The sequence below is a fragment of the Rhodococcus sp. NPDC056516 genome, from assembly GCF_042794655.1.
Lineage (GTDB): Bacteria > Actinomycetota > Actinomycetes > Mycobacteriales > Mycobacteriaceae > Rhodococcus_F.
The window spans coordinates 1-56967 of the sequence record NZ_JBHTTG010000007.1 but is presented as its reverse complement, the minus strand read 5'-3'; the positions used below and the strand labels follow the sequence as shown (position 1 = coordinate 56967).

The following is a 56967-nucleotide window of genomic DNA, read 5'->3' as shown; positions in this document are numbered from 1 at the left end:
AGGGTGTGGACGCGCTTCTCTCTGTGATCTATCTGGTGCTGGTTGTCTTCTGGCTGTTGCTGATCGGCAGAGTGATCGTCGAGTTCGTTCGTTCGTTTGCCAGAGATTGGCGACCGACCGGATTGGTCGCAGTCATTCTCGAAACCATTTTTACGATCACCGATCCTCCGGTGAAACTGCTCCGCAGATTGATCCCCCCGATCAACCTCGGTGGAGTTCGCTTGGATCTATCCATCATGGTCTTGCTTTTCATCGTCATCATCCTGATGTCGGTTGTTCGCTGAGCGCAGTCCGAGTGTGTGGTGTGCCAGAATGGAACCCATAACTCATACGGTGGTTCGCCACTACGTAGACTGTGTTGCAACTGAATGCTTGCTAGACCGCCAAATGACGCGTGAAGGGATCCTTCCATGCCGCAACTGACTCCAGCTGACGTGCACAACGTTGCGTTCAGCAAGCCGCCTATCGGCAAGCGTGGCTACAACGAGGACGAGGTCGACGCATTCCTCGACCTCGTCGAACAGGCGCTGTCGCAGCTCATCGAAGAGAATGCGGACCTGCGCCAGCGCGTAGGTGAGCTGGATCAGGAGCTCGCGGCTGCCAAGAAGTCGCCGGCACCTGCTCAGCAGGCAGCACCCGTCGCAGCGCAGCCCAAGCCGGAGCCCGCTCGGGTTGTCGAACCGCCCAAGCCTGCACCCGTTGCAGCTCCGGTTCCCGCCGCCGCTGCCGTTGCAGCGCCGCAGAGTGGCGACACCCACATGCAGGCCGCAAAGGTCCTCGGACTGGCTCAGGAGATGGCGGATCGCCTCACCAACGATGCCAAGACCGAGTCCGAGCAGCTGCTCGGCAGTGCTCGCACCAACTCCGAGCAGCTCATGAGCGAGGCTCGCAGCAAGGCCGACGGCATGATCGCGGATGCGCGCAACAAGTCGGAGGCAATGCTCACCGACGCTCAGACTCGCTCCGAGACCCAGCTTCGCCAGGCTCAGGAGAAGGCAGACGCTCTCAAGGCGGACGCCGAGAAGAAGCACACCGAAATCATGGCGACCATCAACCAGCAGCGTTCGGTCCTCGAAGGCCGTATCGAGCAGCTCAAGACGTTCGAACGTGAGTACCGGGTGCGCCTGAAGTCCTACCTGGAATCGCAGCTCGAAGAGCTCGAACAGCGTGGCTCGGCCGTTCCGGTCGACGGTGGACAGGATTCCTACAGTCCGTCCTTCGCCAAGGGAAACAGCTGACCGAGAGCGCCCCGTCGGCTCAGCTATCGGACCGGACAAAGGTTGATACGTGCTGGTCGTGACGTTGGTTCTCGCGGGAGTTGGCTTCGCGCTCCTGATCGTTGCCCTGACCACAGGGTCGCTGATTTGGGCGTGGGCATGTATCGCGATTTGTGTAGCAGGTGCCGTCCTCCTGCTGGTCAGTGCGCTGACCAGCAGGAAGGCGGTTCCTTCGTTGGATGACCCGGTATCGGGTAGCGGGATGTCGTCGCCTTACGGCCGAGCCGAGAGTTCCTCGGATTCCTCTACCGGTGATGCAGCCGCTGCCAACGATGACAATCCGGGCAACCATGGCGAATCGTCGGGCGGCAAGTCCTAGGCCCTACCGGTAAGTGCTAGGCAGTACCGACACGTGCAAGGGCAAGTATTAGACTGTCGATCACGAATACCTGGCTTTGATCCGGCAATCACCGGGGAGCTTTCGGAAGAACGGTTCTCTACGCTTTCACGCGTGCCGAGAACCCAGTAGAACCGAACGGGTGAGCCCGTCACAGCTCGATCGAGTGGCACCTCGAGGTCCAAGCGCGGATCTGCGGGGTGCAAACGGGGTGGTACCGCGGTGTCGGCGCACAAGCGCCACGTCGTCCCCGTGCCGAGTCCGACTGGCACGAGGAGATCGCCATGGAGAGTAACGGGTATCCCAAAGTCGACTACGGTGTCCCCGCCGACACCGGGGTCAAGTTCCCCGATCTGGAACAGAAGGTCCTGAAACAGTGGGACGACGACGACACCTTCCGGGCATCGGTTTCCAATCGCGACGGTAGCGAAGAGTTCGTTTTCTACGACGGACCGCCATTCGCCAATGGTTTGCCGCATTACGGCCACCTGTTGACGGGGTACGTCAAGGATCTGGTGCCGCGCTTCCAGACCATGCGTGGACGCAAGGTCGAACGACGCTTCGGCTGGGATTGCCACGGCCTTCCCGCAGAACTCGAAGCGGAGAAGCAGCTCGGAATCAAGGACAAAGCCGAGATCGAAGTCATGGGTCTGGCCAAGTTCAACGAGTACTGCAAGGCCTCGGTGCTCAAGTACACCGACGAGTGGCGCGACTACGTCACCCGCCAGGCACGTTGGGTCGACTTCGACAACGACTACAAGACCCTGGACGTCGACTTCATGGAGTCCGTCATGTGGGCCTTCAAGGAGCTGCACGACAAGGGCCTGATCTATCAGGGCTTCCGCGTGCTGCCCTACAGCTGGTACGAGCAGACTCCGCTGTCCAACCAGGAGACTCGCCTCGACGACGCGTACAAGATGCGTCAGGATCCCGCCGTCACGGTCGACATGCCGCTGGTCGCTCCCGGTTCACCACTCGACGGCGCAAACGCGATCATCTGGACCACGACTCCGTGGACGCTGCCGTCCAACTTGGCCACTGCGGTGCACCCCGAGGTCGACTACGTCCAGGTGCTCGGCGAGGACGGAAAGCGGTACGTACTCGCCGAAGCGCGGTTGGGTCATTACGCTCGCGAGCTGGGGGAGGACCCCGAGGTCGTTTCCCGCCACAAGGGCGCCGAGTTGGTCGGCCTGTCGTACACACCGCCGTTCGACTTCTTCCTCGGACACCCGAACGCGCACGTCGTGCTCTCGGCCGACTACGTGACAACCGACTCCGGAACCGGAATCGTCCACCTCGCACCGGCTTTCGGTGAAGAGGATATGGACGTGGCCACAGCCAACGGTATCGAGGTCGTGCAGCCACTCGATCCGGGTGGAAAGTTCACCTCGATGGTTCCGCCGTACGAAGGCCTGATGGTGTTCGACGCCAACCCGGTCATCATCAAGGACCTCAAGGCCGCTGGAAAGCTGCTGCGGCACGAAACGATCGAGCACTCCTACCCGCACAGTTGGCGCAGTGGGCAGCCGCTCATCTACATGGCGGTTCCCTCGTGGTTCGTCGCGGTCACCAAGTTCCGCGATCGCATGGTCGAGCTGAACAAGGACATCACGTGGGTGCCCGAGCACATCCGTGACGGCCAGTTCGGCAAGTGGCTCGAAGGTGCACGCGATTGGAACATCAGCCGAAACCGCTACTGGGGCAGCCCGATCCCGGTGTGGGTGTCGGACGATCCGCAGTACCCGCGCACAGACGTGTACGGTTCGCTCGACCAGTTGGAGGCAGACTTCGGTGTGCGTCCGACCGATCTGCATCGCCCGATGATCGACGACCTGGTCCGCCCGAACCCGGACGACCCGACCGGGAAGTCGATGATGCGCCGCGTTCCCGAGGTGCTCGACTGCTGGTTCGAATCCGGTTCGATGCCGTATGCGCAGGTGCATTACCCATTCGAGAACCGTGAATGGTTCGAGGGTCATTTCCCGGGCGATTTCATCGTCGAGTACAACGGGCAGACTCGCGGCTGGTTCTACACGCTGCACGTACTGGCCACCGCCCTCTTCGATCGTCCGGCGTTCAAAACCGTTGCCGCACACGGAATCGTGCTCGGTGACGACGGACTGAAGATGAGCAAGTCCAAGGGCAACTACCCGGACGTGAAGGAGGTGTTCAACCGCGACGGTAGCGACGCGATGCGATGGTTCCTGATGTCCTCGCCGATCCTGCGTGGTGGAAACCTCATCGTGACCGAGCAGGGCATCCGTGAAGGCGTACGTCAGGCTTTGCTCCCGCTGTGGAACGCCTGGAGCTTCCTGCAGTTGTACGCGCCGGAATCCGGTGTGTGGCGTACCGATTCGGAGAACATCCTCGATCAGTACATCCTGGCCAAGCTCGCCACCACCCGCGACGTGATCACCGAGGCACTCGAGGTCAACGACATCGCCGGCGCGTGCGACGAGCTTCGGTTGTTCTGTGACGCGCTCACCAACTGGTATGTGCGACGGTCTCGTTCGCGGTTCTGGGATGAGGATCGCGACGCAATCGACACCCTGCACACCGTGCTCGAAGTCGTGACGCGACTCGCTGCGCCGCTGTTGCCGCTGGTGTCCGAGGTGATCTGGCGCGGACTGACCGGGGAACGCTCGGTTCACCTGGCTGATTGGCCGGAGGAGTCGGAGCTCCCCGCGAACCCCGAGTTGGTAGCGGCGATGGACGACGTACGGACCGTGTGCTCGACGGTGCTGAGCCTGCGCAAGGCGCAGAATCTGCGTGTTCGTCTTCCGTTGCCCGAGGTCACGGTTGCGGCGCCCGACGCCGAGCGTCTGCGTCCGTTCCTCGGACTGATCGCCGACGAGGTCAACGTCAAGAAGGTCGATCTGACCGATGACGTCGACGTGCACGGGCGCTTCGAGATCGCGGTGAATGCGCGTGCTGCCGGCCCGCGTCTGGGCAAGTCCGTTCAGACCGTCATCAAGGCGGTCAAGGCGGGCGACTGGACCGAGAACGCGGACGGCGTCGTGGTTGCGGCCGGCATCGAACTGCTGCCCGAAGAGTACACGCAGAAACTGGTTGCGGCCGAGCCGGATTCGACAGCTGCACTGCCGGACGGTGCGGGACTCGTCGTACTCGATTCCGTCGTGACGGAAGAACTCGAAGCCGAGGGCTGGGCGAAGGACCGTATCCGTCAACTGCAGGACGCGCGCCGCGCCGCCGGTTTGGACGTCTCGGACCGGATCAAGGTCGTGCTCGAGGTTCCGCAGGACTGCAAGGAGTGGGCCGAGCGTCATCGGGAATTGATCGCCGGTGAGGTTCTGGCCACCTCGTTCTCGGTGGGCGAAGCGGGAGATGACGCCGTCGATCTCGGCGACGGTATCCGCGCTGCGATCACGAAGGTCTAGTACCGACGCAACTACTCCGGTTCCCCGATGAATATCTACATGTCGGGGTGCCGGAGTAGTTTGCTCTCATGGGTACGAGCAAGGAAACCGTGGCGCGCATTCTCGAGCAGTTGGAACCGCTCGACGTGCGGGCAAGGGCGATGTTCGGCGAGTACGGATTGTATTGCGACGAGAAGATCGTGGGCTTGATCTGCGCAGACGCACTGTTCGTCAAACCTACCGAGGTCAGCGCTGAGTTCGGATCAGAGAGCGATCTGGCTCCGCCGTATCCGGGGGCGAAGGATTACTACCGGGTTCCGGAAGAAAAGCTGCAGGACATCGATCATCTGCACGCCTTCATCCAACGGACAGCCGACGTATTACCCCTGCCGAAGAAGAAGACGCCCAAGAAAAAGGCACGGACTTAAATTCGGCGCCCACTTCTGAGAGAACCGTAACTCCCGATGAATCAAGATGACCCCACACGAAGTCGCAGGTGGGTGCTGCATCTCGACATGGACGCGTTTTTCGCCTCCGCAGAGCAGTTGACCCGTCCCACGCTGCGAGGTCGCCCGGTGCTGGTCGGCGGCTTGGGCGGGCGCGGGGTGGTGGCCGGGGCAAGTTACGAAGCGAGAGTTTTCGGTGCGCGATCGGCAATGCCGATGCACCAGGCGCGCCGCATGGTCGGCGGCGGAGCGGTGGTATTGCCGCCACGGATGTCGTTGTATTCAGTTCTCAGCAAACGCACGTTCGACGCGTTGCGCCTTCGAATGCCGATCCTCGAGCAACTGTCGGTGGACGAGGCTTTCGGGGAACCGGTGGAGTTGGCTGGTGTGAGGGCCGACGAGGTCCGCGCGTTTTGCGAGGATTTGCGGGAGTTGATCGAAGCCGAGACCGGGTTGGTCGCCTCGATCGGCGCCGGCGCAGGCAAGCAGGTGGCCAAGATTGCGTCAGGACTGGCAAAGCCCGACGGCGTCGCAGTGATTCCTCCCGGGATGCAGCACGAGTTGCTCGATCCGCTTCCCGTGCGAAAGCTGTGGGGGATCGGCCCCGTCGCCGAGGAAAAACTCAAGCGTCTCGGCATCGAAACCATCGGTGGGTTTGCCCGCACACCCATAGCGGAGGTGGCGTCGATACTCGGAACCACTGTCGGTCCGGGGTTGCATCGGCTTGCGCAGGGGATCGACGACCGGCCGGTCGCCGAGCGTGCCGAATCAAAGCAGATCAGTGCGGAATCCACGTTCGCCGCCGACATCGTCACGATGGCGCAACTGCGCGCGGCCGTCGAAAGTAGTGGTCGTGCAGCATTTTCCAGGCTGGAGAAGGACGGAAGAGCCGCCCGTACCGTCGTACTGAAGCTCAAGAAGTCCGACATGAGCATCCTGACTCGGTCCGTGACGTTGCCGTTTGCCACCATCGACCGCCAAATCCTTGTCGCCACCGCGCAGAAACAGGTCATCGACCCGCAGGAGTTGGGGCCGATTCGCCTGGTCGGTGTGGGATTCGCCGGTTTGTCCACGGTTCGCCAAGGATCACTTTTTCCCGAGTTGGATCAGGACGTTCCCGGCTATCCGGTCGAGACTCTCACCGGCGCTCTCGATGAGGCCGAACTCGACGCTCCGGTGGCCGCACGTGTCCCTCAGCGCTACTGGCACCCCGGTTTGGACGTCAAGCATCCAGAATACGGACACGGTTGGGTGCAAGGCGCGGGGCACGGTGTGGTGACGGTTCGCTTCGAAACCCGTTCCAGCGGAACGGGAATCGCCAAGACCTTCGCCGAATCCGATGAGGTGCTCGAGGTTGCAGATGCGGTCGACAGCCTTCTCTGAGGATGTCCTTAGACTTTTTCCGCTTACCGTTGGGTAATGTTGTCGACGATCCTCGAGCAAGCACGTTGTTCGACTGACGCTCGAATGTGAACACCCGAATGGATAGGACTGAGAAGTTGAAGCTTCAGAAGATGACCGTTGCAGCCGTGGCGATCGCAGCAGCCCTGACGATGACCGCGTGTGGCTCCGACGACAAGGAGGCCTCACCCACCACGACGTCGAAGACGACGACCACCACCTCGGCACCTTCGACCACCGTTGAACTGCCGACGTCTGCTGAGCTCAACGGCAAGGTCGCTCAGGCACTCGACGAGAGCGTTCCGGCCGCAGACAAGGTCAACCTCGTCCAGGGCGCCGAGCAGGATCCCGAGCTGATCAACCAGGTCGCCGCTGCCGCCAAGGCTGCCGGCGCGCAGGTCGAGATCCTCGACCCGGTCACCGACACAGGCAGCGAGACGGCAGCCGCTTCGCTGAACATCGTCGTCAACGGCCAGCCGCTGCAGCAGGGCCTGCAGGCCTCGTTCGTCTACGAGGACGGCGTCTGGAAGCTCTCGAAGACCACCGCTTGCCAGATCGTCGGCGTTGCAGGTCTGACCTCGCCGGCTTGCGCTGCTTGATCTCTCGGTAGCACCTGAAACACCAGAGCGGCCGTCGACTTCCGAAAGGGAGTCGACGGCCGCTCGTTTGTGCGATGAGCGACGTCAGTGATGGAATCCCTCGGTTACGCGCGGCCGCGGCATCGGGCTGTCCAACTCGTCGAGGAACGCGGTTTCCTCCTCGATGATGCGCAGCAGATTGGCCGCCAGGTCCATGCTCAGCCCGTTACGAACCACGATGCGCTGCACTGTCAGATCCGCGAGATCATCGGGCATGGGATAGGCCGGCACCAACCAGCCCTTGCCGCGGAGTCGGTCCGACAGGTCGTACAGCGTCCAGTTGGACGTGTGCCCCTCGGCGAGGCGCCACGCGAAGACCGGGATGTCGGACCCGTCGTTCCACAGCTCGAACGCGTCGAGTTTCCCGATCCCTTCGGCGAGGAACTTCGCCACGTCTTGCGAGGACTGCTGGATCGCGCGATAGCCGTCGTGACCGAGACGCAGGAACAAGTAGAACTGCAGGATCACCTGAGCGCCGGGGCGCGAGAAGTTCAGTGCGAAGGTCGGCATGCTGCCGCCGAGGTAGCTCACTTTGAAGACGAGGTCGTCGGGAAGTAGATCCTGTGATCGCCAGACCACCCATCCGAGGCCCGGGTAGACGAGTCCGTACTTGTGCGCCGAGGTATTGATGGAATGCACGCGCGGTAGTCGGAAATCCCATTCGAGTTCGGGCTGGAGGAACGGTGCGATCATCGCACCGGAAGCGCCGTCGACGTGGATGGGGACGTCGAGGCCGGTTTTCTCCTGGATGGCGTCGAGCGCCTTCGAGATTTCCAGGACAGGCTCGTACATACCGGTGTACGTGACACCCATGATGGCGACGACACCGATGGTGTTCTCGTCGACGTACTTGTCCAGATCATGACCGTCGAGGGTCCGATGTTCTTCGCTGATGGGTACGTAGCGCGCTTCGACGTCCCAGTAGTTGCAGAACTTCTCCCAACACACCTGTACGGCGGAACTCATGATCAGATTGGGTTTCTCCGTGGACTTACCCGCGGCCTTTCGCGCGTGCTGCCAGCGTCGTTTCATCGCGAGGCCACCCAGCATGCAGGCTTCGGACGAACCGATCGTCGAAGTGCCGATTGCGTCCTTGGGAGAGGGTGAGTGCCAGAGATCGGCAAGGATGCGCCAGCAATAGGTTTCGATCGCGGCGGTTTGCGGATACTCGTCCTTGTCGATCATGTTCTTGTCGAACGACTCGGTATACAGCTTGGTTGCGTGGTCGTCCATCCACGTGCTGACAAACGTCGCGAGATTGAGTCGCGCATTGCCGTCGAGCATCGTTTCGTCGTGGACGATCTGATAGGCGGTCTCGGGAAGCATGCCGTCGGGTTCGAGTGTGTATTTCGACGCAACCGAATCCTCGCCTGGCCTCGAGAAGATCGGATTGACGGCTACGTAATCGGTGTGATCTGACCTTCTGGGTTCCGGCATGAACTCTGGCTCCTCACATCAGTGTGTCGCGTTGGTCTGTTTCGTACCTACTCTCACCGTTCAGTGTGGACGGGCAGTTGTCAAAGGGTCTGTGGTCCCGAATCATTCGCGAGTCGCCCCGGACCGGGCAGGGGCCGCTCGCTGCTACGGCGTTTGCGCGCGCAGTCGATCCACAGCAGCCGAGGCCATCGATTGCAGAACGTCGGGTGCGATCGGACTCGGCGCCGTCGCGGACACCTGTGTCAACGTCGTCCCCACGGCTGCGACTATCGCATCGGCCACCAAGGTGAATCCGCCACTCTCCGTGATGATTCGGTAGGCGAAAGATGCGTCACCGACATTCGGCGCCGACGATCCACCGGCGCGATAGGTGATTTTCGTTCCGTCGGCATCTGTTCCCGAATACTCTGTGCACCCGGCCAGAGTCGTCTGCAATTTCTCGAAAGCTGCTGCTGCCGCAGTGCCGTCGGCGTACGAGGCCGAGTCCTGATCGATGCTCGTGAAATCGGGGCCGGTGAACATGTCGGAGAGGTCGGCGACGGATCCGGTGGCCTGGGTGGCTATCGGCGCCAGAACCTGAGCGCACACCGCCGGATCGGTGCTCGACTTGTCCGCCTCCGAACTCTCCGACGCCGGTGCGAGGCCGAGGTCGTCGACCGGATCGGGAACTATGTCGAAGTCCGCGGGTAGTTCGGAGAGGGTGAGCGCTGCGCGTTGCAGGCCGTCACGGTCGAGGGGTGCCCCGCTCAGTGGTGCGGCCGGAGCAACCGTGAACGGCGCCAAGCCGACCTGGGGTGCGAAAACCTGCGTAGTCGTATCGCTGCTGGGGGATTCGTCCGAGCCGCAGCCGGTCACGACGAACAGTGCCGCCGTCGCCGTCAGGCCCAGCGAGAGAAGCGATCGACTGTTCACGATTCCCACCGAATGCTGTTCGAGATGGTCTGCCGGATCACCGAGGAACTGTCCGGATCGCCGTATGCCTGGTCTCCGCCGACGGTCATCTGTCCGTCGATCGGCAAGGGGAGTGAGAGGTCGACGGTGAGGTTTCCGGTGCCGGCCATGACGTACTGATCGATGTTCAACGTTCCGGCGTCACCGGCCAGGTTCCAGACCGGGCTCTGCGGGGTCTGCGATACGTCCACCGCGAGCGAAAGCCGATTGCCCTCGCGTGCGGTGAGAGTGACGGTGGTTGTCTGGTCGAGCAGGATTTCGCTGCTGACTTGCTGGCGAACCACCCAACGCGCGCCGACACCGACAGGCGCGTCGGGGAGTGCAACGGTCCGGTACACCGCTTGGCCCAGCGCTTGTTCGATTGCAGCGCGGGCGGCATTGGCCGAGTTTGCGGACGGCTTGAGCCGTAGGGCGGTGATGGCGCCCGATTCCGTGACGGACAATCCTGCCGCAGATCCGTCGGCCCCGCTCAGTGCTGCCTGCAATGTTGCATCCGGCGAGGTCATCGACGACAGCGTGAGGTCTACGACCGCCGTGGGATCGTCGGCTGTCACGTTTGCCGAGAGCGGAATCGTGATCTCGGGCGAAGAGAAATCCTGCGCCGGCTGTTGATCGATCTGCTGACTCACGACGGCCTGGGTGACGAGCGTCGCCGTCTGCGTGGTGCCGACAGGCAAGTTCGTACGCAATACCTCGCGCGGCTCGCTTCCCGCATCGAGTACTTCGACCGTCGCGGCGGTCACCGGAACGGTGACTTCACTCGGCGAGGAGGTCGGAGTGTTCGGGGGTTGATCCGAGTCGCCGCAAGCGGTGAGAACGGTGGTGAGAGCGAGGGCAGCGAGGGCGAACGGAACGCGTCGGCCGGTCGTGGACAGCAGTGGCACGCGCTCCAGGCTAGCCGCAGTTGCAGAGTGCGTGACCCGGTGCGGTGAACATGAGGGATGATGGTTGCGTGAGTACAGACCACCCAGACCGAGATGTCAACGCGGAGGATCAGCCGATTACCGAAATCTCGAAGGCCGACGAGCCCGAAACCGTGCAGCAGAAAGACGCGAAACCGGAAGTTGCGGAATCTGAGGGCGGCGACCCGTCCGAGTCGTCCGCTGCGAAGCCCCGCAAGCTGACCACGCTCATTGCCATCGCATCGGTCATCCTGCTCTCGGACATTCTCACGAAGGTGTGGGCTGTCGCCGCAGTCAAGCCGGGGCAGCCGATCGAAATCATCGGTGACGTGGTCACATTCACGATGGTGCGCAATCCGGGGGCAGCGTTCTCGATGGCGACGTCGATGACGTGGATCCTCACCCTCGTCGCAATCGGTGTGGTCATCGGTGTGATCAAGATCGGTCGCACGCTCCGATCACCGTGGTGGGCGCTCGGTCTCGGCCTGGTTCTCGGCGGCGCGCTGGGTAACCTTGTCGACCGATTCTTCCGCTCTCCCGGAATCATGCGCGGACATGTGGTGGACTTCGTCTCCGTCGGCTGGTGGCCGGTGTTCAACATCGCGGATTCCGCGATCGTCTGTGGCGCGATCCTGCTCGTCGTCCTGACACTGTTCGGCTTCGAACCCAACGGTGAACGTCTGCGTGATCACAAGACGGACGACAAGAAGCTCACCGATTCGAAGGCAGCAGCCGAGGGAGAAACCAAGTGAGGGAATCCCGTTCGATGCCAGTGCCCGACGGCCTCGACGCCATGCGCGTCGACGCGGGCTTGGCGCGCCTCCTCGGACTCTCGCGCACCGTGGTCGCGACACTCGCGGAGGAAGGCTCGGTACTCGTCGACGGTGTCGCTGTCGGCAAGTCCGATCGTCTGACCGCTGGGTCATGGCTCGAGGTCGTCTTGCCCGAACCACCGCGGCCCTTGACCATCGAGGCGACGCCGGTCGAGGGGATGGAGATCCTCTACGCCGACGACGACGTCGTGGCAGTCGACAAGCCCGTCGGAGTTGCTGCGCACGCCAGCGTCGGTTGGACAGGACCGACCGTCATCGGTGGACTCGCCGCGGCCGGTTTCCGCATCTCGACGTCCGGTGCCCACGAGCGCCAGGGAATCGTCCACCGTCTGGACGTCGGTACGTCGGGCGTCATGGTGGTTGCCACGTCCGAGCGCGCGTACACGCTGCTCAAGCGGGCATTCAAGCAGCGGACAATCGACAAGCGCTACCACGCTCTCGTGCAGGGACACCCCGACCCGAGCAGCGGAACCATCGACGCCCCGATCGGACGCCACCACGGTAACGACTGGCGGTTCACGGTCACGGCCGACGGCAAGCCCAGCGTCACGCACTACGACACCATCGAGGCGTTCCAGGCCGCGAGTCTGCTGGACGTGCACCTCGAGACCGGTCGTACACACCAGATTCGCGTGCACTTCTCGGCATTGCGCCATCCGTGCTGCGGCGACCTGACGTACGGCGCGGACCCTCGACTTGCCGAAAGGCTCGGCCTCGAGCGCCAGTGGCTGCACGCCGTGTCTCTAGGTTTCGCGCATCCGGCGGACGGTCGCTGGGTCGAGATCAAGAGCAAGTACCCGAAGGATCTCGAACACGCACTCGAAGTTCTCCGGTCCTCATGACACCGCGCGGGCTTGTTCCCGCGTTGGCCGTCGTCGCAGTGGCGGCGGTGGTCGGTGTGGGGTTCGCGAATCCCGTGCCGGCCCCGCCGATCAGGACGGACACTCTCGGTCCGGACAGTGGGGAAGCTGTGCCGGACTACCTCGATCGAGCGCGAGATTCTGTTGAGTCGGTCGACGGGCCGGTGTGGGCCTTGGTCTCGTTCACGAAGGCACTCACCGTCGACGAGGTCATCACGACGACCAGCAGCTCTCAGGTTTCGAGTGTTCACGTGTCCGATGTTCGAGTGGCGAGGGTCATGTTTCGAGTACCGATCGAGCGGGTCCAGACGCCGCTCATGTCCGTGCCCGTTCCCGACAACGACGAGGCAGTGCGCAGATCGCCCGGTGTTGCAGCTACGCGATTGGTCGCGCTCGGCGGCGACACCGATCGCCAGCAACAGGTGGCGCTCGCGTCGGCGAAGCAATTGTCCGCCGGATGCGCCTGCGCGGTGGGTGTGCTGGTGCGAGCTACTCCCGAAGGGCTCGAAGCGATCGGACGTGAGTCGAATGTCCGTGCAGTGGAGGCATTGCCGTCCGATGCCTCGCCGTGGTTCGCGGCTGTTCGCCCCTTGCTGCCGGAGTACGTGGACGTCGTTGCTCCCGGCCCCGACGACGGCCCGGTCCCGTGAGCGAGGACAAACGCGGTAGATCCGGTTCGTCCTCGGGGATCTTCTACGGAGTAGCGGCTTTCCTGTTGTGGGGAACGTTCCCGGCTTTCTTCGGGCTTCTCGACTTCGCAGATCCGGTCGAAATCCTGGCGCACCGAGTGGTGTGGACCCTTCTGCTGATGCTGATCGTGTTGGCCTGCGCCGGCCGTCTCGGATCCCTTCGCGGAATCAGCGCACGCACCTGGCTGCTGGTGACCGCGGCGTCAGCGGCGATCGCGGTGAACTGGGGGACGTACATCTATGCCGTGGTGTCCGGCCGCGTCGTGGAGGCCGCCCTCGGGTACTTCATCAACCCGCTGGTCACCGTTCTGCTCGGCGTCGTGATTTTCCGCGAAAGATTGCGCCGCGCTCAGATTGCCGCGCTCGTCCTCGCCGCCACGGCAGTAGTCGTGATCACGGTCGACTTCGGCAAACCACCGATCGTCGCATTGGTGCTCGCCGGTTCGTTTGCCACTTACGGGTTGGTCAAGAAGGTCGTTCCGCTCGATCCTCGAACCAGTTTGACCGCCGAGGGAGTTGTTGCCGCACCTTTCGCGGTCGGGTACCTCGTGTTCCTCGGCCTGACGGGGGCCGGCGCCTTCATCAGCAGCGGCGCCGGACACAGCCTGTTGCTGCTCGCGGCCGGCCCTGTCACCGCGCTGCCACTGCTCCTTTTCGGCGTCGCCGCTCAGCGAGTTCCGTTGGCGACGATGGGCATGCTGCAGTACCTCACCCCAGCGCTGCAGATGGCGTGGGGCGTGGCCGTCATGCACGAGGACATGCCGGCGTCACGCTGGATCGGCTTCGTTCTGATCTGGGCCGCGCTGGTGATCTTCACGACAGACACTTTCGTCGCAAGCCGGCGTTCTCGGCGTTCGATGAGGTCGAGCGTCGAACCTGAGGTTCCGGTCACGTGATCCGAGGCGGCACGCTGCGACTCCACGATGGCGGTCGCCGACCGTGTCGGCAGCGCGGCATACACTCGATCTCGCTCCCAGACCTTCAGAGAGGCGCACGTGGCTGACTCGTTCGTACATCTTCACAATCACACCGAGTACTCGATGCTCGACGGTGCGGCCAAGGTCGGCGCCATGTTCGAGGAGGCCGCTCGTCTCGAAATGACCGCTGTCGGCATGACCGACCACGGAAACATGTACGGCGCCAGCCAGTTCTACAACGAAGCCAAGAGCGCCGGCATCAAGCCGATCATCGGCATCGAGGCCTACATCGCGCCGGAATCCCGCTTCAACACCAAGCGAGTTCTGTGGGGAGACCGCAGCCAGAAGTCCGACGACGTCTCCGGTAGCGGCGCGTACACCCACATGACGATGGTGGCCGAGAACGCGACCGGGCTCCGGAACCTTTTCAAGCTGTCCTCGCTCGCGTCCATCGAAGGCCAGCTCGGCAAGTGGCCCCGCATGGACGAGGAGCTCATCGCATCGCACGCCGAGGGCATCATCGCCACCACCGGTTGCCCGTCGGGTGAGATCCAGACGCGTCTTCGTCTCGGTCACGATCGCGAGGCTCTCGAAGCTGCCGCGAAGTGGCAGGAGATCTGGGGACCGGACAACTTCTTCCTCGAACTGATGGACCACGGTCTCTCGATCGAGCGCCGTGTGCGCGAAGGCCTGCTCGACATCGGCAAGCAACTCGGTATCCCGCCGCTTGCCACCAACGACTGCCACTACGTCACCAAGGACGCCGCCGAGAACCACGAGGCGCTGCTCTGCATCCAGACCGGCAAGACGCTCTCGGATCCGACGCGCTTCAAGTTCGACGGCGACGGCTACTACCTCAAGTCCGCTGCCGAGATGCGCGCCATCTGGGACAACGAAGTTCCGGGGGCATGCGACAACACCGTTGCCATCGGCGAGCGCGTGCAGTCGTACGAGGACGTCTGGGCGTTCCACGACCGCATGCCGATCTTCCCGGTCCCGGAGGGCCACACGCAGCAGACCTTCCTGCGCGCCGAGGTGATGCGCGGGCTGGACCGCCGCTTCCCGAGCGGACCTCCGCAGGAGTACCTCGCCCGCGCCGACTACGAGATCGGCGTCATCAATGAAATGGGCTTCCCGGCCTACTTCCTCGTGGTCGGCGACCTGATCAACCACGCCAAGGACGTCGGGATCCGCGTCGGACCCGGTCGAGGGTCGGCTGCCGGTTCGTTGGTGGCCTACGCGATGGGTATCACCAACATCGACCCCATCCCGTACGGGTTGCTGTTCGAGCGATTCCTCAATCCCGAGCGCGTGTCCATGCCCGATATCGATATCGACTTCGATGATCGCCGTCGCGGCGAGATGGTTCGCTACGCGACGGACAAGTGGGGCAACGACAAGGTCGCCCAGGTCATCACCTTCGGCACCATCAAGACCAAGGCAGCCATCAAGGACTCGGCTCGCGTCCAGTTCGGCAAGCCGGGCTTTGCCATCGCCGATCAGATCACCAAGGCACTGCCGCCGCCCATCATGGCCAAGGACATCTCGGTTTCCGGTATCACCGATCCGAAGCACGAGCGGTACAAGGAGGCCGTCGAGGTTCGGGCGCTCATCGACTCCAGCCCGGACGTCGCGAAGATCTACAAGACAGCGGTGGGTCTGGAAGGGCTGATCCGTAACGCCGGTGTGCACGCCTGCGCGGTCATCATGTCGTCCGAACCGCTCACCGACGCTATCCCGGTGTGGAAGCGCGCCCAGGACGGCGCCATCATCACCGGTTGGGACTACCCCTCGTGTGAAGCCATCGGTCTGCTCAAGATGGACTTCCTCGGCCTGCGAAACCTCACGGTCATCGGTGACACCCTCGAGAACATCAAAGCCAACCGCGGCATCGACCTCGACCTCGACACGTTGCCGATGGACGATGCGGCAACCTACGAACTGCTCGCCCGCGGTGACACTCTCGGTGTGTTCCAGCTCGACGGCGGCGGTATGCGCGAGTTGCTGAAACTGATGCAGCCCACCGGATTCGGCGACATCGTGGCCGCATTGGCGCTGTATCGACCGGGACCGATGGGTGTGGACGCCCACATCTCGTACGCCAAGCGCAAGAACGCCCTGGAAGACGTCAAGCCGATTCACCCCGAGTTGGAGGAGCCGCTCGCGGAGATTCTCTCGGAGACGTACGGCCTGATCATCTACCAGGAGCAGATCATGCAACTGGCGCAGAAGGTGGCCGGTTACACCCTGGGTCAGGCCGACTTGCTGCGTCGCGCCATGGGTAAGAAGAAGCTGTCCGAACTGGAAAAGGCCTACGCCGGATTCCGTCAGGGAATGTTGGACAACAACTTCAGCGAAGCCGCCATCAAGGCGCTGTGGGACACCGTCCTTCCCTTCGCCGGCTACGCGTTCAACAAGTCGCACTCCGCCGGATACGGTCTCGTGTCGTACTGGACTGCGTACCTCAAGGCGAACTACCCGGCCGAGTACATGGCCGGTCTGCTCACCTCTGTCGGCGACGACAAGGACAAGTCCGCGATCTACCTCGCCGACTGCCGCAAGTTGGGCATCACCGTGCTTCCGCCGGACGTCAACGAATCGCGAGTCGACTTCGCGACCGTCGGCGACGACATTCGTTTCGGTATGGGGTCGGTGCGCAACGTCGGCGCCAACGTGGTGGCCTCGATCATCAAGGCGCGTACCGAGAAGTCGAAGTTCACCGATTTCTCCGACTACCTCGGCAAGATCGACGCGATGGCCTGTAACAAGAAGGTCACCGAATCTCTCATCAAGGCCGGTGCTTTCGACTCGTTGGGTCATCCGCGCAAGGGTCTGATGTTGGTTCATGCCGACGCCATCGATTCCGTGATGAGCACCAAGAAGGCGGAGGCGATCGGCCAGTTCGACCTCTTCGGCGGGGCTGAGGCCGACGAGTCGATCACGTCGGTGTTCGACGTCAAGATTCCCGAGGAAGAGTGGGACTCCAAGCATCGCCTGGCACTCGAACGAGAGATGTTGGGGCTGTACGTCTCCGGCCATCCGCTCAACGGCGTCGAGCACATTCTTCGGCAGCAGTCCGACACGTCCATCGCCGCGATACTCGAAGGCGGCGTTCAGGACGGCGCCCAGGTCACTCTCGGCGGCATCATCGCCTCGGTGGATCGCCGGGTCAACAAGAACGGTCTGACCTGGTGCATCGTGCAACTCGAAGATCTCGTGGGTGGAATCGAGGTGCTGTTCTTCCCTCAGGCGTACGCCGTGTACGGAATGGACATCGCCGAGGATGCCATCGTGTTGGTCAAGGCTCGCGTCTCGATCCGTGACGATCGGATGTCGCTGATCGGCAACGACCTTGCGGTGCCTGATATCTCGGCGATCGGGGTCGCGCGTCCGCTGTCGGTCTCGTTGCCGCTGCGGCAATGCACCAAGGACAAGCTCAGTGCTCTCAAGCAGGTGCTGACCAGGCATCCCGGAACGTCCGACGTTCATGTCCGGCTGATCGGAGGAACCGAAATCAGCTTGTGGAAGGTCGACGACGTCCTTCGGGTCGAACCGTCCTCGGCGCTGATGGGTGACCTGAAGGCATTGCTCGGACCGAGCTGTCTGACGGTCTGACCGCCGACCGAGCGGACCTGAATCGAACGAAGGGGCCTTGCTGCTGATGCAGCAAGGGCCCCTTCGTGGTCCGCCAGAGATCGGGGAGTGCGGTGATCAGGTGGTGCGTGAGTAGTGAACACGTCGCGTCCACCAGGTGATCACCGTTGCTGTTGCGGCAGTAAGTACGGCCACCTGCATCGACTGCGTGACGGCACCTGCGACGACGAACAGCACGAAACCGACTACGAGAGCTTCGATCTTGTACAGCGGCCACCGAGTCCCGGCCAGATCGACGCAATGGTCAGGTGAGGGGCGTGATTCGCGAGTGGAGATATCTGCGGTGGTCATCTCGTCCCTTTCCCGGTGCAGTCTTTTTCACGAAGTGGCGCGGCTAGCTGATACGGCTGTTCGAAGCTGTGGTTTCAGAGTAGCCAGAGATGAGAGTTCGGGCAAGCGAACTTTATTGATCGGCAGCTCACTTAATCGATCAACCAGGGGAGTGCGCCGGCGACAGACCTGGTCGGCGTGGTTCGGTGGCCAAGGCAGTCGAGTGGGTGTTCACTGGTACACATGCCAATCACAGGTGAGTACGAACCCAGTCCAGCGTCGTGGGCCGCCGATCAGGTCGCACGCATCGAGAACTCCGGCGGCACCGAGGGAAACGACATGAACGGCATGCCCGTCGTCGTTCTCACGACCATCGGGGCAAAGTCCGGCAAGGTCAGGAAGACGCCGCTGATGCGCGTCGAGCACGACGGTTCGTATGCCGTAGTGGCTTCGCTTGGTGGCGCCCCGAAGAATCCGGTCTGGTACTACAACGTCATAGCGAATCCGCACGTCACGCTGCGTGACGCGACGCAGGTCTTCGACCTCGTAGCTCGTGAAGTCACCGGGGACGAGAAGGCGGTCTGGTGGGAGCGCGCTGTCGCTGCGTACCCCGACTATGCCGATTATCAGACGAAGACCGATCGTGAGATCCCGGTGTTCGTGCTCGAACCCAAGTAACGCAGTCCCCACGAAACGGCAGTCCACAAGAAGAACTGCATAAACCACAAGTAAATCGTCACTCGCGGGGGTCGGCGATCCCGACGCCCGTGAGTCTGTCATGGAGGTCTGATGAGTCCGAAAACCGTTGCAGATCAATTGGTTCAGCAGCTCGTTGACGCGGGTGTCAGTCGGATCTACGGAATTGTCGGTGACAGTCTCAATCCCATCGTCGATGCGGTTCGTCGCACCGGTGGTTCCGAAAAGGGCGGAATCGACTGGATACACGTCCGTCATGAGGAAGCAGCCGCATTTGCCGCCGCAGCAGATGCCCAGATCACCGGAAAGCTCGCGGTGTGTGCAGGATCCTGCGGTCCCGGAAACCTTCACCTGATCAACGGCCTGTACGACGCTCATCGCTCGGGCGCCCCGGTCCTCGCGATCGCCTCACACATCCCCAGCGCGCAGATCGGTATGGGCTACTTCCAGGAGACGCATCCCGAGCGGATCTTCATCGAATGTTCGAGTTACACCGAACTCGTCAGCACGCCAGTGCAATCACCCCGCGTGGTGCAGTCCGCGATTCAGCATTCGGTCGCTCGAAACGGCGTCTCGGTGATCGTGCTTCCCGGTGACATTGCCGACTGCCCGGCCGAAGGAACGCCGCCGACGCTCGTCGAAACGCGAAGGCCGACAGTCGTTCCGGATGCCGGTGATGTGAAGGCGTTGGCAGATGTGATCAACGGCTCGCGCAAAGTCGCGATCTTCGCCGGCGCCGGTGTTCGAGACGCACGCGCGGAAGTATTGGCGCTGGCCGAAACCGTCGGCGCTCCCATCGGGCATTCACTGCGTGGCAAGGAATGGATCCAGTACGACAACCCGTACGACGTCGGGATGACCGGATTGCTGGGTTACGGTGCGGCGCACGACGGTATCCACGGCGCCGATCTCCTGCTCCTGATCGGTACGGACTTTCCCTACGATCAGTTCTTGCCCGACGACGTTCGCACTGCTCAGATCGACATCGCGGCGGAGCGGTTGGGGCGTCGAACCAGCCTGGACCTGGCCGTGCACGGTGACGTCGCGAGTACCTTGAGTGCACTCATTCCGCAGCTCGATCGAAAGGCCGACCGCGGATTCCTCGAGGACACGCTCGCCAAGCACAACACTCTGATGACCAAAGTGGTTGGTGCATACACGGATCCGGTCAAGCAGCGCACGCCGATTCACCCCGAGTATGCGGCCTCGATCCTCGACGATCTGGCTGCGGACGACGCAATCTTCACCGCCGACACCGGCATGTGCAATGTGTGGACGGCACGCTACCTCAATCCGAACGGATCGAGACGTTTCATCTCGTCGGCACTGCACGGGTCCATGTCCAATGCACTCCCGCATGCGATGGGTGCGGCATGGTCCAGCCCGGGGCGACAGGTCATCTCGGTGTCGGGCGACGGTGGATTGTCGATGCTGCTCGGTGAGTTGGTCACCGTCGCCATGTACAAGTTGCCGGTCAAGATCGTGGTGTTCAACAACTCGACGCTCGGAATGGTCAAGCTCGAGATGCTGGTCGACGGCCTCCCGGATTTCGGGGTCGACGTGCCCGCGGTCGACTACGCGGCGGTCGCCGCTGCGCTCGGAATCTTCTCGCGGCGCATCGAGAATCCTGCCGACATCGAATCCGGTCTGCGCGCCGCGCTCGATCACGACGGCCCGGCCCTCGTGGATCTGGTGACCGATCCGCTGGCATTGTCGTTGCCGCCCACCATCACCGGCGGTCAGATGAAGGGCTTCGCCTTGGCGATGTCGAAGATGGTGATGAACGGCGGCGTCGGCGAGGCAGTACAGATGGCAAAGTCGAATCTGCGGAACGTGCCACGTCCCTCGCAGTTGGATCCGCGCGGCTGACCTGCCCCCGCCCTGCCTCGCAGACGATGCGGGGCGGGGTGGTGGGAAGGTTGATCCCCGACGTGCGAAAATGGCGGAGTGTCTAACTCGCCCGATGTCGTAGTAACGAAGTCCACCGTCCCCGCGCTCGACGCGCAGGAGATCGACGCGGCCATCGAGCGAATTCAGCACGTCATTGCGGCGACACCCTTGCAGTACAGCGACCGTCTGTCGGCGCTGACCGGCGCACACGTGTACCTCAAGCGTGAGGACCTCCAAGGCGTTCGTTCGTACAAGATTCGCGGCGCGTACAACCTGATCGCGCAGCTCAACGAGGCCGAGCGCGCGGCAGGCGTCGTGACCGCCAGTGCCGGCAACCATGCACAGGGCGTTGCCTTCGCTTGCCGAACCATGCAGATCAAGGGTCGGATCTACGTGCCGGCCAACACGCCCAAGCAGAAGCGTGATCGCATCCGCGCTCACGGCGGAGCGTTTGTCGAACTGTTCATGATCGGTGAGACCTATGACGCCGCCGCCGCTGCGGCTGCAGAGGACGTAGCCGAAACCAGTGCAACCATGGTTCCGCCGTTCGACGACGTGCGCACCGCTGCGGGGCAAGGAACCATCGCAGCCGAGATCCTCACGCAACTCGACGCACCTCTCGACACGATTGTCGTGCCGGTCGGTGGGGGCGGTTGCATCGCGGGCATAGCCACCTACCTGCACGAGCGGTCGCCGAAGACGTCGATCGTCGGGATCGAGCCGTCCGGGGCCGCATCCATGACGGCCGCGCTTGTTGCCGGCGGCCCGGTGACCCTTCCCGACGTCGATCCGTTCGTCGATGGTGCCGCCGTCAAGCGCATTGGTGACGTTCCCTACGAGGTCGTCTCACGTCTGGGTGCTGCCGTCGTGTCACACGCGTCGTTGCCGCTCGTCGCTCGTCAACTTCAGACGCGGTCCGGTTCGGGATCGTTTGTCGTCAATCAGATCGACGAAGGCGCTATCTGCACGGCGATGCTCGAGCTGTACCAGAGCGAGGGCATCATTGCCGAACCTGCGGGCGCGCTTTCCGTTGCGGCACTGCAGAATCTGACGTTCGAGCCGGGCTCGACCGTCGTGTGCCTGATCTCCGGTGGCAACAACGACGTCTCCCGTTACGGCGAAATCCTCGAGCGTTCGCTCGTTCACCTCGGGCTCAAGCACTACTTCCTGGTCGACTTTCCGCAGGAACCGGGAGCGTTGCGCCGGTTTCTCTCGGACGTGCTGGGGCCGGACGACGACATCGCGCTCTTCGAGTACGTCAAGCGAAACAATCGCGAAACGGGTGCCGCGTTGGTGGGTATCGAACTCGGTTCCGCCGACGGTTTGGCGTCGTTGCTCGAGCGGATGGAGCACGCGCCGATGCAGTCCGAGAGGCTGGAGCCGGGAAGCCCGGCGTACCGCTATCTGACGTAAGGGACGCCCCCGGTCAGGGCCGCAGTCGCTCGACCACCTGTCGATGCAGTTCGGGGTCCGGCTGGGGGAGTCCGAGCATGGCTGCCAGATACAGTCCGTCACCGACGAGTCGGATGATCTCGGCCTGCACCGGGTCGGCGATCTCGGTCTGAAGGCCCTTGTCCCAGCTTCGCATCACATGGGTGACAGCCTTCTGGATTTCGTCGTGTTGTCCGTCGACTGTTCGGAGCGCGGCAATGATCGAGCGAAAGAGCGAGAGTTCTTCGCTTTCGTTCGCATCGGGGATCTGCAGGTAGAACTCGGTGACCGTGGTACCGCCGGCTACGGCGTCGTCGAGTTGCTGATCCGAGCGTTCCCCGAGTCTGCGGACCATGGCCGCGAGGAGGGCTTCCTTGCTGGGGAAGTGATAGAGAAGTCCGCCCTTGGAAACCCCGGCTTCGGCGGCAACGCCTTCGAGCGTGACTTGGGCGACGCCGCTGACCAGCAGCAGCTTCTCCAGTGCGTCGAGAATTCGATCGCGAGTGTCGGCAGCCATGTGATGTGACCCTACCCGGAAATAACTTTACCGCTCAGACGGTTCACTGTTACCGTAGAGATACTGTACCGGCTGGACGGTGCAGTGAATTTTTTTCGACGAGAACTCAGAGAAAGTCGCAGGGGAGCAATGTCAGTGTCGGCAGATCACACGTCTGCAATCAATCCCGACGAGGTTCGGGCGACAAAGCGTGACTGGGCGGGCTTGATAGTCCTTGCCTTTGCTGTGTTGCTCATCGCAGTCGACGGCACGGTGCTCGATCTTGCGCTTCCGTTCATCAGCGCCGACCTCGAACCGAGCAGCACGCAGTTGCTGTGGATCATCGACGTCTATTCGTTCGTGCTCGCCGGTCTGCTCATCACCATGGGTACGCTCGGCGACCGGATCGGTAGGCGAAAACTGCTCCTGATCGGCGCAGTCGGCTTCGGTCTCGCCTCGATCATCGCCGCTCTCGCTGTCAGTCCCGAGATGCTCATTGCCGCCCGCGTGCTGCAGGGTATTTCCGGTGCAACGCTGATGCCGGCCACCCTCGGTCTGATCCGCACGATCTTCGTCAACCCGCGTCAGCGCACCGAGGCGATCGGTGTCTGGGGCGCGATGGCAGGTGGTGGTACCGCGGCAGGCCCGTTGGTCGGTGGTTGGTTGCTCGAGCACTTCTGGTGGGGTTCGGTCTTCTTGATCAACATTCCGGTCATGATCGCGCTGGTTGTACTCGGCCCGATCCTGATCCCGGAGTCGAAGGACCCCAATCCGGGTCGATTCGACCTCGTCAGCGCTGGTCTGTCGATGGCGACCATGTTGCCGTTGGTGTACGCGGTCAAGGAATCCGTGGTGCACGGCGTCAGCATCACGTTGCTGGTGATCGGCCTCGTTGGTCTCGCGGCGGGTTACGTGTTCGTGCGTCGTCAGCGGATGCTGAAGGATCCGATGTTGGATCTGAAACTGTTTGCCAACGCGTCGTTCTCCACCGCCGTCATCACCAACCTGCTCTCGATCTTCGCGCTGGCAGGTGTCCTGTTCTTCGGTTCGCAGTACCTGCAGTTGGTGCTCGGTAACTCGGCGCTCGACGCCGGCCTGCTGATGCTCCCGGGTATGTTGCTCAGCGCATTCACCGCGGTTGCGGCGGCCTGGTTGATTCGCCGGTGGTCGGTGTCTCACGTGCTCAGCGCGGGCCTCGCGGTTGCCGGTATCGGTGCTGCGATGCTGCTCGCGCTCGGTGTCGACAGCGGCCCGTTGATGTTCGTGATCGGCTTCGGTCTGGCCGGTGCTGGTGTCGGTGTCGCGTTGACGTTGACATCGGATCTCGTGGTCAGCTCGGTGGAACCCGAACGCGCCGGCGCTGCGTCCGCTGTGTCGGAGACCGCGTACGAACTTGGCATCGCGCTCGGCGTGGCGATCCTGGGCAGCGTGGTGATGGCGATCTTCCGCAAGGGAATCGACACCTCGATGCTCGAAGCAGATCAGGCGCACGCTGCGCAGGGCACCCTCGGCGGTGCGCTGCAGGAAGCAACGTACCTACCGGGTGAACTCGGTTCGGTACTTGCCGATTCCGCGAAGTCGGCGTTCGTCGACGGTATGCACGTTGCTGCCGGTGCGACTGCTCTGGTTCTGTTCGTCAGTGCCGCATTGGTTTTGCGGATGCTGCGGAGTACACCAGAGAACGCGAAGCGTTAGCGCGTGAAACAGTAGAACGCGAAGCGTTGATACCGGAATCTCGAGGGTCGCTCAGTTTTCGAGTACGACGAACGAGTGCCCAGGCACGACGGTTGCGGACGCGGTCTCGTCCTGTGTCGGCGGATCCCACCAGAGGATGGGGGTTCCGCCGGCCGGGACCGAGGCCGCGTCCGTTCCCAGATTGCACACGATCTGTAATGCGCCGCGGCGCAGGGTGATCCACTGGTCGTCCTCGTCGTAGTCGACGTGCAGGTGCCCCAGCCAAGGGTCGGTGATCTCGATTCGCTTCCTGCGCAGGGCAAGTAGATCGCGATAGCAGGCCAGGACGCGAGCGCGTGTCTCGTCGTCTCGCTCGTCCCAGTCCAGTTTCGATCGCAGAAATGTCTGCGGGTCTTGCGGATCCGGAATGTCGTCGCTGTTCCAACCGTGGGCTGCGAACTCCGCCTTGCGGCCTTTGGCGGTGGCCTCCCCGAGTTCCGGTTCCGGATGCGAGGTGAAGAACTGGAACGGGGTAGTGGCTCCCCATTCTTCGCCCATGAACAGCATCGGCGTGTACGGCGAGAGCAGGACCAGCGCCGCCTTGATCGCCAACTGTCCTGGCGTCAGATAGGCGCTGGGGCGGTCACCGGTCGCGCGATTGCCGATCTGATCGTGCGTGCAGGTGTACGCGAGCAGGGCGCTGGCCGGCTGATGCGTGATGTCGATCGGACGGCCGTGGACCCGCCCTCGAAATGACGAATACGTTCCGGCGTGGAAGAAACCGCGCCGCAATGTATTTGCAAGGGATTCCAAGGATCCGAAGTCGGCGTAATAGCCTTGGCGTTCGCCCGACACGGCCGTGTGAACGGCGTGGTGGATGTCGTCGTCCCACTGCGCGTGCAAGCCGAACCCGCCCGCCGCGCGCGGCGTGATCAGAGTGGCGTCGTTGAGATCACTTTCGGCAATCAGCGTGAGCGGTCGACCCAGATGGGCCGACAGTGTTTCCGTTCGGACCGCGAGTTCCTCGAGGATGTGCGTTCCGGTGTGGTCGACCAATGCATGGACGGCATCGAGACGTAGGCCGTCGATGTGGAAGTCGCGCATCCATCGCAAGGCATTGCCGATGATGTACTCGCGAACCTCGCCCGACGCAGGACCACCGATGTTGATCGTTCGGCCCCACGTGTTCGCGCCGTCCGCGATGTAGGGACCGAATCGTTCGAGATAGTTGCCCGACGGGCCCAGATGGTTGTAGACCACGTCCAAGATCACGCCGAGCCCGCGTTCGTGGGCCGCATTCACCAAGCGTTGCAATCCGTCCGGACCACCGTAGATCTCGTGGACCGTGTACCAGAGCACACCGTCGTAGCCCCAGTTGTGAGTTCCGTTGAAGCCGTTGACCGGCATGATCTCCACGAACCCGACGCCGAGGTCCACCAGGTGATCGAGACGTTCGATCGCGGCGTCGAAAGTTCCTTCGGTGGTGAATGTTCCGATGTGCAGTTCATAGACGGACGATCCTGGGAGCTGCCGCCCGGTCCACTGAGAGTCGGTCCAGGACGCCTCGTGCAGTTGGTGCAGTTGGGAGAGAAGGTGCACGCCTTCGGGCTGGCGTGGTGACCGCGGATCCGGAAGGATGTCGCCGTCGACGACAAATCCGTAGCGAGCCTGGTTGTCGCAGTCGACCTCCGCTCGCCACCATCCGTCGTCCGTGCGGTCCATGTCGTGAGTGATGCCGTTGACTTCGACCCGGACCGATTCCGGTGTGGGCGCCCAAACCTCGAAAGTATGCACACGATCAGCATGCCTTGTTCGGTCGGATGTGGCAGCCCAGCAGAGTCGAATCCGTCCTGCTCGTCGCCCGTCGTCGCGAAGAAGGTGGGTGCGAGGCCCTGACTTTTCATACCTGTCGAGTACTCGCCCGTCTCCGGATGACGAGAGGCAGCGCCGTATTTCCGAGCCGGATCATTCGTCGGCGGGCTCGATGTGTTCGGCGCCGATGACCGAAAGTCGGTATTCCTGTGCATCCTGCTCGGTTTCGAAATCCTTCTCTTCGAGAAGATTTCGATCAGCGTCGAGGTATCGGTAGGTCGTCATCCCTCCACCGTGCCACTGTTGTCCGATTCGTGCTCGGATACCGGGTAACTTTCGTCGACGACCGTTTGAATGAGTCTCCCGTAATGCCGGACCAGATCTTTCGACGACAACGAGTCCTCTCCGAGGAGGTCGAGAGTCCGCATACCGGTGGCAAGCCCGAGCATCAGTGAAGCAACCAGTTGGCTGCGCACCAGATCGGGCGATGTGTCACCGATGTGTCGTGCAATCCCGTGTACGTAGCGTTCTTTGATCTCGGCCCGGGCGGCGTCCGGGTCCGGGGCTTCGTGCACGAGTATGGCGAGCATCGCCCATGGATCGGTTTCGTCGGCTTCCCTGCGGCCGACGAGCTTCTCGACCAGTCGGTAGCCGACGTCACCGGAGGAATCGGCGTTCGGGGCCTCGTCCATCGGAGGTGTGGATGGAATTGCTGCCGAATACAACCGAGCTTTGCTGCCGTATATCTTCATGACCAAGGCAGGGGAGTAGCCGGCCGCGGCTGCGACGTCCTTGATCTTCGTCGATGAGTATCCGTGTTCTGCGAACAGTGCTTTCGCTGCTGTGAGGATGGTGTCTTCGGCGGTACTCATGTCGGGATCTTCTCATGGCTGGATGTTCGTACGGTCGGATGTTCGTGCGGTCGGTTCCCTCATGCGGTCGCCAGTGGCTCCGCGTCGACGGGAACGTCGAAGTCGATGACGGTGGACTGTGCGATAACGGCGATCTGACGTGCCAGTGTGCCGTGTCCGCTCTCGGTCAAAGCGGTCAGGATGTATCGACCGGATGTGGGGAGCGCGATTTCGTAGTGCCCAGATCCGTCGGTGACTGTGGAAGCGACGAACTCGCCAGTGGGTTTCGTCAGGGTGACGACCGTTCCCGAAGTCGTTCGGCCACCAACGCTTACGCTGCCGGCGATTGTGAGCCTCTCGCCGAGCTCTACGGTGTGCGTCGATTGTGAGTTGTCGAAGCAGATCACCTGTGACCTCGGGGACCAGCCGTCAGCGCTCGTCACCACCAGGTACCGGCCGGGCTGAGGTAGCGCGAGGGAGAAGCTGCCCTCGTTGTCGGCACGACTCCAATCGATCGGTCGCCCTTCCAAGTCCATCACGGTGACAACTGCTTGCCGGATCGGTCGGCTGTCCGCTCGAACGACGCGACCGGCGACCAAGATTTCGGTATCGCTCGCCGCAGCGTCCGGAAGTTCGAAACCTTCGGGGGTTACCGGGCGAAGTGCCGTTTCGGGTTTTGCACCGCGACGCGGAATGAATGCGGCTGCGGCGGTCGCCGCCACTGCTGCGAGGGCGGCGAACCAGAATATGTTCTTGAAGGCGTCGATCGTCGGAAGTCCTTCACCAGGTCCGGACGAGATGACCATCGAGGTGAGCATGGCGGCCACCACGGCGCTCGAGATCGAGGTACCGACCGAGCGAAGGAGTGAGTTGAGGCCGTTGGCCGACGCGGTTTCGGTGATCGGGACCGAGCGCATGATCAACATCGGCATCGCGGAGTACGCGATCGCGGTTCCGATACTGACCACCGCCGCGCTGATCACGATCAATGCGATCGACCCGGTGAGGAACACTCGCGCGATGTAGGCGAGCGCGAGCACCGTGCCACCGACGATCAGAGTGACCTTGGCGCCGAATCGTTTGGTGATGTTCACGGACAGGGGGGCGAAGAAGACCATAGCGAGGCCTGCTGGGATCATGCAGAGTCCGGCAGCCATCACTCCGAGTTCGAAGCCGTACCCGGAGATTTTCGGCATCTGCAACTGCTGGGTGGTCGAGAGATTGTTCGCGTACATCGAGAAGCCCACGAGTATCGAGGCGACGTTGGTCAGTAGAACCGGCCGCTTGGCCGAGGTCCGCAAGTCGACCATCGGTTGGGTAACCCGGAGTTCGTAAGGGAACCACAGCGCGAGCGTCACGATCCCGACGACGAATATCAGCAATGTCGGTTCACTGGTCCATCCCCAGCGGGCGCCCTTGGAAATGGCCAGAAGGAGTGCGGTAAGTGAAACCGAGAGCATGACTGCGCCGAGGAAGTCGAATTTGCCACGGGAACGAACACTTGATTCCGGGACTACGACCGCTACGGCGATCATGAGGACGATGCCCACGATTGCCGAGAGCCAGAAGATGGCCGGCCAGCCGAGATGGTCGTAGATCAACCCGGCGAGCGGGAGCCCGAATGCCGCACCGACCCCGAGAGTGGCGCTCATCAACGCGGTCGCCGACGCCACCTTCTCCTTGGGGAGTTCGTCGCGCATGATGCTGATCCCGACCGGAATCATCGAAATTGCAAAACCCTGAAGCCCGCGCCCGATGAGCAACGCAACGAAGTTGCCGCCGATCGCTGCGACTAGTGATCCGATCACGATTGTCGTCATCGAGACCAACATCATGCGTCGTTTTCCGAACATGTCTGCCAACCGGGTCACGATCGGGGTGGCCACAGCACTGGTCAGCAGGGTGACGGTGACAAGCCACGAGGCGTCGTCGATGGTGACGCCGAAAATTTTCGGAAATTCAGGCAACAGTGGAATGAACATCGTTTGTTGCAGCGCGAACACAGTGCCGGACAGGCAGAGAATAGCGGTGATGAGCCGACTCGAACGGTGAGGGGTTGGAGACGAGTGCAATGCCAAGAGTCTTGTCCTTCACGAGGAACGGGGTGAACGAGAATTCACCCCAGAGTGAACCACTGTTCACCCTAAAATGTCACGTCGGCAGATTGTGTCTTCGGTCACGGCGATGGCGTCGCAGGTGGTTTCCTTGACGGTTTCGTGGGAACAACGGAAGTGGTGTTCTGTGCCTGCGCTGGGCGGGCGGCAAGGAGGAGTGATGCGTGCCGAAGTTGGTGACCGCCTTCATGTTCAAGGGCGAGTTGTCGGTCAGTCCGAGGTGACCGCCGAGGTCCTCGAAGTTCACGGCGATGACGGGGGTCCGCCGTATCTGGTGAGATACGACAACGGGCACGAGGCGCTCGTGTTTCCCGGTAGTGACGGTTGGATCGACCACCCCGGAAAAGGCTCCTGATCTGCGTAGTTCTTTCCATGCATGGTTGTTGCATCGAATGCGGCTAGAGTGTGCGCAATGGAGGGCAAACGCCAGTATCACTCCCGCGTGCGCGAGGCCTCGGCGCAGCGAACCCGAGAACTCATTCGTGATGCGGCACGGTCTCTGTTCGTGCGAGACGGGTATGTCAGCGCCACCGTCAAACAGATTGCCGACGCCGCCGGCGTGGCCAACCGGACCGTGTTCACAGCGTTCCCCGGTGGAAAGCTCGAGATCTTCGAAGCGGCGCTCGCCGAGGCCCTCGACGCCGATCCGGTTCCTCTCGGCGCGCCGAGTTCGGCCTCGGACCCTGACGACGTTCGGCGGATCGTCTCCCAGATCGTGGCGCAGGGCATCGGGCTGCTCGAACGCGCCGGCGCGCTCATGATGGTCACAGTGGAATCCTCCGGTGCCGATTCCGATATGCGTCGTCTGTCCGAGGAATCAGCCCAGCAATCGGCAGTCAACGCGATGTCGATAGCGGAGGGCCTGTCTGAGCACGGTTTGCTGAGGCCGGAGATTTCGCTCGACAAGGCTGCCGGAATCCTTGCCGCCTTCGTCTCGCCTCAGCTTCACCAGCAATTGCGTCGTGTCAGCGGTTGGGACGTAGACGCGTATCGAACGTGGCTCGAGTTCAACATTCGTCAGAATCTAATGTACTAATTGGTCTGTTTTAGTTAGCATGGCGAGGGTTTTTTATACTCGGGAGGAATCGCCAGCGTGCCCTATGCCTTGTTCGGCCTCATTACGATGCTGCTCTGGATCTTTTGCATCGTCGACGCGATCACGAGAGACGACGCCTACATCCAGTACCTACCCAAGGTCGTCTGGATTCTGATCATCATCTTCCTTCCCACACTGGGTTCGGTGCTGTGGCTGGTGGTCGGTCGCGGGCAGAACGCACCGCGTGGGTACGTCGGCCCAACCGGTTACGGCGAATACGAGCGTCCGGGACGCGCGGTGGCCCAAGATCCCGCGGCGGATGAAGCCTTCCTGCGTCAGTGCCGCGAGCGGGCGGAGGAGCAGCGGCGAATCGCCAAGCAGCAGCGCCGCGACGGCGACGCCGATCGGATGTGAGTTACCGGTACGTCATGAGCTGGTCCAGTACGAGACGAAGTGGCGGCCATGATGTTCGGCCACGACGGGTCACCGCATAGGCAGTGAGGATGACAGGCGGATCGATGAGTGGTTCGACGCGCACGCCTTCGCGAGTCTTGCGTTCGAGAGGCATCAGTCCGACGCCGTAACCGCTGAGGATCAAGAGTTCGACCAAGTCGAGACTGTCGATCTGGTGAGTGATCCGAGGGGTGAATCCCGCAAGCGATGCGAGAGTTCGGACGGCTCGCTCGTCTGCAGTGTTTCGTGAGTTCACTATCCACGGCGTGTCTGCGAAGGCGCGGAGATCGATCCCGGATCCCCCGGACTCGTCGGGAGTGTTCGCGTTGTCGGGAACGCACAGTCCCCACGGCGTAGACCAGATCGGAATTGCTTCGAGTAGAGGGCTAGGCGACGCGGGGGCGAGGTTGTAGTCGTAGGTCAGTGCGAGGTCGAGGTCGTCGCGTTCGAGGAGTGCAAAGGCCTCAACTGGTTCGTATTCGGAGATCCTCACGTCCACCCGCGGATGGCTGTGTTTCAGGCTTAGCGCAACCGGGAGCATCGCCGTTCGGATGGCAGTCGCGAACCCGCCGACTCGCAAAGTTCCCACCGGTTCTGCGTCAGGATCGAGGTCCAGTCGAGCCGCGTCGAGAGCCGCCAGGATAGTGACGGCATGATCGGCAAGTCGTTGCCCGGCAGGTGTGAGGCGAACGCGTCGGCCTTCCGGCTCGATCAACGCAGTGCCGGTTTCCGCAGTCAGGGCCGCGAGCTGTTGGGACACCGTCGACGTCGTGAGGTTGTGAGCTTCGGCGACGGCGCGCATCGAACCCAGACGCGAGAGTTCGAGGAGGAGATGGAGTCGACGGGTTTCCATCCTTCGATCATTCACTAATCGTGAACATTATGTGGGTCAAAATCGCGTGGACGCGAACGGTCGCTGTCCCGTTCAATTCAGCTATGGAAACGAGAGCGCGAGCCGGCGTCGGCCTGGCTGTTCTGGCGATGTTGTGCGTGCAGCTCGGCCTCGCTGTGTCGGTGGGTCTGATCGATCAGCTCGGCGCGGATGGGGCGGCGTGGGTGCGCCTTGCCTGGGCGGGCATCATTCTTCTGATCATCGTCAGGCCCCGGCCGTCCGCGTTCACCCGCAAGGCGTTTCTGGCCTGCGTGGTCCTCGGTGTGGTCACCGCGGGGATGACGCTCCTGTTCATGGCGGCCGTGGAGCGCCTTCCGCTGGGAACGGCAAGCGCGTTGGAGTTCTTGGGTCCGCTGACAGTTGCATTGCTGCGGGGGCGTGGCCGCGTTCTGTGGCCGGTTCTGGCCGGCGCCGGAGTAGTGCTTCTGACCGAGCCGTGGGCGGGAACGGTCGACCTGGTCGGCGTGGCTTGTGCACTCGGTGCCGCACTCTGCTGGGCGATGTACATACTGCTCACCCAGCGTGTCGGCGACGAGGTTGCCGGTATCAACGGGCTGGCGGTGTCGATGGCGGTTGCCGGACTGGCAGCGACAATTGCCGTGGGGCACTCGGCTATCGGGCGACTGACCCCGCACCTGATTCTCGTGGGACTCGGGCTCGCGATCTTGCTGCCCGTCGTCCCCTTCGTCTTGGAGATGGTCTCGTTGCGCCGGCTCTCCACGGCGGCGTTCGGCACGCTGATGAGTCTCGAACCGGCGTTCGCTCAGCTCATCGGTTTGGTTGTGCTGCACCAGGTCCCCAGCATTCTGGCGGTGGCCGGTATCGCTTGCGTCGTCGTCGCCGGTGTCGGCGCGGCTCGAGGTGGTGGTCGAGGTGGTCCTCGGGGCGGCGACCAGAAGCCGGCTGACCCACCCTCCGATTCCGAGCGAACGTACCTTTCGGCGCCTTCATGAGACCGAGAGTGCCGTTCGCTCAGCGGGAGTTCGCCGTCGCGATCGCGCCATCGAACAGGTCGGCGACTTCGCCGAGGGAATCGAGAATCGGCTGACCTGATTGTTCGACGCGAGCCCGAACCAGCGAACCCTCGAGCGCCGACACCGCCAGGACGGCAAGGCGCTCCGCCCGGGTGCGCGTGACACCGGACCCGAGCAGTGAGTCGCTGAGTAGCGATGACCACTGTCGGTAGACCGCCTGCCCGGCGGTGGTGACGCTCTCCGAATCGGGGGCGAGTTCCAGCAGCACCGTCGTGATCGGTGAGCCTTCGTGGAATTCGGATTCGCTCACCCATCCGACCAGCAACCGCGCGTACTCGCGTAGAAGCGATCCGGCGTCCGGTTGGCTCTCGGCGAGTTCTGTCAGAGTATCGGTTACCAACTTCCCGCCGACACGAACGACCTCCGCGCCGATCTGCTCTTTGCCACCGGGAAAGTAGTGGTAGAGCGAACCTTTCGGGGCCCCACTCGACTTGAGGATCTCGTTGAGTCCTGTTGCCGCATACCCCTGGCGGCGAAAAAGATCGGCCGCTGCTCGGACTAGCGCTTCGCGGTGTTTCGGGGGAGTTGCCACGAGTTGGAGCTTAAACACCCCGGTGATCCATCACAATCTATGTAGACTGGTCTACATGGGAAATTCTGAAATGCTCGAACAGTTACGCGCGGTCAACGCCTCGGCGGCCTTCAACCGGTGGGCCGGATTCGAAGTCACGGAGGCCGAACCGGGTCGCGTCTGTCTGCGTCTCGAATGGCGTGAGAATCTGGGCCAGTACTCGGGACACCTGCACGCTGCGCTCGTGGCGGGACTCGTCGACACCGCGTGCGGATTTGCTGCTTTCACCCAGGTAGGTGTCGTGGCGGCGTCGAACTGCGCGGTCAATTTCGTGAGTCCGGGCGTCGGAACCGCATTTGTCGCTACGGCGCGATCGGTCAAGGCCGGACGAAAGCAGGTGTTCGTCACTGCCGAGGTACATGCCGAACGCGAAGGCGAATCGGTGCTCGTCGCGTTCGGCACCACCCTGTTGGTTCCACTCGCCCTTAAGGCCTAGGCAAGACAGAGCTGAAGGTCACGGAACGAGGATGAACTTGCCGGCGGGGTGCGAACTCTGCAACTCGGTGTGAGCGAGTGCCACGTCCGCGAGCGGGAAGGTCTTGGCGATCTTCACGATGAGGTGTCCGGAACCGGCTTGTTCGACCAGTTCGGATCGTGCCTTCAACCGGGCTTCGGCGCTCGCCGGATTACCGCCGCCGACGGAAGCGAAGCCGTCGGTCTGAGCTCGCCCGAACGCGACGATGGTGACGATGCGACTCTTGTCGGTGACCAAAGCCAGAGATGCATCGACGGCTTCGTCCGTTCCGGCGGTGTCGAACGCCGCATCGACGCCGTTCGGTGCCAGTTCACGAACACGCGCTTCGAGTCCTTCGCCGTAGAGCACTGGCGTCGCGCCGAGTGAACGCACGTAGTCCTGATTGGAGGCTCCCGCGGTGCCGATCACGGTGGCTCCACGAGCAACTGCCAACTGGACGGCAATCGCGCCGACACCGCCGGACGCGCCGTGGATGAGGACGGTGTCCCCGGAGCCGACGCGAATGGTGTCGAGGGCGTCGACTGCAGTTCCGCCGACAAGAAGGAGGCCGGCTGCCTGTTCCCAGCTGATGCCGGCGGGCTTTGCAGTGACCGAGGAGACCGGCACGACTACCTGTTCGGCGTAAAGACCGTTGCCAGGGCTGACGATCACCTCGTCGCCGACGGCTACGTCGGTGACATCTTCACCGACGGCCGAGACGACACCCGCTGCCTCGCCGCCGAGGCGGATCGGAAGTTTCTCGGGGTCGGTGCCGAAAGCGCCGCTGTAGAGCTTGAAGTCGAAGGGGTTCACGCCGATCGCTTTGACATCGACCAGGACTTCTCCTGATTTCGGCGACGGTAGATCCACGTCAACCAACTTCAGGACCTCGGGCGTTCCGTATGTCTGCGCTACAACAGTTTTGGTCATGTGTCGCGCAACCGTCCTCGGGGAAGCGATATTCCCCGAGGACGGGAAAAACTCGAGAAGATTCGATCAGCGGATCAGCGTTCCCAGATCCAGTGGCATCGCGATCCCCGTGATGTGGTGAGCTTCGTCGGAACCGAGGAACGCTACGGCGGCTGCAATGTCTTCGGGTTGGCTGACGGGATCGGGCAAGGTCTGCATGAAGATCGGGCCGAGCGTGTGGGCATTCACGTCGATGAGAGGCCGCATGGCGGTCACCTGCATGCCGGTTTCCACGCCGTGCGGGTGAATGGTGTTGACCCGAATGTTGTACTGCCCCAATTCCGAGGCCATCGTCTTCGCCAGGCCGGTGATGCCGTGTTTGCTCGCGACGTAGTGGCCGAGGAAGGGGAGCCCGCGCAGGCCTGCCACGGAGCTGGTGAAGATGATCGAGCCGCCGGTGCCCTGTTCGATCAGGTGCGGGATTGCTGCCTTTGCGGTGTGGAAGACGCCGGTCAGGTTGACGTCGAGCGTTTCCTGCCACTGCTCGGGCGTGATTTCCCACGACATGTTGGCAGAGCAGATTCCGGCGTTCGCGACGACGACGTCGAGGCGCCCCAGTTCGTCGATGCCGGCTTCGAGAGCCGCGGACAGAGCAGCGAAGTCGCGGACGTCTGTTTTGGTGGCGACAATTCGACGGTCCAGTGCCTTGACCAGTTCTACGGTTTCGGCAAGGTCGTCTTCGGTGGCGCCGGCGTACGAGGTGGATTCGAACTGAACGCACGCGTCGACGGCGATGATGTCTGCGCCCTCTTCTGCCAGACGGACCGCTTCAGCGCGTCCCTGACCGCGGGCTGCCCCGGTGATGAAGGCGACTTTCCCGGTGAATCGACTGGCAGTCATGCTCAAACCTCCGAGTAGTGGTGACAATCTGCTCTTCGGAAGTTAGCGCGACGAAGTTCTTTTCGGGCGGGAATGCCCAGTCAGCGGAAATCGCTCAGTGCGCTCTGGTCAGCAGGGCACAGGGCCCGGCGGCAAAAATGTCCCGCGCATCCGCAGACGTGACGGGCCGTCCGTTCAGTGCGTCGACCCAGTCGCCATCGGGAAGGTCGACTCGCGTATCGCGCCAGCCGTGCGCCGAGAGTCCGAGCGAATGCCGCGTCGCCAGAGCAACGACACTGGCCGATTCGCCGACGGGACCGCGTGAGAACCCGACCAGATGACCGGACGCGGAACCCGAAGCGAAGATCGGCCGGTACTCACCGCGGTCGAACCACGAGGGATTCTCCCGCCGCAGAGTCAGTGCCGTGCGAACGAGATGTAACTTTGCAGCTCCGGTCGCGTCGATCGGCGCGGTTTCGGCTTCGAGGAGTGATCGCCTCGCTCTGTAGTCGACAAGGCGCCTGTTGTCCGGATCGACCAACGAGTCCTCCCACAGCTCAGTGCCCTGATAGACGTCGGGAACGCCCGGCCCGAGGAGTTGGAGCACCTTTTGGCCCAGAGAGTCCGACCAGCCGTGACGAGCGATCCGGCCGACGAACTCGCTGACCGATTCACCGACCGGACCGTCGATCACCTCGTCGATCCACCGGTGCACGTCCGATTCGAAGCCGGCGTCCGGATCGTTCCAGGAAGTCTTCGCGCCGGATTCGCGGACAGCCTTCTCCGCATAGGCGTGTATACGCTCGCGCAGCTCGGGAACCGAGGCCGCCGAGCGACCGTCCGCCGGCCACACGCCGATGATGTTCTGCCACAAAAACAATCCGGTCAGTGGATCAGGGCTGGGGCAGACGTCTTCCCAGTCGCGAATGATTCGGGACCACAGGGTCGGCACCTGGGACAGAACACCGATCCGCGCCCGCACGTCCTCGCCGCGTTTGGTGTCGTGAGTGGACAGACTCGTCATCGCGCGCGCCCACTGCTTCGCTCGGTCCGCGTTGTGGAGATGGAATTCGGCGACGGAGACAGCAAGCGACGCCGGGTTGCCGCCGACTTCCTGACGAGAGACCAAGCGCGCCGTTCGATAGAAGAGGCGATCTTCCACGGACTTGGCCATGACTGCGCCGCACACCTGCTGGAAGCGAACCGCTGATTCACCGCCGTTGACCAGCGCTTGCGCCAACACGTTGAACGCTGCTTCATGCCCCGGGGCCAACTCGTGCATGTCTCCGACGATGCGTGCGGCCAAACCGGCAAGGGGGCTGTAGTCGGATCGATACACCGGCATCCGGGCGATCGCGACGACAACTGCGTCGTTCAGTTCGGCCTCACTGCAACGACTTCCGGTTTCGCGTTGGATTGCGCGCACGAGCCTGCGAACCTCGGGTGCAAGGTCACCGCGCCCGGTGTCGCGTTTCAACTGACGTTCGGTGTGATGCAACCACGTGCTGTCCCCGTCGTCACCGGTCAAATCGGCTGACAGTTCCGTCAATTCGAGTTCGGCGGCGGGATCGACGAAGACTCCGCCCAACTGATTGAGGGCGTCGTATCCGGTGGTGCCGTCGATCGGGAGCAGCGGATCGAGTGGTTCCGTGTGGCCGAGGATCTTCTCGATCACAAGCCACTGCTCTGGTCCGAGCAGTGCCCGCAGACGCCCCAGATACTCTGCCGGATCGGCGAGTCCGTCCGGGTGATCGATGCGAACTCCGTCGATCAGTCCTTCGTCGACCCACGACTTCAGTTCCCGATGGCAGAGTTCGAAGACTCGAGGATCCTCCTGGCGCAGGGCAGCGAGTTCGTTGACGGCAAAGAACCGTCGGTAGTTGATGATTCCGGCGTTCCACGGGACGAGTCGGTACGACTGCCTGGCGTGGACCTCCTGTGGGGATCCGAATTCGGTACCGGCCGCGACAGGGAAGCGGTGCTCGTAGAACGCGAGAAGTGTTTCCTCGCCATCTTTTTCGACAGTCAGGGCTTCGAGATCGTCTTGGCTGCCCAGTATCGGGAGCGAAAGTTTTCCGTCGGCTCCGTCGGCTCCGTCGGCTCCGTTGTCCTCGGCCCAGTCGATGTCGAAGAAATCCGCGTACTCCGACCCCCGTCCATGCGTGAGAACGTCCCACCACCAGGCATTTTCGCGTGGTTTGGCAACCCCGACATGGTTGGGGACGAGATCGACGATCAGGCCCATTCCGTGTGCCCGGGCCGCATGCGAGAGCTCCACCAGGGCCTCGCGGCCGCCGAGTCCAGCGGACACGGTTGTCGGATCCGTGACGTCGTAGCCGTGCGTCGACCCGGACGTTGCCGTGAGGATGGGGGAGAGATAAAGATGCGAGACCCCCAACGCCTCGAAGTAGTCCACCAGTGCGGCCGCATCACGAAGGGTGAACGCGTCCGGGCGCAACTGCAGTCGGTAGGTGCTGGTTATCGGGGCCATGTGCACGTCTCCCTCAGGCGGTTCTACGAAGTACCGTCAATGCTCGCGCTTTTACATCCAGTGTTGTGCCGGCTTTGATCACGGTGTCGCTCTCACCGGTCGGGATCGACGTGTCGAGCACGACAGTCCACTCCGACGCGTAGTCCGCGTTGGGGGTGGAGAATTCGAGATCCTCGTAGTGGGCGTTGAAACAGAGGAGGAACGAATCGCCGGTGACGCGCTCGCCGCGGTAGTTCGGTTCCGGGATCGCGTCGCCGTTGAGAAAGACAGCCAGCGACTTACCGAAACCGCTGTCCCAGTCGGCCGGAGTCATTTCCTCGCCCGACGGCGTGAGCCAGGCGATGTCGCGACTCTGATCGCCACTTCGAATGGGTCGGCCCTCGAAGAATCGACGACGCCGGAATACCGGGTTCTTGGCGCGCAAGGCAATTGCGCGCTTGGTGAACTCGACGAGGTCCGCGTTGGTTTCCGCGAGAGTCCAATCCATCCAGGACAGTTCCGAATCCTGGCAGTAGACGTTGTTGTTGCCCTGCTGAGTTCGACCCATCTCGTCGCCGTGAGCCAGCATCGGGGTGCCTTGACTGAGCATCAGCGTTGCGAGAATGTTCCGGCTCTGGCGTCCACGGAGTTCGAGAATCGCCGGGTCGTCCGTGGGGCCTTCGACGCCGCAGTTCCAGGATCGGTTGTGTGACTCGCCGTCGTTGTTGTTCTCGCCGTTGGCTTCGTTGTGCTTCTCGTTGTACGAGACGAGATCGTGCAGGGTGAAACCGTCGTGGGCGATGACAAAATTGATGCTCGCGCCGGGGCGTCGTCCGGTTGCCTCGTAGAGATCAGAGGAACCGGTGAGGCGGGAAGCGAACTCTCCCAGAGTTGCCGGCTCACCGCGCCAATAGTCGCGGACGGTATCGCGGTACTTGCCGTTCCACTCGGTCCACAGGCCGGGGAAGTTGCCGACCTGGTAACCGCCTTCGCCGACGTCCCACGGCTCGGCGATCAGCTTCACCTGACTGACGATCGGATCCTGTTGCACCAGATCGAAGAAGGCGGAGAGTCGGTCCACGTCATGCAGTTCACGGGCGAGTGTCGAGGCGAGGTCGAAGCGGAAACCGTCGACATGCATTTCCGTGACCCAATACCGCAGCGAGTCCATGATCAGCTGCAGAGTGTGCGGATGACGGGCGTTGAGGCTGTTGCCCGTTCCGGTGTAATCCATGTAGTGCGCTTCGTCGCCGTCGACCAGGCGGTAGTAGGCGGCGTTGTCGATACCGCGGAAGCTGATGGTCGGCCCCATGTGGTTGCCCTCGGCGGTGTGGTTGTAGACCACGTCGAGGATCACTTCGATACCCGCCTGGTGGAAGCTACGCACCATGGCCTTGAATTCCGCTACGGCCGCATCGGGTTTTGCCGCCGAGGAGTAGTCGGTGTGCGGGGCGAGGAAGCCGAAGGTGTTGTAACCCCAATAGTTTCGCAGCCCCTGGTCGAGCAGCACCTGGTCGTGCATGAACTGGTGGACCGGCATCAGTTCGATCGCCGTGACACCCAGATTGGTGAGGTGCTCGATGATCACCGGATGCGCGAGTCCGGCGTAGGTGCCGCGCAACTCCTCCGGAACTCCAGGGTGCGTCGCGGTCATGCCCTTGACGTGCGCTTCGTAGATAACCGTCTCGTGGTACGGACGCTTCGGTGAGCGGTCGGATGCCCAGTCGAAGAACGGATTGATGACGACGGTCGACATCGTGTGACCGAGCGAATCATGTTGGGGGAAAGGGATGGTGGCGGGTTCGTCGACCAGCGGTTCCGGGTCGAAGGGTTCGGGGTCGGAGCCCAGGGCCTCGTCCGACTCTTGATCGCCGGTGGAGCCCTCGTCTTCGTCCTCGAGGTCCACCTCGGTCGATGTAGCTTCAGTCGACACGCCTTCAGTCGACACGCCTTCAGTCGGTTCAGCTTCGTCCGATTCGGCTTCCGAACTCGTCTCGTCGGTAACTTCTTCCGACTCCACCGCAGGAGTGTCGTCGTCCGCTGAAGGTTCGGGATCACCCGCCGACTCGACGTCGTAGGAGAACAGCGAACGGTCTCCGTCGAAGTCTCCGTCGAACGCTTTTCCGTACGGGTCCAGCAGGAGCTTGCTCGGATCGCATCGCAGCCCTGCCGCCGGATCGTACGGCCCGTGCACGCGGTAGCCGTATCGCTGACCGGGGGATACCGACGGAAGGTACGCATGCCAGACGTAACCGTCGACCTCGTCCATCCTGATGCGGGTTTCGGTTCCGTCCTTGGCAATCAGGCACAGTTCGACAGCTTCGGCGACCTCGGAGAAGAGCGAGAAATTGGTTCCCGCGCCGTCGTAGGTTGCACCGAGTGGGTACGCACTGCCAGGCCATACCGGGATGGGAGTGGCTGAGGGCGCGCTCGGCGGTTGATCCATGAATCAGACCCTATCGGGTGCAGCCGATCGAATCTCGTCGACTGTCTACGCCGCTGATCACCGTTTTGCCTGGCTGCGGGCGGTTGCAAGCATTCCGGCTGTGATCTGTTCCACCTCTGCCTCCGAACAGAGGTAGGGAGGCATCGCGTAGACGAGGTTTCGGAACGGTCGTAGCCAGACGCCGGCGTCGACGGCTGCATCGGTCGCGCTCTGCATGTCGACCGGCTGCTCGAGTTCGATCACTCCGATTCCGCCTTTGACGCGGACGTCGACGACCCCGGCAATGGTGACCGCTTCGGCGAGGCCGCGAGCGAGACCATGTTCGAGGGCAGCGACATCGCGCCGCCAGTCCATCGCGAGCAGGAGTTCGGTCGACGCGACCGCGACGGCGCACGCAAGTGGATTGCCCATGAAGGTGGGGCCGTGCATCAGCCCGCCGCCCTCACCGGCGGTGATGGTCTCCGCTATCTCCGTGGTGCACAGCGTTGCCGCCAGACTCATGTATCCGCCGGTCAGTGCCTTGCCGACGCACATGACGTCGGGACTGACGCCAGCGTGATCGGCGGCGAACAGCTCTCCGGTGCGTCCGAATCCGGTGGCGATCTCGTCGAAGACCAAGAGGACTTGGTACTTGTCACAAAGGTTACGTAGGTCGATCAGGTACGCGGGGTCGTGGAAGCGCATTCCGCCGGCGCCTTGGACTACCGGTTCGACGATCACCGCGGCCAGCTCGTCGTGATGCTCGGCCAGTAGCGCTTCCAACTCCTGCACGTACTCGGGGAGATAGTCCGCCGGGGGTGTCTGGGCGAAGACCTGAGGGCGAAGGACGTCGGTCCAGAGAGAGTGCATGCCGCCGTCGGGATCGCAGACGCTCATGGGGGTGAAGGTGTCACCGTGGTATCCGCCGCGCCAGGTCATCAAACGATTTTTCGACGGCTTTCCGAGGCTCCGCCAGTACTGCAGGCACATCTTGACTGCGACTTCGACGGCCACCGAACCGGAATCGGAGAGGAACACCTTGTCGAGGTGAGGTGGTGTGATGTCGACGAGCATTCGCCCGAGGCGAGCGGCGGGTTCGTGCGTCAGTCCGCCGAACATGACATGGCTCATCTTGCCCAGCTGCCGCGCGGCGGCGGCGTCGAGCACGGGATTGCGGTAGCCGTGAATGGCGGCCCACCACGAGCTCATTCCGTCGACGAGTCGCCGGCCGTCGGAGAGCGTGAGGGTGGCCCCCTGGGCAGAGTCGACGATCAGCGGACGAGTCGACGCGGGAAACGATCCGTACGGATGCCAGAGCACATCGGCATCGATGGCGGAGACGTCATGAGGATCAAGTCCGGTTGTGAGCACGGATGCACCCTAACCATTGAGTTGAACGGTGTTCAAGTATGGTCGGAAAAGTGAACACCTCGCTGAATTGGCTCACTGCCGTCGAAGCGGACCGTAGGGCCGCTGGACTGCGCCGCGAACTCCGTCCGCGCACGGTCGACTCCCCGCTGATCGACCTGGCGTCGAACGACTACCTCGGACTCGTGCGGCACCCCGACGTGATCGAGGGTGCTACGGCGGCGCTGCGCCGCTGGGGCGCAGGCGCCACGGGTTCGCGTCTGGTCACCGGCACCACCACCGAACACGAACTGCTCGAAGTCGAACTGGCCGAGTTCGTCGGGGCGGACTCCGGTCTCGTGTTCTCCTCTGGATACGCCGCCAATCTCGGCGCGGTGACGGCCCTCTCGGGGCCCGGGTCGTTGATCGTCTCCGACGCGGGATCGCATGCCTCGCTCGTGGATGCCTGCCGACTGTCACGCGCTCGGGTAGCCGTTGCCCCACATTCGGACGTGAACTTTCTCGCCGACACGCTGCGCGCCAGATCCGAAGAGCGAGCGCTGGTCGTCACCGATTCGGTCTTCAGTGCCGACGGAGATCTCGCTCCGCTGCGGGAGATGCATCAGGTGTGCCGCGAACACGGCGCGATTCTGCTGGTCGACGAGGCGCACGGCATCGGTGTGCGCGGTGCCGGTGGACGCGGACTCGTTCACGAGTCGGGCCTGGCCGGTGAACCCGACATCGTCGTGACGGCGACGTTGTCGAAGTCGCTCGCCAGCCAGGGCGGAGTTGTACTCGGCGACAACAAGATCCGCGCGCATCTCATCGACGCGGCAAGAACGTTCATCTTCGACACCGGTCTCGCCCCGGCCGCCGTCGGCGCGGCCAGGGCTGCACTCGCCGTCCTCCAGCGCGAGCCGACGCGAGCGCTCGACGTCCTTGCCCGGGCGACCGAACTCGCCGACGTCACCGGGGCCCCATCGCCTGAATCTGCCGTCGTCTCGGTCGTTCTCGGTGATCCGCAACGGGCGTTCGATGCCGCGTCGGCGTGCCGGGACCAGGGGCTGCATGTCGGATGCTTCCGGCCACCGTCGGTTCCGGAAGGAACGTCGCGCTTGCGCCTGACTGCACGAGCAACGCTGTCCGCTGCCGAAATGGAGCAGATCTCACTCGTACTGCGCGAAGTATTGGCAGGTGCCCGCGAATGAGCATTCTCGTAGTGACCGGAACGTCGACCGACGTGGGGAAAACAGTGGTGACGGCAGCACTGGCCTCGGTGGCCCTGCAGTCCGGAAAGTCGGTCGCTGTGCTCAAACCGGCGCAGACCGGCGTCGACGTCGACGGTGCGGGTGATCTGGCCGAGGTCGACCGTCTGACCGGTGGCGGTGTGACGCTGGTCGAGTTGGCGCGGTATCCCGAACCTTTGGCGCCCGATACTGCTGCGCGTAGAAGTGGTCTCCCGTTGTTGGCGCTCGACGACGTGGTCCGGGTCGCTTCCGACCTGGACGCCACTCACGACCTGACTCTGATCGAAGGCGCCGGCGGCTTGCTGGTCCGGTTGGGGACGGACGGATTCACCGCGCGTGATCTTGCCGCCGCTTTGTCAGCGCCCGTCTTGCTGGTGGTTGCCTCCGGCCTGGGCACGCTTAATCACACTGCTCTGACAGTGGAAGCGCTCGGGGCATCCGGCGTGGACTGCGCCGGGTTGGTGATCGGTTCGTGGCCGCAGGAACCGGACCTGGCCGAGAGGTGTAATCGCGAGGATCTGGTCTCGGTCAGCGGCGTCCCCCTTGTCGGAGCAATGCCGGCCGGTAGCGGCAGCGTTAGTGCCCGAGAGTTTGCTCAGACAGCTTGGGCCGAGCTCAGTAAGTCTCTTTTGGCCAACTAGAGCCGTAACGTCCGATTTGTCTGCATCGATAGCCAAGGCACAGCGGGGCGCCTTGAATTCGGCGTCCCTCGCGTACGATTCCGGTCGGTATATTTCGGCCGGCGTCTTGGGCGACCCAGAGTCCTGGGCCCGAGTCACCCGATCGTGGTTGTCGAATTGTGAGTTGGTCAGTCGAATGTAGGTGGTGAGTACGGTCGGAAGATTGTCGTCATCGGCCGTACGCCGCGCAGTGCTCATCGGTGTTGTCGTCTTCGTCTCGTGCCTCGTCGGAATTCTGAGCCGCCAACCCGGCACGCTTGCTGTCTTCTGGCCGGCCAACGCGCTGCTGCTCGGGATTCTCTTTCGGTCACCGCGTTCCGCGACACCGCTCACCTGGATCTGCGCAGTGGCAGGTTATGTCGGAGCCGACCTGATCACCGGCGGGGCGTGGGAGTCCACGGTGTGGCTCAACGCGGCCAACGTCGTCGGGGTCGCGAGCGCCTTCTACGCCTTTCGCTGGGTTGACGGTGAGGACCGTCGTCTGACCAGTATTCAGTCTGTCGGATATCTCGTGTCGATGACGGTCGTCGGCGCGTCGATGGCAGCGCTCGTCGGCAGAATCGCAAACCGCGTGCTGTTCGGCGGACAGTGGTGGGACGGCTGGTTGCTCTGGTTCTCGAGTGAGTTCGTCAACTACATGACCATCGTCCCACTGGTGCTGACGTTCCCCTCGCTTCGGCGAGTTGATCGAGACCCGAAAGCCGTTGCCGCACTTGTGCGTCGATCAATCGTTCCGACAGCGCTCCTGGCGGTCTGCATCATTTTGGAGTGGGTGATCGGCGGCGCCGGAGCGATCGCGTTCGCCATGCCGGCGCTCGTGACTGCAGCCTTGCTCACCAATGTTTTTGTCACGTCGATGCTCACAGCCGTATCAACTGCCTGGACGTTGGTGCTGACGGCCGACGGTCATCTCGGATTGTCCAGCGAAGGCCTCTCGCCCGTCAGTGCGTCGGTCCAGATCGGATTGTCGCTGCTGGCGGTAGCGCCGATCGCGGTGGCATGTGTGATCCTCGAGCGCCGCCGCGCGCTCGAAGCGCTGACACAAGCCGTGACCCACGACGATCTCACCGGTGCGTTGCGTCGGGACGAGTTCTTCCGGCGAGGCGGCGGCGTGACGGGTGCGACCGATCCGCGTCGACGCTCCGGACGTCCGGTCAGCGTCCTGATGATGGATCTGGATCACTTCAAGATGGTGAACGACAACCTCGGTCATCGTGCCGGCGATACCGCGTTGGTGAGTTTTGCCGATCAGGTGCGGCGGAACCTCGACGACAAGCATCTGTTCGCCCGCTTGGGCGGCGAGGAGTTCGTCGTTTTGATGTCAGGTGTCGATCTGGAAGGTGCGACCGCAACGGCCGAGATGATTCGACGCGCGCAGGCGGAGAATTCGTCAGCAGTGTTGGGTGACCTCGGGCCGACCGTCAGCATCGGTGTCGCGTGTTCACCCCACGGCGACGCGGATCTGACGCAACTGGTCGACGGCGCCGACGAAGCCTTGTACGAAGCGAAGAAACTCGACCGGAATCGAACGGTCTCGCTGACGCTCGGAGAAGTCACGTAGCCCGTGCGGACCTGCAGTGTTTGCAGGTCCGCACGGGTTGGTGGTGTCGAGCGATTCAGAAGAGGTTGATCAGTGCCGGAACGCTGAACAGGGCGACGTAGTAACCCATGAACAGGACACCGCCGTGAATCTTGAACAGACGCCCGAGAAGGCCACCGACCAAGCCGACGGTCACGGTGATCAGGAGGCCCAGGATGCCGCCCTCCCAGATGCTGATGACGACGACGAGTCCCGTGAACACCGCGATCACAGCTTCGTGACTGATGTGCTTGACCACCGCTGACGCAGCGCGGTACGCGTAGTTCATGGCAAACGGATATGCGATGACCGTTGCCGTGACCACTGCCAGCAGGCCGTAGAGCAGGAACTCCCACTGCGTCAGGTACGTGGAAAGATTGTTGATCACTCCGGTTTCCTGATTGGTCTCGAAGACCGGCGGAGCGTTGAAGAGAGGTGCCGCGGGACCTGCCGCGAGCGGGCTGAGCGGAAGGCCGAACGCGACGAGCGGGATGAGGGTTTCTGCGATGTAGGTGGATTCCGTCGTACCGTTTTTCGCCGAGACCATCGTGGTCAGTCGGTGATAGCCGTTTTTGATCCGCGCACCTACCAGCTCACCCATCAGAACGGTCATGGCGACAGGGCTGAAGACGAATGTTGCGCTCGATACCGTGGAGGCGGCTGCGGTGTAACCGATCTGCTTGCGATCGAGGACCTTCAGGGGATTGGGGAAGTATCCCTTCCATCCCTTGATGTCCGGGGCCAGTGCAACAGTTTTGGGTTCACTGCGCTCCATGTCCTTACGGGTCGACGGACCCAAGGTCAGTGCGAGGTCCGCGATCAGCGGCCCGACTGCGATGGCAAGGAAGTAGCTGATGTTGAGCGACACATCGTAATTCGACGTCAACGCGCGGGCGCCGAGGATCAAGATCACGAAGGGAACGAGAGCGACGACCCCGGCCCAGCGGCCCGGCGAGGCGTAGGCGATACCGATGGCGGCGACCAGGAACAGCCAGGGTGCTATCGATTGAACGGTATCGGCGAACGGCGCGAGGATGGTCGCGAACAGCACGGCAACCGGCACAGCGACGAACGCCGAGATCACCGCTCCCGAGATCGCCTTGCGGAGTGCGATGTGCGGGATGCCGAGTGAGCGCATCATTTGCGCCTCCGGCAAAAGCGGAATCGCCATCGTGTCACCGGGAATGCCCAGCAGCATCGTCGGCACCGCGTGCGTCATGTGTTTGGCGATCGCGCCGGAGAGGAAGAACGTGAACACCGCGGCCGGGGGAGCGCCGAGCAGGATCACGAGCAGCGTCAGTGGCGCGATGGTGGCGGTCTCGTCCGTGCCGGAAATCAATCCGATGAACGTGAATGCGACCGCGCCGATGATGCCGAAGAGAACGGCAATCAGAATTTCGTTGGTCAGGACCGAACTCATGCGCGCCCACCGTCCTTCGGTGCATTCGAGGCCGGTGCGTGCTCGGCCTCGGCGGCGGCGAAATGGTCGTACAGACCGAGTTCGCGAAGTTCCTGTTGGCTCTGTTCCGGAATGTCGGCGAGAGTGCCCAGACCCTGGCGTTGTTCACTCATCATCGTGATGACGCCGTCGATCGACTCCGCGTCGGCGGCTGCCAACGCGACTATCCTCTTCGGCTTGATGAAGATTCCGCAGACGACGCCGGCGAGCAGGCAGGCCGCGATGCCGACCAGCAGGCTGTACGCCTGGGCCAACGACGGTTCACTGACGACCCGTTCGAACAGTGCCTGGGCCGCGAGAAGGGCCGAAGCGCCGACGACACTGCCGACCAGGACGGAGATCGCGAGGTGTCGACCGTTGACGGTGTCGCCCCAGACTTCGAGGTACGTCTGCTGCTCGGTCGGTTCGGTGGTGGTGGTCGGCGTCGTTGCCGACTGCGGTGGTGACATCAGTCTTCTCCAGTGTCATGCATGGCGAGAGGCTTGCGAGGTGGGGGACTTGCGAGATGAGGGGCTTGCGCGACGAGTGTCAGGTGCGTGCTGCGCGGAGGGCGCTGACAACTCGGGACGGACTCGGGTGTCCGATCTGTTCGGCCATCCAACTGCTTGTGTCGGTAAGGGAATCCAGGTCGATGCCGGTGTCGATCCCGAGGCCGTGGAGCATCCACACCAAGTCCTCGGTGGCGAGATTTCCGGTCGCGCCCTTGGCATATGGGCACCGTCCGAGACCGCCTGCGGAACTGTCGAATTCGGAGACACCCGCAGTCAGCGACGCGTAGACGTTCGACAGTGCCTGGCCGTAGGTATCGTGAAAGTGCATCGCGATCTGCGAAGTGGGGATGCCACGTTCGCGGATCGCACCGAGTAAGGCGAGCACATGGCCAGGCGTGCCGACGCCGATGGTGTCGCCGAGTGAGAGCGAGAGGGCACCGCAGTCGATCAAGGCTTTCGCGATGTCGGCGACACGCTCGACGGGCACTGCGCCTTCCCAGGGGTCGCCGAAGCACATCGAGATGTACCCGCGGACGGGAAGTCCCAGGGCTCGCGCGGCGGCAGTGACCTCGGCGGCCGCGGCGATTGCGCCGTCCACCGTAGAGTTGAGGTTGCGTCTCGCGAATTCTTCTGTGGCGCTGACGAATACGGCAACTTCGCTCGCCCCTGCGGCAACGGCCCGCTCGAGACCTTTGCGGTTCGGGACAAGGACGACCGTGCGTACCGAGTCCGGTAGGTGCAGCCGACCCATCAATTCTTCCGCGTCGGCAAGTTGCGGGATCCATCGAGGCGAGACGAAGCTCGTCAATTCGACGGTGCGGGAACCGGCCGCGACCAGGCGTTCGATGAACTGGGCCTTCGTCTCGGTCGGGATCACTGCCGTTTCGGCTTGAAGTCCGTCGCGTGGTCCGACTTCGTAGACCCGGACCGCGGTCGGTAGACCCGTCGCCGACACTCGATGAGGCGCCGGCTTCCACACTGGTGATCCTGCAACTGTTTCGGTCATCGTGGTCAGTTTCCGCCGCGGATCTCGGCGAGAACCTTCTCGGCATGCTCGACGCGAATGCTCTTGTCCGCGATCAGGCGTGCAACCACGGCGTCGATCTCGCTCTTCTGGGCTCCGGCGGTGGCAGCGATGTTGCGGGCGTGTAGTCCCATGTGCCCGCGCTGGACACCCTCACTGGCGAGAACGCGGACAGCAGCCAGGTTCTGTGCGAGGCCAACTGCCAGAATGATGCCGGCGAGTTCTTCGGCGCTCTCGACGCCGAGCATCTTGATTGCGGCCTGCGCTACCGGGTGCACCTTGGTGGCGCCGCCGACGAGGCCGACCGGCATGGGTAGCTCGAGGGTGCCGACGATGTTGCCGTCGGCATTCTTCTCGAAATGCGAGAGTGAGGAGTAGATTCCGTCGGCGTTGACTGCATGGGAATGGCACCCGGCTTCGACTGCGCGCGTGTCGTTTCCGGTCGCCAACACCACGGCGCTGATGCCGTTCATGATGCCCTTGTTGTGTGTCGCGGCGCGGTAGGGATCCAGCTCTGCCAAGCGTGCGGCATGGATCAAGTTGTCCACTACCTCTGCACCGCCGATCAATTCGGCGTCGAACACGGCACGAACGCGCGTCAGCCGCAGATCTGCCTTGTTGGTGAGAATGCGAAGAACGACGTGCCCGCCGCCGATCTCGGCTACTCGATCCGCGATTGCCTCTGCCATCGTGTTGACTGCGTTGGCGCCCATCGCATCTCGTACGTCGACGTGAAGGTGGAGGACGACGTAGGCGGCCTTGTCCGAGGACACGATGCGAACCGAAATGTCCTTCACGCCACCGCCGACGCTGACCAGCTTCGGGTCCTGCTCGTTGGCGAGTGCAATGATTTCTTCACGTGCCTCGAGGAGTCGGATGCGGGCAGCTGCCGGATCCACTACGTCGACGAGTTGAATCTGGGCTTGCATGATCGGCTGGGTGCTCGAGACGTGAAAGCCCCCGAGTCCGCGTGCGATGCGAGCAGCGTTACTCGCGGCGGCGACCACCGACGGCTCCTCGGTGGCGAGGGGGATCAGGTAGTCCTTGCCGTTGATCGTGAAGTTGGTGGCCACGCCGACCGGGATGCCGATGACGCCGAGGACGTTCTCGACCATGCGATCGGCCTGATCGAGAGTGAGGCCGTCGGCAGCGTCGTAGACCGCGATGTCTGCTTCGGTCAGGTCGGTCTGGCGAACGATCTCGGCGCGCCGTGCGGCGACGTCGTAGGACCGGAAATCGGCGATGCGGCTGTTGGTTGATCGGCTGTTGGTTGATGACACGGGGGGTCGTCCTCCTGAAGTGGTTCTGTGCTCCGCTTCACAGTAGGGAGGTTGATGCCTGCCAGGCCACGTGCTCACAACACATCGATCGGTCGAAATTGTAGTGTCATGCACCATCGCCGCTGTCGTTGATGTCGGTTCCACCCTCTTCGGCTCCCACTTCTCGAAGTTCGTCGAGCCTCGTCGCCATGGACACGCGAAAGAAGTTCTCGTCTTCACGCCAGGAGTGACCGAGGAGGGTGCGGATGCGGTCGAGTCGCTGAACGACGGTGTTCGGGTGGTAGTTGAGTGCGCGAGCAGCCTTGGTCGGGCTCCCGTCGTTGCGGACCAGAGCCCGAAGGGTCGCCGTGAGATCGGTGTCCTTGTCTCGGTCGTAGGCGAGTACCGGGCCGATTACTTCGTCGACGAATTGATGGAGTGATTCCGGATTCTCGCCGAACAGAACGGTGTAAGGCAGGTACGACGCAGTCGTGACCGCGCCGTCGGTCTTGCCCAACGCCGACAGCAGGCGGGCGGTGCGCAGCGCAGAGGTGAAGCGCGCCGGGAGCTCTTCGGGGCGCTCCGCCGTTGCCGGCGCGATCACTACAGCGTGGGGTCCTACCGAACCGGTGATCTGGCGGTGAACGACGGTCGCCGCGGCTGCAGGGTTCCCCGAGCGCGAGACCACCGCGATCAATCCGGCGTGTTGCGACGCCAGAGCTCCGACCGGCAGACTCTGCCCGATTGCACGGAGCGCGGCGGTGCGGAGTTCCGGAGCGACCGACACCACGAGGACGGTGTCGAGTTCGCCGAGGGAGATACCGAGGTTGCGGGTCCGACGTTCGAGATCGCGCCTCCGCTCGGGCGCAGTGCTCAACAGGTCGGCGACCAGTTCGTCACGTGCGCGCCGATCCGCTGCTGCCGCCGCCGAGTGTTGCAACACGAGAATCGCTGTAACTTGAGCTGCCCGTTCCACGGTCCTGAGTTCGACGGGTCCGATCGGCGCGTCCGATCGATTCAGCAAGATCGCCCCGAGGAATGATTCTCCGGCGGTGACGGCGCTGACGAGTTGGATCACGGTCTCGCTGTTATCGGCGACGAACGTGCATCGGCCACTGCGGCGACTCTGGTCGATGGCATCGGACACGGCGCGAGGTAGCGACAACGGCACCGTCGTGATCTGCTCACCCGACGATGTGACGAGAGGGCGTAGCTCGTTGTCGACGACGACGGTGCTGCGCTCGAGTGCGCTGCTGAGAGTTCGTGCTACCTGGGCGTAGCCACCACCGCGGAGAACGGCATGGATCAGATCCTGGTGGACGATGTTCGATTTGTCCCGTGCGGACACGTGCTCGCGCAGCTCGTCGAGTGCTCGCCCGGTCTCGGCGGCGGATTCCTCGGCGCGGTCCAGCGCCCGTGCGGTTTGCAGGACTACCGAGGCGTGATCGGCGAGAGCAGAGAGCAGGGCGATCTGATCTGCGGTAAATCGTCGTTCCCGGCGATCGGCGGCAAACAGGACACCGAGGATCTGGCCGTCCGAGAGCATCGGCACACCGAGAATCGCCACCAGACCCTCGGCGACTATCGCGGCATCGACAACCTCGTCGTGCCGCGACTGCGTGTATTCGCTGTAGTTCTGGACCCACTGGGCCGCACGAGATTCGGCAATCGCGCTGACCAAGCCGGCGCCCGCAGGAACCTGCAGATGCTGGAGCTCCGGCGAGACCGCGCCGGCTGTCTTTCGAACGTTCAGATCTCTGGTGACCACATCGAACTCGGACAGGTACGTGACGTCGGTGCCCATGATGTCGTGTGCGCGGTTGACCAGTCTCTGCAGCAGTGTGTCGACGTCGCGAACCTGCGCAAGCTCGCGCGCACTCGAATAGAGGACCGCCAATTCGTTCTCGCGGCGGCGCAGTCGACGAAATTCCGACCGACTGGCCCGGATGCGGGCCGCGGTCTCCGTGATCTCCGTTGTGCCAAGGCCGAATTCGGAAAGTGCCTGTTCGACATGTTCGTCTCCGACAGCGTCGGATGTCACGTCGAACAGTGCGGCAATCTCGTTGGGGTCCGAGTCGGAGTCTGAAGCTGAGTCGGAGTCTGAATCAGGGGCGGTCACACCGAACAAACTACAGACCGGTGGAACCGCCGAATTCGTCGAGCGCCGAGGATTTGTGATTGTTGTTCATCTCTAACGTATTTCGATCCGTTTTCGCCTCACCCGTCTCCGTGCGCAGTGTGTCGAGTTCCTTCTCGAGCCCGCTGACTTTTGTCTCGAGGGCGCCTATTTTGCGGTTCAAGGCTTGGATGCTCGCCATGCACACGCCGTTCGCATCGACGGCCGAGATACGACGGGTGTTGGATCCCAAGCCGAAAATCGCTGCGAAATCCTGCGCCATCGGACCCAGGTGGCGGATCGACTTGTGGTCGAAACCGTAACTCCACGTGCTTATTCGAAGGGCTGTCAACCTGTCGAGCACATCCTGGGCGCTGGTCGGAACAACCGCGTCCGTATGCACGCCCCGTCGTCGCGTGGCCCGTGAGAACACCCAGTGCGCGGGATGGCGCATCGCGGCGTTCACTCGAGTGCTGACTCCAACGCCGAGGTATTCAGTGCGCTCGCCGTTTTCAGTGCGCTCGCCGTTTTCAGTGCGCTCGCCCTCGTCAGGCGGTGAGTTCACGTCGTGCGGTTTTGACGGTCTTGTCGCTCAGCAGAATTCCCGCTCCTGCGCCGAGCAGTCCGAGGCCGATTCCGACAGCAGCGCTGCCGAGGCCCAAAGCAATTCCCAACATGATTCCTCCAAAAATTGTGCGGTGAATTGAGGGGCCAGGTGTCCGACGAAAGTGCTGCCGACCTGCTCCGCGCTCATCTTTCACATTGCTCCGCCGTGCGGTCGATGACAACCCGTCTGGACCGAATTTCTCGTGGAAAACACAGGCGTGCAAGACTGGGTGAAGAACTGCTGAGTCATCGGCGTCTTGTGGGCGCCGTACGGGCGGCAGTATTTAAGTAGCCATCGACCGATCTCTAACGCAGGTTTATCTGCGCGCGGCAACGATGACCAGGCAAAAGGGTGGCATGTGAACGAATCGAACAGTGGCTTGTTTTCCGACCTCAGTGCGTCGGAGCCCGTTGTCGACGCAAAAAGCGCCGAGCAATTGGCGGCCGAGCGTGAAACTGCGGCAGCGGAACGCTCCAATACCGACACCGCTGAACAGCGGCAGTCACAGCTGTTCAGCGGTTAAGCGCGTCAGGACTCCTTGATTACCGACAGAACATTGCCGGCGGGGTCGGTGAACCACGCGATATCGGGGCCGTTGCCACGCATGATGCCTCGCGCATCCTGGGGGAATCCGTCGTATTTCAGAAACTCCACACCACGTGCGGTCAGTTGATCGACGGTTGTGTCGATGTCGTCGACGACGAAGTTGAGGATCGTGTACGTCGCCGCTTCGTGATTCGGTTTCGGATAAACCAGGATCTCGGTTCCGCCGGCAAGATGTAGGCGAATGAGTCCCATGTCTTCGTCGGTCACTTTCAGCCCGAGTGTTTCGCCGTAGAATTTCTTTGCAGCGTCGATGTCAGTCACCGAAAATCCGCTGAATGCTTTCGTGTCTGCAAGCATGACTATCTCCGTTCCCAGCGGTTGCCGGACTAGGTGGTGTGGGAATCCGTCATTCCGGATTCCATCTCGGCCCTGGCTTCCTCGCTGAACTCGATGATCTGAACGTAGTTTCCGTCGGGGTCGATAGCGGTGGCGAACAAACTGCCCCCGCGGTCTTCGAGTGGGGCGAACCAGTTTCCGCCGAGTGCATCGATGCGCTGCGCGATCGACCGGGCGTCGTCGGTCTCGACATTGAGGAACATTCGGCCGGGCTGCGGGTTGGTATCGCCGACGTCGTCGCGTCTGTCGAGCATCACGTAGAAACCGTTGAAGTCGAGGACGTCGTAGCCGGGTTCGCCCGGGGTGCGGTCCACCTTCGGGGCGAACGCCTCGGCGTACCAGTCGCGCAGGCGTTCGGGGTTGGTGCTCGAGAGCAAAATGCTGCTGATGCTGGATCCGGACATGTGTCCTCCTGCTGTTGGTCGTTACTGGCGTCGGTGATCGAGGCGCTGGCCACATCACCTTGCAGATACAGACTTCCCGCAGCGACGAAACTCATCGGTGAAACTGATCGAGGCTCAGGTGTGCTCCGAAACCATGATCGCCGTCGTGCCTGGTTCGAGTGCCCGAAAGATGTGCTCCTCGTCGCCGGGATATGCGAGGTAGTCGCCCGGTCCGAGCTCGATCGGATCTGCGGTCGGCCCGACCTCGGCCCGACCCGTACCGATCACAACGTGTTCGGTGGTGCCGCGGGCATGCGGAGTCGAAATGCGAGGCTCGCCCGGCTCGGCGACGATCCGATACAGATCGCGGCGTGCGTTCGGTGGGCTCGGCGCCAAGAGTGTCGCGATGTACGACGCGTTCGCCGACGCAATCGCGGGCCCTTCTCCGGCTCGAATCAACTGAACGGTCTGTGCCTGAGAGTCGACGAGTTGTGAGAACGGCACACCCAATGCGTTTCCGAGTGCCCACAGAGTTTCGAGGCTCGGATTTCCGAGTCCGGATTCGAGTTGGGAGAGTGTGGATTTGGCGATATCGGCGCGCCGGGCGACCTCCGAAAGGCTCAAGCCTGCTCGGGCACGTTCGCGTTTGAGTGCGACGGCGACCAGTTTCTGAGGAGTCTCCGCTGTATCCGTTTCATTACTGGGCATCGTTCGATTCTCCGATCGATCGTTCTACTTGACGAACGGTGTCACTTCGTTCAACATAGAATACATGCGTTCTTTATGGCGAACAGTTGATCGAGACACGGTTCGGGTGAGCGTGCTGATCTGTCTCTCCGTGGCCATCGTCGGTGTGTCCTACGGTGTGACGGCAGGATCGGCTGGATTCTCGTTGTGGCAGCTTTTGGCGTTGGCTGTACTCGTTCTGGGAGCGTCTTCGGAGTTCTTGTTCATCGGAATCATCGCGGCCGGAGGCGGCGCCGTCGCTGCAGTTGTAGCCGGCTTGCTGATCAACTCCCGAAACTTCGCCTACGGATTGGCAGCGGGATCTTTTCTCGGCGAGGCTCGCCACACGGATTCAGGCTGGCGCAGGGGCTCGGGTTGGCGCAAGTTGGTCGGCGCGCACCTGGTCAACGACGAAAGCGTCGCGGTTGCCATGGCGCAGGGCTCGGTGAAGCAGAAGCGTGCGGCCTTCTGGTTCTGTGGGATCGGGATCGCGGTGTCGTGGCCGATCGGAGCTCTCCTGGGCGGGCTGCTCGGCAGCGTCGTCCAAGATCCGGCCGCGTTGGGATTGGATGCCGCTTTTCCGGTCGTCATTCTGGCCCTGGTCCTGCCCGCGTTGAGGGAAAAGGTGACATTGCTTGCCGCTGTGATCGGTGCAGCGGTTGCAGTGGCCGCGTCACCGTTCCTGCCGTCGGGTACCGCGCCACTCGTCGCTCTGCTGAGTATCGCGGTGACGATACCGTTCCGGGAGAAGGTTCGATGAATGCTGCATCGGTCTGGATCGGCATTGTGGTGTTCGCTTGCGGCTCTTACGCTTTGCGGGTCAGTGGTGTTCTGCTCCGAGCTCGGGTGACGCTCTCCGGCTTCGCCGAGAAGTCCCTCGATCGTGCTGTCGTGATGCTGTTGCTTGCAGTGGTTGCGACCTCGACGATCTTCGCCGGACATGACGTTGCGGGTCCGGCGCGGATGCTCGGCGTGGTGGCCGGAGGTATCTGCGCCTGGTTCAAGGCCCCGTTGGTGGTCGTGGTGATTGTCGCGGCCGGCGCTACTGCATTGCTGCGACTGTCAGGAGTGTCGTAGAGCCGATTCGATGGGCGTTGAATCGGGGATCGAATTCAGGCGAGTGCGAATGCCGTCGATGAAGAGGTCCAGGCCGAACTGGAATCGCACTGTCGGATCGCCGTCGAGGAGGTCCGCGTCGGAACCGCCGCCGATGACCTCGGGAGAGTCGGGGGAGATGGGAGCTCGGGTGAGTGCCCCCATTTCTTCCATCTGCGCTCGGGACTGCTCGTCGACGGTATGGCCGAGTACGTAATAGAGCAGGGCATACGCCGCGAGTTGGGCGTGCTCGCGTGAGAGGCCGGATTCTTGCCCGGCTTGCACGAAGTGCTCGCGCACCTTGCTGCTTGTCATCCGTGAGGCGAAGGTGGCGCTGACCAACTCGGCGCCGTCGCGGTGCGCCAGCAGGGCAGATCGAAGTCTGTGTGCCAGTTCGGAATACGCCTCTTGCCACGTGTCCGCGTCAACGGGGGCGTCGAGGTCTTCGAGGATCTTGTCGACGACCGCGCCGAGCAAGGTCTGTTTGTTCGGGAAATGCCAGTAGAGGGCGCCGGGTTGGACGCCAAGCGAGGTTGCGAGCCTACGCATCGTGAGGTCGGCAAGCCCGAACTCGTCGAGTATCGCCATGGCGCCGTCCAGCACGTCGCCGCGTCGCAACTGCACTTGTTGTTCCCCTCGTTTCGCCTCGCTGTTGACCGCTCGCGATCAGATGTCGATCGGACCCGCCTTTGACAGTATTCCACCACGTCTCTAACGTGAACACCGTTCAACTTGTACGGTGTTCAATTTTGCTGGTTCTGAAGGAGACGTCTGTGACCCCGCCCCCGATTAGCACGGCCCCTGCGACGGTCGACATCCTCGACCAGGCGCGCGAGCAAGTTCTCGAAAGGGGAGTTGGCCTGACCGAAAGCCAGGTGCTCGACGTACTCCGCCTCGACGACGACAGGCTCGAAGACCTGCTGGCTCTCGCCCACGATGTGCGTATGAAGTGGTGTGGACCGGAGGTCGAGGTCGAGGGAATCATCAGCCTCAAGACGGGCGGCTGCCCGGAGGACTGCCATTTCTGCTCGCAGTCCGGACTCTTCCAGTCGCCGGTTCGCGCGGCCTGGTTGGACATCCCGAGCCTGGTGGAAGCTGCCAAGCAGACTGCGAAGTCGGGCGCTACCGAGTTCTGCATCGTGGCCGCCGTCCGCGGACCCGACGCCCGGTTGCTCGCTCAGGTCGCGGCCGGCATCGAGGCGATCCGCAACGAGGTCGACATCCAGATAGCCTGCTCGCTCGGCATGCTGACCCAGGAACAGGTCGACCAACTGGCCGCCATGGGTGTGCACCGGTACAACCACAACTTGGAAACCTCGAAGTCGCATTTTCCGAACGTCGTCACCACGCACTCGTGGGAAGAGCGTTGGAACACCCTGCGGATGGTTCGCGAAGCAGGCATGGAAGTGTGCTGCGGCGGAATCCTGGGCATGGGCGAATCGCTGGAGCAGCGCGCAGAATTCGCGGCCAACCTGGCTGAACTCGAGCCGGACGAGGTCCCGCTCAACTTCCTCAACCCGCGTCCGGGTACCCCGTTCGGTGATCTGGACGTGCTGCCCGCCAGCGAGGCGCTCAAGTCCGTGGCGGCATTCCGTCTCGCGCTGCCTCGCACGATCCTGCGCTTCGCCGGTGGACGCGAGATCACTCTCGGCGACCTCGGTGCCAAGCAGGGCATCCTCGGCGGAATCAACGCCGTCATCGTCGGCAACTACCTGACGACCCTCGGGCGTCCCGCCGAGAAGGATCTGGATCTGTTGGTCGATCTGCAGATGCCGATCAAAGCACTGAACGACACTCTGTGAGCACTCCGGTGACCGAGGAGCGGTACAACCCGTTCACCGGGCGTCGGGGGGTGGGCCGGGGGGGCCCAGCGCCCCCCGCCGCCCCCGCGCGGGGGGGGCGGCCCCCACCCCAGAGACAGCCGGGCGGGCCGGCG

55 protein-coding genes are annotated in these 56967 nt (G+C 62.8%); 28 read left to right on the top strand and 27 right to left on the bottom strand.

The window, feature by feature from the left end:
* The first annotated feature begins 5 nt into the window (after positions 1–5).
* The 7 genes from ACFQ6Y_RS21420 (at position 6) to ACFQ6Y_RS21390 (ending at position 7437) form a co-directional block, all read left to right on the top strand.
* Positions 6–284: a YggT family protein gene (locus ACFQ6Y_RS21420; protein ID WP_003941780.1), complete on the top strand. Its 279-nt coding sequence runs from the start codon at positions 6–8 to the stop codon at positions 282–284.
* Positions 285–410: 126 nt separating this feature from the next.
* Entirely contained in the window at positions 411–1238 is an 828-nt protein-coding gene (locus tag ACFQ6Y_RS21415) for a DivIVA domain-containing protein (protein ID WP_003941722.1), read from the top strand.
* Between the two features lie 49 nt (positions 1239–1287).
* Positions 1288–1596 (top strand): hypothetical protein, encoded by a 309-nt coding sequence (locus ACFQ6Y_RS21410; protein ID WP_317826362.1) that lies wholly within the window; start codon positions 1288–1290, stop codon positions 1594–1596.
* 302 nt (positions 1597–1898) lie between these two features.
* Positions 1899–5012: an isoleucine--tRNA ligase gene (gene ileS / locus ACFQ6Y_RS21405; protein WP_378636928.1), complete on the top strand. Its 3114-nt coding sequence runs from the start codon at positions 1899–1901 to the stop codon at positions 5010–5012.
* Positions 5013–5080: 68 nt separating this feature from the next.
* Positions 5081–5419, top strand: a complete 339-nt coding sequence (locus ACFQ6Y_RS21400) for a TfoX/Sxy family protein (protein WP_378636925.1) — start codon at positions 5081–5083, stop codon at positions 5417–5419.
* Between the two features lie 36 nt (positions 5420–5455).
* A complete protein-coding gene (locus ACFQ6Y_RS21395) occupies positions 5456–6820 on the top strand; it encodes a DNA polymerase IV (RefSeq protein WP_378636922.1) in 1365 nt (454 codons plus the stop codon).
* A gap of 131 nt (positions 6821–6951) precedes the next feature.
* The gene (locus ACFQ6Y_RS21390) at positions 6952–7437 is read left to right on the top strand and encodes a hypothetical protein (protein ID WP_378538807.1); all 486 of its coding nucleotides are present in this window, start codon (positions 6952–6954) and stop codon (positions 7435–7437) included.
* An 84-nt stretch (positions 7438–7521) separates the two neighbouring features.
* On the opposite strand, the gene ACFQ6Y_RS21385 is transcribed toward ACFQ6Y_RS21390, so the two are convergent.
* The 3 genes from ACFQ6Y_RS21385 to ACFQ6Y_RS21375 all read right to left on the bottom strand — a co-directional run bounded on the left by ACFQ6Y_RS21385 (position 7522) and on the right by ACFQ6Y_RS21375 (position 10748).
* Positions 7522–8913: a glutamate decarboxylase gene (locus ACFQ6Y_RS21385; protein ID WP_378547163.1), complete on the bottom strand. Its 1392-nt coding sequence runs from the start codon at positions 8911–8913 to the stop codon at positions 7522–7524.
* A gap of 144 nt (positions 8914–9057) precedes the next feature.
* Positions 9058–9825 carry a sensor domain-containing protein gene (locus ACFQ6Y_RS21380; protein WP_378636919.1) on the bottom strand — a complete coding sequence of 256 codons (768 nt, stop codon included), beginning with the start codon at positions 9823–9825 and terminating at the stop codon, positions 9058–9060.
* Positions 9822–10748, bottom strand: coding sequence for a hypothetical protein (locus tag ACFQ6Y_RS21375; protein ID WP_378636917.1), 927 nt, complete (start codon positions 10746–10748; stop codon positions 9822–9824). The genes ACFQ6Y_RS21380 and ACFQ6Y_RS21375 overlap by 4 nt, the downstream gene beginning before the upstream one ends.
* A 68-nt stretch (positions 10749–10816) precedes the next feature.
* Between ACFQ6Y_RS21375 and lspA the strand changes: the two genes are divergently transcribed.
* From lspA to dnaE, 5 genes are all read left to right on the top strand, one after another.
* Positions 10817–11518 (top strand): signal peptidase II, encoded by a 702-nt coding sequence (lspA, locus tag ACFQ6Y_RS21370; RefSeq protein WP_378636914.1) that lies wholly within the window; start codon positions 10817–10819, stop codon positions 11516–11518.
* Positions 11515–12441 carry an RluA family pseudouridine synthase gene (locus ACFQ6Y_RS21365; RefSeq protein WP_007733161.1) on the top strand — a complete coding sequence of 309 codons (927 nt, stop codon included), beginning with the start codon at positions 11515–11517 and terminating at the stop codon, positions 12439–12441. The genes lspA and ACFQ6Y_RS21365 overlap by 4 nt, the downstream gene beginning before the upstream one ends.
* Positions 12438–13109 carry a hypothetical protein gene (locus tag ACFQ6Y_RS21360; protein ID WP_378636911.1) on the top strand — a complete coding sequence of 224 codons (672 nt, stop codon included), beginning with the start codon at positions 12438–12440 and terminating at the stop codon, positions 13107–13109. The genes ACFQ6Y_RS21365 and ACFQ6Y_RS21360 overlap by 4 nt, the downstream gene beginning before the upstream one ends.
* Entirely contained in the window at positions 13106–14044 is a 939-nt protein-coding gene (gene rarD / locus ACFQ6Y_RS21355) for an EamA family transporter RarD (RefSeq protein ID WP_378538802.1), read from the top strand. Before ACFQ6Y_RS21360 ends, rarD begins: the two co-directional genes overlap by 4 nt.
* 99 nt (positions 14045–14143) lie before the next feature.
* Entirely contained in the window at positions 14144–17680 is a 3537-nt protein-coding gene (dnaE, locus tag ACFQ6Y_RS21350) for a DNA polymerase III subunit alpha (RefSeq protein ID WP_378449653.1), read from the top strand.
* A gap of 96 nt (positions 17681–17776) precedes the next feature.
* Here the strand turns inward: dnaE and ACFQ6Y_RS21345 are convergent, their stop codons facing one another.
* Positions 17777–18010, bottom strand: coding sequence for a hypothetical protein (locus ACFQ6Y_RS21345; RefSeq protein ID WP_378449652.1), 234 nt, complete (start codon positions 18008–18010; stop codon positions 17777–17779).
* A gap of 222 nt (positions 18011–18232) precedes the next feature.
* Between ACFQ6Y_RS21345 and ACFQ6Y_RS21340 the strand changes: the two genes are divergently transcribed.
* From ACFQ6Y_RS21340 to ilvA, 3 genes are all read left to right on the top strand, one after another.
* A complete protein-coding gene (locus ACFQ6Y_RS21340) occupies positions 18233–18667 on the top strand; it encodes a nitroreductase family deazaflavin-dependent oxidoreductase (protein WP_378636908.1) in 435 nt (144 codons plus the stop codon).
* A gap of 111 nt (positions 18668–18778) precedes the next feature.
* Complete coding sequence (locus tag ACFQ6Y_RS21335) at positions 18779–20554, top strand: pyruvate dehydrogenase (RefSeq protein WP_378547185.1); 1776 nt, start codon at positions 18779–18781, stop codon at positions 20552–20554.
* 78 nt (positions 20555–20632) lie between these two features.
* A complete protein-coding gene (gene ilvA / locus ACFQ6Y_RS21330; protein ID WP_378547188.1) occupies positions 20633–21988 on the top strand; it encodes a threonine ammonia-lyase IlvA in 1356 nt (451 codons plus the stop codon).
* 13 nt (positions 21989–22001) lie between these two features.
* Here ilvA and ACFQ6Y_RS21325 read toward each other — a convergent pair whose 3' ends face one another.
* Positions 22002–22523: a TetR/AcrR family transcriptional regulator gene (locus ACFQ6Y_RS21325; RefSeq protein WP_003941685.1), complete on the bottom strand. Its 522-nt coding sequence runs from the start codon at positions 22521–22523 to the stop codon at positions 22002–22004.
* A 129-nt stretch (positions 22524–22652) separates the two neighbouring features.
* On the opposite strand from ACFQ6Y_RS21325, the gene ACFQ6Y_RS21320 reads away from it, so the two are divergent.
* On the top strand, positions 22653–24197 hold the full coding sequence (locus ACFQ6Y_RS21320; RefSeq protein WP_378636905.1) for an MFS transporter: 1545 nt from the start codon (positions 22653–22655) through the stop codon (positions 24195–24197).
* Between the two features lie 51 nt (positions 24198–24248).
* On the opposite strand, the gene treZ is transcribed toward ACFQ6Y_RS21320, so the two are convergent.
* The 4 genes from treZ to ACFQ6Y_RS21300 form a co-directional block, all read right to left on the bottom strand.
* On the bottom strand, positions 24249–25970 hold the full coding sequence (gene treZ / locus ACFQ6Y_RS21315) for a malto-oligosyltrehalose trehalohydrolase (protein ID WP_378547191.1): 1722 nt from the start codon (positions 25968–25970) through the stop codon (positions 24249–24251).
* A 171-nt stretch (positions 25971–26141) separates the two neighbouring features.
* Positions 26142–26273: a hypothetical protein gene (locus tag ACFQ6Y_RS21310; protein WP_378538795.1), complete on the bottom strand. Its 132-nt coding sequence runs from the start codon at positions 26271–26273 to the stop codon at positions 26142–26144.
* Complete coding sequence (locus tag ACFQ6Y_RS21305) at positions 26270–26860, bottom strand: TetR family transcriptional regulator (RefSeq protein ID WP_378547194.1); 591 nt, start codon at positions 26858–26860, stop codon at positions 26270–26272. Before ACFQ6Y_RS21305 ends, ACFQ6Y_RS21310 begins: the two co-directional genes overlap by 4 nt.
* A gap of 59 nt (positions 26861–26919) precedes the next feature.
* A complete protein-coding gene (locus ACFQ6Y_RS21300; protein ID WP_378636903.1) occupies positions 26920–28911 on the bottom strand; it encodes an MFS transporter in 1992 nt (663 codons plus the stop codon).
* 202 nt (positions 28912–29113) lie between these two features.
* Between ACFQ6Y_RS21300 and ACFQ6Y_RS21295 the strand changes: the two genes are divergently transcribed.
* From ACFQ6Y_RS21295 to ACFQ6Y_RS21285, 3 genes are read left to right on the top strand one after another with little or no spacing between them, the layout of a single operon-like run.
* Positions 29114–29308 (top strand): DUF1918 domain-containing protein, encoded by a 195-nt coding sequence (locus ACFQ6Y_RS21295; protein WP_230813481.1) that lies wholly within the window; start codon positions 29114–29116, stop codon positions 29306–29308.
* A 57-nt stretch (positions 29309–29365) separates the two neighbouring features.
* Positions 29366–29989, top strand: coding sequence for a TetR/AcrR family transcriptional regulator (locus ACFQ6Y_RS21290; RefSeq protein ID WP_378636900.1), 624 nt, complete (start codon positions 29366–29368; stop codon positions 29987–29989).
* 57 nt (positions 29990–30046) lie between these two features.
* Positions 30047–30403, top strand: a complete 357-nt coding sequence (locus tag ACFQ6Y_RS21285) for a PLD nuclease N-terminal domain-containing protein (RefSeq protein WP_003941757.1) — start codon at positions 30047–30049, stop codon at positions 30401–30403.
* A gap of 1 nt (position 30404) precedes the next feature.
* Here ACFQ6Y_RS21285 and ACFQ6Y_RS21280 read toward each other — a convergent pair whose 3' ends face one another.
* Positions 30405–31295, bottom strand: a complete 891-nt coding sequence (locus ACFQ6Y_RS21280) for a LysR family transcriptional regulator (protein ID WP_378636897.1) — start codon at positions 31293–31295, stop codon at positions 30405–30407.
* A gap of 83 nt (positions 31296–31378) precedes the next feature.
* Here ACFQ6Y_RS21280 and ACFQ6Y_RS21275 point away from each other — a divergent pair, with 83 nt between their 5' ends.
* Complete coding sequence (locus ACFQ6Y_RS21275; RefSeq protein ID WP_378636894.1) at positions 31379–32287, top strand: DMT family transporter; 909 nt, start codon at positions 31379–31381, stop codon at positions 32285–32287.
* Positions 32288–32306: 19 nt separating this feature from the next.
* On the opposite strand, the gene ACFQ6Y_RS21270 is transcribed toward ACFQ6Y_RS21275, so the two are convergent.
* Positions 32307–32900 carry a TetR/AcrR family transcriptional regulator gene (locus ACFQ6Y_RS21270; protein ID WP_378547207.1) on the bottom strand — a complete coding sequence of 198 codons (594 nt, stop codon included), beginning with the start codon at positions 32898–32900 and terminating at the stop codon, positions 32307–32309.
* Positions 32901–32955: 55 nt separating this feature from the next.
* Here ACFQ6Y_RS21270 and ACFQ6Y_RS21265 point away from each other — a divergent pair, with 55 nt between their 5' ends.
* Positions 32956–33375 (top strand): PaaI family thioesterase, encoded by a 420-nt coding sequence (locus tag ACFQ6Y_RS21265; protein ID WP_378636892.1) that lies wholly within the window; start codon positions 32956–32958, stop codon positions 33373–33375.
* A gap of 18 nt (positions 33376–33393) precedes the next feature.
* Here the strand turns inward: ACFQ6Y_RS21265 and ACFQ6Y_RS21260 are convergent, their stop codons facing one another.
* From ACFQ6Y_RS21260 to ACFQ6Y_RS21240, 5 genes are all read right to left on the bottom strand, one after another.
* The gene (locus ACFQ6Y_RS21260; protein WP_378636889.1) at positions 33394–34323 is read right to left on the bottom strand and encodes an NADP-dependent oxidoreductase; all 930 of its coding nucleotides are present in this window, start codon (positions 34321–34323) and stop codon (positions 33394–33396) included.
* A 66-nt stretch (positions 34324–34389) separates the two neighbouring features.
* Positions 34390–35202: a mycofactocin-coupled SDR family oxidoreductase gene (locus ACFQ6Y_RS21255; protein WP_378636886.1), complete on the bottom strand. Its 813-nt coding sequence runs from the start codon at positions 35200–35202 to the stop codon at positions 34390–34392.
* A gap of 94 nt (positions 35203–35296) precedes the next feature.
* Entirely contained in the window at positions 35297–37672 is a 2376-nt protein-coding gene (gene treY, locus ACFQ6Y_RS21250; RefSeq protein WP_378636884.1) for a malto-oligosyltrehalose synthase, read from the bottom strand.
* 13 nt (positions 37673–37685) lie between these two features.
* Positions 37686–40097, bottom strand: a complete 2412-nt coding sequence (gene glgX, locus ACFQ6Y_RS21245; protein WP_378636880.1) for a glycogen debranching protein GlgX — start codon at positions 40095–40097, stop codon at positions 37686–37688.
* 57 nt (positions 40098–40154) lie between these two features.
* Positions 40155–41447, bottom strand: a complete 1293-nt coding sequence (locus ACFQ6Y_RS21240; protein WP_378449629.1) for an adenosylmethionine--8-amino-7-oxononanoate transaminase — start codon at positions 41445–41447, stop codon at positions 40155–40157.
* A 38-nt stretch (positions 41448–41485) separates the two neighbouring features.
* On the opposite strand from ACFQ6Y_RS21240, the gene ACFQ6Y_RS21235 reads away from it, so the two are divergent.
* The 3 genes from ACFQ6Y_RS21235 (at position 41486) to ACFQ6Y_RS21225 (ending at position 44911) form a co-directional block, all read left to right on the top strand.
* On the top strand, positions 41486–42631 hold the full coding sequence (locus ACFQ6Y_RS21235; protein ID WP_378636875.1) for an 8-amino-7-oxononanoate synthase: 1146 nt from the start codon (positions 41486–41488) through the stop codon (positions 42629–42631).
* Positions 42628–43311, top strand: coding sequence for a dethiobiotin synthase (bioD, locus tag ACFQ6Y_RS21230; protein ID WP_378636870.1), 684 nt, complete (start codon positions 42628–42630; stop codon positions 43309–43311). Before ACFQ6Y_RS21235 ends, bioD begins: the two co-directional genes overlap by 4 nt.
* Before the next feature lie 184 nt (positions 43312–43495).
* Positions 43496–44911, top strand: coding sequence for a diguanylate cyclase (locus tag ACFQ6Y_RS21225; protein WP_378636866.1), 1416 nt, complete (start codon positions 43496–43498; stop codon positions 44909–44911).
* 55 nt (positions 44912–44966) lie between these two features.
* On the opposite strand, the gene ACFQ6Y_RS21220 is transcribed toward ACFQ6Y_RS21225, so the two are convergent.
* The 7 genes from ACFQ6Y_RS21220 to ACFQ6Y_RS21190 form a co-directional block, all read right to left on the bottom strand.
* Entirely contained in the window at positions 44967–46349 is a 1383-nt protein-coding gene (locus ACFQ6Y_RS21220) for a tripartite tricarboxylate transporter permease (RefSeq protein ID WP_317826397.1), read from the bottom strand.
* Positions 46346–46837 (bottom strand): hypothetical protein, encoded by a 492-nt coding sequence (locus ACFQ6Y_RS21215; RefSeq protein ID WP_378547239.1) that lies wholly within the window; start codon positions 46835–46837, stop codon positions 46346–46348. Before ACFQ6Y_RS21215 ends, ACFQ6Y_RS21220 begins: the two co-directional genes overlap by 4 nt.
* A gap of 79 nt (positions 46838–46916) precedes the next feature.
* The gene (locus tag ACFQ6Y_RS21210; protein WP_378636855.1) at positions 46917–47885 is read right to left on the bottom strand and encodes a hydroxymethylglutaryl-CoA lyase; all 969 of its coding nucleotides are present in this window, start codon (positions 47883–47885) and stop codon (positions 46917–46919) included.
* A gap of 5 nt (positions 47886–47890) precedes the next feature.
* A complete protein-coding gene (locus ACFQ6Y_RS21205; RefSeq protein ID WP_378636852.1) occupies positions 47891–49183 on the bottom strand; it encodes a hydroxymethylglutaryl-CoA reductase, degradative in 1293 nt (430 codons plus the stop codon).
* Between the two features lie 106 nt (positions 49184–49289).
* Entirely contained in the window at positions 49290–51281 is a 1992-nt protein-coding gene (locus tag ACFQ6Y_RS21200) for a helix-turn-helix domain-containing protein (protein ID WP_378636847.1), read from the bottom strand.
* 10 nt (positions 51282–51291) lie between these two features.
* Positions 51292–51843: a tail fiber domain-containing protein gene (locus ACFQ6Y_RS21195; protein WP_378636844.1), complete on the bottom strand. Its 552-nt coding sequence runs from the start codon at positions 51841–51843 to the stop codon at positions 51292–51294.
* Positions 51827–51955 (bottom strand): hypothetical protein, encoded by a 129-nt coding sequence (locus ACFQ6Y_RS21190; protein ID WP_003941742.1) that lies wholly within the window; start codon positions 51953–51955, stop codon positions 51827–51829. Before ACFQ6Y_RS21190 ends, ACFQ6Y_RS21195 begins: the two co-directional genes overlap by 17 nt.
* 288 nt (positions 51956–52243) lie before the next feature.
* Between ACFQ6Y_RS21190 and ACFQ6Y_RS21185 the strand changes: the two genes are divergently transcribed.
* Entirely contained in the window at positions 52244–52408 is a 165-nt protein-coding gene (locus tag ACFQ6Y_RS21185) for a hypothetical protein (protein WP_214888215.1), read from the top strand.
* A gap of 5 nt (positions 52409–52413) precedes the next feature.
* Here the strand turns inward: ACFQ6Y_RS21185 and ACFQ6Y_RS21180 are convergent, their stop codons facing one another.
* The 3 genes from ACFQ6Y_RS21180 to ACFQ6Y_RS21170 all read right to left on the bottom strand — a co-directional run bounded on the left by ACFQ6Y_RS21180 (position 52414) and on the right by ACFQ6Y_RS21170 (position 53918).
* Complete coding sequence (locus ACFQ6Y_RS21180) at positions 52414–52788, bottom strand: VOC family protein (protein WP_347872989.1); 375 nt, start codon at positions 52786–52788, stop codon at positions 52414–52416.
* 29 nt (positions 52789–52817) lie between these two features.
* Positions 52818–53231 carry a VOC family protein gene (locus ACFQ6Y_RS21175; RefSeq protein ID WP_378538773.1) on the bottom strand — a complete coding sequence of 138 codons (414 nt, stop codon included), beginning with the start codon at positions 53229–53231 and terminating at the stop codon, positions 52818–52820.
* A 114-nt stretch (positions 53232–53345) separates the two neighbouring features.
* Positions 53346–53918, bottom strand: a complete 573-nt coding sequence (locus ACFQ6Y_RS21170) for a helix-turn-helix domain-containing protein (protein WP_378636834.1) — start codon at positions 53916–53918, stop codon at positions 53346–53348.
* 64 nt (positions 53919–53982) lie between these two features.
* On the opposite strand from ACFQ6Y_RS21170, the gene ACFQ6Y_RS21165 reads away from it, so the two are divergent.
* Both ACFQ6Y_RS21165 and ACFQ6Y_RS21160 read left to right on the top strand, forming a co-directional pair.
* On the top strand, positions 53983–54696 hold the full coding sequence (locus ACFQ6Y_RS21165) for an AzlC family ABC transporter permease (protein WP_378636829.1): 714 nt from the start codon (positions 53983–53985) through the stop codon (positions 54694–54696).
* The gene (locus tag ACFQ6Y_RS21160) at positions 54693–55013 is read left to right on the top strand and encodes an AzlD domain-containing protein (RefSeq protein ID WP_378636826.1); all 321 of its coding nucleotides are present in this window, start codon (positions 54693–54695) and stop codon (positions 55011–55013) included. Before ACFQ6Y_RS21165 ends, ACFQ6Y_RS21160 begins: the two co-directional genes overlap by 4 nt.
* Here the strand turns inward: ACFQ6Y_RS21160 and ACFQ6Y_RS21155 are convergent.
* On the bottom strand, positions 54999–55655 hold the full coding sequence (locus tag ACFQ6Y_RS21155; RefSeq protein WP_378636823.1) for a TetR/AcrR family transcriptional regulator C-terminal domain-containing protein: 657 nt from the start codon (positions 55653–55655) through the stop codon (positions 54999–55001). The genes ACFQ6Y_RS21160 and ACFQ6Y_RS21155 overlap by 15 nt on opposite strands.
* 164 nt (positions 55656–55819) lie before the next feature.
* Here ACFQ6Y_RS21155 and bioB point away from each other — a divergent pair, with 164 nt between their 5' ends.
* Positions 55820–56833, top strand: a complete 1014-nt coding sequence (gene bioB, locus ACFQ6Y_RS21150) for a biotin synthase BioB (RefSeq protein ID WP_024487821.1) — start codon at positions 55820–55822, stop codon at positions 56831–56833.
* Positions 56834–56967: the final 134 nt, after the last annotated feature.

Coding starts and splice junctions, on each gene's coding strand:
- ACFQ6Y_RS21415 (WP_003941722.1), top strand. CDS start 411: ATGCCGCAACTGACTCCAGCTGACGTGCACAACGTTGCGTTCAGCAAG.
- ileS (WP_378636928.1), top strand. CDS start 1,899: ATGGAGAGTAACGGGTATCCCAAAGTCGACTACGGTGTCCCCGCCGAC.
- ACFQ6Y_RS21400 (WP_378636925.1), top strand. CDS start 5,081: ATGGGTACGAGCAAGGAAACCGTGGCGCGCATTCTCGAGCAGTTGGAA.
- ACFQ6Y_RS21395 (WP_378636922.1), top strand. CDS start 5,456: ATGAATCAAGATGACCCCACACGAAGTCGCAGGTGGGTGCTGCATCTC.
- ACFQ6Y_RS21390 (WP_378538807.1), top strand. CDS start 6,952: ATGACCGTTGCAGCCGTGGCGATCGCAGCAGCCCTGACGATGACCGCG.
- ACFQ6Y_RS21385 (WP_378547163.1), bottom strand. CDS start 8,913: ATGCCGGAACCCAGAAGGTCAGATCACACCGATTACGTAGCCGTCAAT.
- ACFQ6Y_RS21360 (WP_378636911.1), top strand. CDS start 12,438: ATGACACCGCGCGGGCTTGTTCCCGCGTTGGCCGTCGTCGCAGTGGCG.
- ACFQ6Y_RS21345 (WP_378449652.1), bottom strand. CDS start 18,010: ATGACCACCGCAGATATCTCCACTCGCGAATCACGCCCCTCACCTGAC.
- ACFQ6Y_RS21340 (WP_378636908.1), top strand. CDS start 18,233: ATGCCAATCACAGGTGAGTACGAACCCAGTCCAGCGTCGTGGGCCGCC.
- ACFQ6Y_RS21335 (WP_378547185.1), top strand. CDS start 18,779: ATGAGTCCGAAAACCGTTGCAGATCAATTGGTTCAGCAGCTCGTTGAC.
- ACFQ6Y_RS21325 (WP_003941685.1), bottom strand. CDS start 22,523: ATGGCTGCCGACACTCGCGATCGAATTCTCGACGCACTGGAGAAGCTG.
- ACFQ6Y_RS21320 (WP_378636905.1), top strand. CDS start 22,653: ATGTCAGTGTCGGCAGATCACACGTCTGCAATCAATCCCGACGAGGTT.
- ACFQ6Y_RS21310 (WP_378538795.1), bottom strand. CDS start 26,273: ATGACGACCTACCGATACCTCGACGCTGATCGAAATCTTCTCGAAGAG.
- ACFQ6Y_RS21305 (WP_378547194.1), bottom strand. CDS start 26,860: ATGAGTACCGCCGAAGACACCATCCTCACAGCAGCGAAAGCACTGTTC.
- ACFQ6Y_RS21295 (WP_230813481.1), top strand. CDS start 29,114: ATGCGTGCCGAAGTTGGTGACCGCCTTCATGTTCAAGGGCGAGTTGTC.
- ACFQ6Y_RS21290 (WP_378636900.1), top strand. CDS start 29,366: ATGGAGGGCAAACGCCAGTATCACTCCCGCGTGCGCGAGGCCTCGGCG.
- ACFQ6Y_RS21280 (WP_378636897.1), bottom strand. CDS start 31,295: ATGGAAACCCGTCGACTCCATCTCCTCCTCGAACTCTCGCGTCTGGGT.
- ACFQ6Y_RS21275 (WP_378636894.1), top strand. CDS start 31,379: ATGGAAACGAGAGCGCGAGCCGGCGTCGGCCTGGCTGTTCTGGCGATG.
- ACFQ6Y_RS21265 (WP_378636892.1), top strand. CDS start 32,956: ATGGGAAATTCTGAAATGCTCGAACAGTTACGCGCGGTCAACGCCTCG.
- ACFQ6Y_RS21260 (WP_378636889.1), bottom strand. CDS start 34,323: ATGACCAAAACTGTTGTAGCGCAGACATACGGAACGCCCGAGGTCCTG.
- ACFQ6Y_RS21255 (WP_378636886.1), bottom strand. CDS start 35,202: ATGACTGCCAGTCGATTCACCGGGAAAGTCGCCTTCATCACCGGGGCA.
- treY (WP_378636884.1), bottom strand. CDS start 37,672: ATGGCCCCGATAACCAGCACCTACCGACTGCAGTTGCGCCCGGACGCG.
- glgX (WP_378636880.1), bottom strand. CDS start 40,097: ATGGATCAACCGCCGAGCGCGCCCTCAGCCACTCCCATCCCGGTATGG.
- ACFQ6Y_RS21235 (WP_378636875.1), top strand. CDS start 41,486: ATGGTCGGAAAAGTGAACACCTCGCTGAATTGGCTCACTGCCGTCGAA.
- bioD (WP_378636870.1), top strand. CDS start 42,628: ATGAGCATTCTCGTAGTGACCGGAACGTCGACCGACGTGGGGAAAACA.
- ACFQ6Y_RS21220 (WP_317826397.1), bottom strand. CDS start 46,349: ATGAGTTCGGTCCTGACCAACGAAATTCTGATTGCCGTTCTCTTCGGC.
- ACFQ6Y_RS21215 (WP_378547239.1), bottom strand. CDS start 46,837: ATGTCACCACCGCAGTCGGCAACGACGCCGACCACCACCACCGAACCG.
- ACFQ6Y_RS21210 (WP_378636855.1), bottom strand. CDS start 47,885: ATGACCGAAACAGTTGCAGGATCACCAGTGTGGAAGCCGGCGCCTCAT.
- ACFQ6Y_RS21190 (WP_003941742.1), bottom strand. CDS start 51,955: ATGTTGGGAATTGCTTTGGGCCTCGGCAGCGCTGCTGTCGGAATCGGC.
- ACFQ6Y_RS21180 (WP_347872989.1), bottom strand. CDS start 52,788: ATGCTTGCAGACACGAAAGCATTCAGCGGATTTTCGGTGACTGACATC.
- ACFQ6Y_RS21175 (WP_378538773.1), bottom strand. CDS start 53,231: ATGTCCGGATCCAGCATCAGCAGCATTTTGCTCTCGAGCACCAACCCC.
- ACFQ6Y_RS21170 (WP_378636834.1), bottom strand. CDS start 53,918: ATGCCCAGTAATGAAACGGATACAGCGGAGACTCCTCAGAAACTGGTC.
- ACFQ6Y_RS21165 (WP_378636829.1), top strand. CDS start 53,983: ATGCGTTCTTTATGGCGAACAGTTGATCGAGACACGGTTCGGGTGAGC.
- ACFQ6Y_RS21160 (WP_378636826.1), top strand. CDS start 54,693: ATGAATGCTGCATCGGTCTGGATCGGCATTGTGGTGTTCGCTTGCGGC.